57 protein-coding genes and 1 pseudogene (1 of these 58 only partly in view) are annotated in these 54,834 nt (G+C 62.3%); 33 read left to right on the top strand and 25 right to left on the bottom strand.

Annotated elements, in window-relative coordinates:
• The 5 genes from ACF8MI_RS27390 to ACF8MI_RS27370 form a co-directional block, all read right to left on the bottom strand.
• Window positions 1-335: the beginning of an ABC transporter substrate-binding protein gene (locus ACF8MI_RS27390; RefSeq protein WP_182408657.1), read on the bottom strand. It extends 1,276 nt beyond the left edge of the window; only the first 335 of its 1,611 coding nucleotides appear in the window; the start codon lies at window positions 333-335; the stop codon falls past the left edge of the window.
• Window positions 336-412: 77 nt separating this feature from the next.
• Window positions 413-1,792, bottom strand: a complete 1,380-nt coding sequence (locus ACF8MI_RS27385) for an OprD family porin (RefSeq protein ID WP_060501796.1) — start codon at window positions 1,790-1,792, stop codon at window positions 413-415.
• A gap of 231 nt (window positions 1,793-2,023) precedes the next feature.
• Window positions 2,024-3,616 carry an ABC transporter substrate-binding protein gene (locus ACF8MI_RS27380; RefSeq protein ID WP_200928787.1) on the bottom strand — a complete coding sequence of 531 codons (1,593 nt, stop codon included), beginning with the start codon at window positions 3,614-3,616 and terminating at the stop codon, window positions 2,024-2,026.
• Between the two features lie 143 nt (window positions 3,617-3,759).
• Window positions 3,760-5,385 (bottom strand): ABC transporter substrate-binding protein, encoded by a 1,626-nt coding sequence (locus tag ACF8MI_RS27375; RefSeq protein ID WP_060501791.1) that lies wholly within the window; start codon window positions 5,383-5,385, stop codon window positions 3,760-3,762.
• 353 nt (window positions 5,386-5,738) lie between these two features.
• Window positions 5,739-6,455 (bottom strand): SIMPL domain-containing protein, encoded by a 717-nt coding sequence (locus ACF8MI_RS27370; protein WP_200928786.1) that lies wholly within the window; start codon window positions 6,453-6,455, stop codon window positions 5,739-5,741.
• A 202-nt stretch (window positions 6,456-6,657) separates the two neighbouring features.
• On the opposite strand from ACF8MI_RS27370, the gene ACF8MI_RS27365 reads away from it, so the two are divergent.
• From ACF8MI_RS27365 to ACF8MI_RS27350, 4 genes are all read left to right on the top strand, one after another.
• On the top strand, window positions 6,658-7,914 hold the full coding sequence (locus ACF8MI_RS27365; protein WP_200928785.1) for an ATP-binding protein: 1,257 nt from the start codon (window positions 6,658-6,660) through the stop codon (window positions 7,912-7,914).
• On the top strand, window positions 7,914-8,474 hold the full coding sequence (locus ACF8MI_RS27360) for a response regulator transcription factor (RefSeq protein WP_003255244.1): 561 nt from the start codon (window positions 7,914-7,916) through the stop codon (window positions 8,472-8,474). Before ACF8MI_RS27365 ends, ACF8MI_RS27360 begins: the two co-directional genes overlap by 1 nt.
• 156 nt (window positions 8,475-8,630) lie before the next feature.
• A complete protein-coding gene (locus ACF8MI_RS27355; protein ID WP_060501787.1) occupies window positions 8,631-9,572 on the top strand; it encodes an AEC family transporter in 942 nt (313 codons plus the stop codon).
• Window positions 9,573-9,628: 56 nt separating this feature from the next.
• Window positions 9,629-10,987, top strand: coding sequence for an amino acid permease (locus ACF8MI_RS27350; RefSeq protein WP_060501785.1), 1,359 nt, complete (start codon window positions 9,629-9,631; stop codon window positions 10,985-10,987).
• 52 nt (window positions 10,988-11,039) lie between these two features.
• On the opposite strand, the gene ACF8MI_RS27345 is transcribed toward ACF8MI_RS27350, so the two are convergent.
• The 6 genes from ACF8MI_RS27345 to gatC all read right to left on the bottom strand — a co-directional run bounded on the left by ACF8MI_RS27345 (window position 11,040) and on the right by gatC (window position 16,255).
• Complete coding sequence (locus ACF8MI_RS27345; RefSeq protein WP_016713161.1) at window positions 11,040-11,411, bottom strand: carboxymuconolactone decarboxylase family protein; 372 nt, start codon at window positions 11,409-11,411, stop codon at window positions 11,040-11,042.
• A 10-nt stretch (window positions 11,412-11,421) separates the two neighbouring features.
• A complete protein-coding gene (locus tag ACF8MI_RS27340; RefSeq protein ID WP_060501783.1) occupies window positions 11,422-12,465 on the bottom strand; it encodes a calcium/sodium antiporter in 1,044 nt (347 codons plus the stop codon).
• A gap of 60 nt (window positions 12,466-12,525) precedes the next feature.
• Entirely contained in the window at window positions 12,526-12,900 is a 375-nt protein-coding gene (locus tag ACF8MI_RS27335; RefSeq protein WP_177337148.1) for a septal ring lytic transglycosylase RlpA family protein, read from the bottom strand.
• A gap of 143 nt (window positions 12,901-13,043) precedes the next feature.
• On the bottom strand, window positions 13,044-14,489 hold the full coding sequence (gatB, locus tag ACF8MI_RS27330) for an Asp-tRNA(Asn)/Glu-tRNA(Gln) amidotransferase subunit GatB (RefSeq protein WP_016713158.1): 1,446 nt from the start codon (window positions 14,487-14,489) through the stop codon (window positions 13,044-13,046).
• 11 nt (window positions 14,490-14,500) lie between these two features.
• Window positions 14,501-15,952 carry an Asp-tRNA(Asn)/Glu-tRNA(Gln) amidotransferase subunit GatA gene (gene gatA / locus ACF8MI_RS27325; protein ID WP_060501777.1) on the bottom strand — a complete coding sequence of 484 codons (1,452 nt, stop codon included), beginning with the start codon at window positions 15,950-15,952 and terminating at the stop codon, window positions 14,501-14,503.
• Between the two features lie 15 nt (window positions 15,953-15,967).
• Window positions 15,968-16,255, bottom strand: a complete 288-nt coding sequence (gene gatC, locus ACF8MI_RS27320; RefSeq protein WP_003255165.1) for an Asp-tRNA(Asn)/Glu-tRNA(Gln) amidotransferase subunit GatC — start codon at window positions 16,253-16,255, stop codon at window positions 15,968-15,970.
• 205 nt (window positions 16,256-16,460) lie between these two features.
• On the opposite strand from gatC, the gene mreB reads away from it, so the two are divergent.
• The 8 genes from mreB (at window position 16,461) to tldD (ending at window position 27,519) form a co-directional block, all read left to right on the top strand.
• Window positions 16,461-17,498, top strand: coding sequence for a rod shape-determining protein MreB (gene mreB / locus ACF8MI_RS27315; protein ID WP_003255163.1), 1,038 nt, complete (start codon window positions 16,461-16,463; stop codon window positions 17,496-17,498).
• Between the two features lie 226 nt (window positions 17,499-17,724).
• Complete coding sequence (gene mreC, locus ACF8MI_RS27310) at window positions 17,725-18,681, top strand: rod shape-determining protein MreC (protein WP_060501775.1); 957 nt, start codon at window positions 17,725-17,727, stop codon at window positions 18,679-18,681.
• Window positions 18,681-19,169, top strand: a complete 489-nt coding sequence (gene mreD, locus ACF8MI_RS27305) for a rod shape-determining protein MreD (protein ID WP_060501773.1) — start codon at window positions 18,681-18,683, stop codon at window positions 19,167-19,169. Before mreC ends, mreD begins: the two co-directional genes overlap by 1 nt.
• A gap of 32 nt (window positions 19,170-19,201) precedes the next feature.
• On the top strand, window positions 19,202-19,801 hold the full coding sequence (locus ACF8MI_RS27300; RefSeq protein WP_104834033.1) for a nucleoside triphosphate pyrophosphatase: 600 nt from the start codon (window positions 19,202-19,204) through the stop codon (window positions 19,799-19,801).
• A gap of 54 nt (window positions 19,802-19,855) precedes the next feature.
• The gene (gene rng, locus ACF8MI_RS27295; protein WP_060501769.1) at window positions 19,856-21,313 is read left to right on the top strand and encodes a ribonuclease G; all 1,458 of its coding nucleotides are present in this window, start codon (window positions 19,856-19,858) and stop codon (window positions 21,311-21,313) included.
• 82 nt (window positions 21,314-21,395) lie between these two features.
• A complete protein-coding gene (locus ACF8MI_RS27290) occupies window positions 21,396-25,217 on the top strand; it encodes a YhdP family protein (RefSeq protein ID WP_200928784.1) in 3,822 nt (1,273 codons plus the stop codon).
• A gap of 8 nt (window positions 25,218-25,225) precedes the next feature.
• Entirely contained in the window at window positions 25,226-26,077 is an 852-nt protein-coding gene (locus tag ACF8MI_RS27285) for a carbon-nitrogen hydrolase family protein (protein ID WP_060501765.1), read from the top strand.
• Between the two features lie 2 nt (window positions 26,078-26,079).
• Window positions 26,080-27,519, top strand: coding sequence for a metalloprotease TldD (gene tldD, locus ACF8MI_RS27280; RefSeq protein WP_012270646.1), 1,440 nt, complete (start codon window positions 26,080-26,082; stop codon window positions 27,517-27,519).
• Window positions 27,520-27,554: 35 nt separating this feature from the next.
• Here tldD and yjgA read toward each other — a convergent pair whose 3' ends face one another.
• On the bottom strand, window positions 27,555-28,076 hold the full coding sequence (yjgA, locus tag ACF8MI_RS27275) for a ribosome biogenesis factor YjgA (protein WP_016713148.1): 522 nt from the start codon (window positions 28,074-28,076) through the stop codon (window positions 27,555-27,557).
• A gap of 108 nt (window positions 28,077-28,184) precedes the next feature.
• Between yjgA and pmbA the strand changes: the two genes are divergently transcribed.
• The 6 genes from pmbA to ACF8MI_RS27245 all read left to right on the top strand — a co-directional run bounded on the left by pmbA (window position 28,185) and on the right by ACF8MI_RS27245 (window position 33,437).
• Complete coding sequence (gene pmbA / locus ACF8MI_RS27270) at window positions 28,185-29,531, top strand: metalloprotease PmbA (protein ID WP_060501762.1); 1,347 nt, start codon at window positions 28,185-28,187, stop codon at window positions 29,529-29,531.
• A 127-nt stretch (window positions 29,532-29,658) separates the two neighbouring features.
• Complete coding sequence (locus tag ACF8MI_RS27265; RefSeq protein ID WP_200928783.1) at window positions 29,659-30,060, top strand: FagA protein; 402 nt, start codon at window positions 29,659-29,661, stop codon at window positions 30,058-30,060.
• A complete protein-coding gene (locus ACF8MI_RS27260; RefSeq protein ID WP_060501758.1) occupies window positions 30,053-31,429 on the top strand; it encodes a lyase family protein in 1,377 nt (458 codons plus the stop codon). The genes ACF8MI_RS27265 and ACF8MI_RS27260 overlap by 8 nt, the downstream gene beginning before the upstream one ends.
• 28 nt (window positions 31,430-31,457) lie before the next feature.
• Window positions 31,458-31,919 (top strand): hypothetical protein, encoded by a 462-nt coding sequence (locus ACF8MI_RS27255; RefSeq protein ID WP_060501756.1) that lies wholly within the window; start codon window positions 31,458-31,460, stop codon window positions 31,917-31,919.
• 1 nt (window position 31,920) lies between these two features.
• The gene (locus ACF8MI_RS27250; RefSeq protein ID WP_200928782.1) at window positions 31,921-32,532 is read left to right on the top strand and encodes a superoxide dismutase; all 612 of its coding nucleotides are present in this window, start codon (window positions 31,921-31,923) and stop codon (window positions 32,530-32,532) included.
• 11 nt (window positions 32,533-32,543) lie between these two features.
• Window positions 32,544-33,437, top strand: coding sequence for a ZIP family metal transporter (locus ACF8MI_RS27245; protein ID WP_200929488.1), 894 nt, complete (start codon window positions 32,544-32,546; stop codon window positions 33,435-33,437).
• A 44-nt stretch (window positions 33,438-33,481) separates the two neighbouring features.
• On the opposite strand, the gene ACF8MI_RS27240 is transcribed toward ACF8MI_RS27245, so the two are convergent.
• The 10 genes from ACF8MI_RS27240 to ACF8MI_RS27195 all read right to left on the bottom strand — a co-directional run bounded on the left by ACF8MI_RS27240 (window position 33,482) and on the right by ACF8MI_RS27195 (window position 40,495).
• Entirely contained in the window at window positions 33,482-33,754 is a 273-nt protein-coding gene (locus ACF8MI_RS27240) for an HPr family phosphocarrier protein (protein WP_016713141.1), read from the bottom strand.
• Between the two features lie 20 nt (window positions 33,755-33,774).
• Window positions 33,775-34,629, bottom strand: coding sequence for an RNase adapter RapZ (rapZ, locus tag ACF8MI_RS27235; RefSeq protein ID WP_016713140.1), 855 nt, complete (start codon window positions 34,627-34,629; stop codon window positions 33,775-33,777).
• A gap of 2 nt (window positions 34,630-34,631) precedes the next feature.
• The gene (gene ptsN / locus ACF8MI_RS27230) at window positions 34,632-35,096 is read right to left on the bottom strand and encodes a PTS IIA-like nitrogen regulatory protein PtsN (protein ID WP_015269060.1); all 465 of its coding nucleotides are present in this window, start codon (window positions 35,094-35,096) and stop codon (window positions 34,632-34,634) included.
• A 12-nt stretch (window positions 35,097-35,108) separates the two neighbouring features.
• Window positions 35,109-35,417: a ribosome hibernation-promoting factor, HPF/YfiA family gene (gene hpf, locus ACF8MI_RS27225; protein ID WP_003255135.1), complete on the bottom strand. Its 309-nt coding sequence runs from the start codon at window positions 35,415-35,417 to the stop codon at window positions 35,109-35,111.
• 79 nt (window positions 35,418-35,496) lie between these two features.
• Window positions 35,497-36,990 (bottom strand): RNA polymerase factor sigma-54, encoded by a 1,494-nt coding sequence (locus ACF8MI_RS27220; RefSeq protein ID WP_028698947.1) that lies wholly within the window; start codon window positions 36,988-36,990, stop codon window positions 35,497-35,499.
• A 176-nt stretch (window positions 36,991-37,166) separates the two neighbouring features.
• Window positions 37,167-37,892, bottom strand: coding sequence for an LPS export ABC transporter ATP-binding protein (gene lptB, locus ACF8MI_RS27215; RefSeq protein ID WP_012270657.1), 726 nt, complete (start codon window positions 37,890-37,892; stop codon window positions 37,167-37,169).
• Entirely contained in the window at window positions 37,893-38,417 is a 525-nt protein-coding gene (lptA, locus tag ACF8MI_RS27210; protein ID WP_012270658.1) for a lipopolysaccharide transport periplasmic protein LptA, read from the bottom strand. It lies immediately after the preceding gene.
• A complete protein-coding gene (gene lptC, locus ACF8MI_RS27205) occupies window positions 38,404-38,976 on the bottom strand; it encodes an LPS export ABC transporter periplasmic protein LptC (RefSeq protein WP_019099457.1) in 573 nt (190 codons plus the stop codon). The genes lptA and lptC overlap by 14 nt, the downstream gene beginning before the upstream one ends.
• 8 nt (window positions 38,977-38,984) lie before the next feature.
• Window positions 38,985-39,509 (bottom strand): HAD family hydrolase, encoded by a 525-nt coding sequence (locus ACF8MI_RS27200; protein ID WP_060501748.1) that lies wholly within the window; start codon window positions 39,507-39,509, stop codon window positions 38,985-38,987.
• 11 nt (window positions 39,510-39,520) lie between these two features.
• Complete coding sequence (locus tag ACF8MI_RS27195) at window positions 39,521-40,495, bottom strand: SIS domain-containing protein (RefSeq protein ID WP_016713135.1); 975 nt, start codon at window positions 40,493-40,495, stop codon at window positions 39,521-39,523.
• Window positions 40,496-40,743: 248 nt separating this feature from the next.
• Here ACF8MI_RS27195 and ACF8MI_RS27190 point away from each other — a divergent pair, with 248 nt between their 5' ends.
• The 10 genes from ACF8MI_RS27190 (at window position 40,744) to hisC (ending at window position 48,665) form a co-directional block, all read left to right on the top strand.
• A complete protein-coding gene (locus ACF8MI_RS27190) occupies window positions 40,744-41,553 on the top strand; it encodes an ATP-binding cassette domain-containing protein (RefSeq protein WP_012270662.1) in 810 nt (269 codons plus the stop codon).
• Window positions 41,553-42,350, top strand: coding sequence for a lipid asymmetry maintenance ABC transporter permease subunit MlaE (gene mlaE, locus ACF8MI_RS27185; protein WP_016713133.1), 798 nt, complete (start codon window positions 41,553-41,555; stop codon window positions 42,348-42,350). The genes ACF8MI_RS27190 and mlaE overlap by 1 nt, the downstream gene beginning before the upstream one ends.
• On the top strand, window positions 42,350-42,835 hold the full coding sequence (gene mlaD, locus ACF8MI_RS27180) for an outer membrane lipid asymmetry maintenance protein MlaD (RefSeq protein ID WP_016485045.1): 486 nt from the start codon (window positions 42,350-42,352) through the stop codon (window positions 42,833-42,835). The genes mlaE and mlaD overlap by 1 nt, the downstream gene beginning before the upstream one ends.
• 9 nt (window positions 42,836-42,844) lie before the next feature.
• A complete protein-coding gene (locus ACF8MI_RS27175) occupies window positions 42,845-43,492 on the top strand; it encodes a phospholipid-binding protein MlaC (RefSeq protein ID WP_060501746.1) in 648 nt (215 codons plus the stop codon).
• Window positions 43,489-43,791, top strand: a complete 303-nt coding sequence (locus ACF8MI_RS27170; protein WP_060501744.1) for a lipid asymmetry maintenance protein MlaB — start codon at window positions 43,489-43,491, stop codon at window positions 43,789-43,791. Before ACF8MI_RS27175 ends, ACF8MI_RS27170 begins: the two co-directional genes overlap by 4 nt.
• Window positions 43,792-43,908: 117 nt before the next feature.
• A complete protein-coding gene (locus tag ACF8MI_RS27165; RefSeq protein ID WP_003255121.1) occupies window positions 43,909-44,148 on the top strand; it encodes a BolA family protein in 240 nt (79 codons plus the stop codon).
• A gap of 23 nt (window positions 44,149-44,171) precedes the next feature.
• Window positions 44,172-45,437, top strand: a complete 1,266-nt coding sequence (murA, locus tag ACF8MI_RS27160; RefSeq protein WP_016713130.1) for a UDP-N-acetylglucosamine 1-carboxyvinyltransferase — start codon at window positions 44,172-44,174, stop codon at window positions 45,435-45,437.
• Between the two features lie 91 nt (window positions 45,438-45,528).
• Entirely contained in the window at window positions 45,529-46,164 is a 636-nt protein-coding gene (gene hisG / locus ACF8MI_RS27155; RefSeq protein WP_016713129.1) for an ATP phosphoribosyltransferase, read from the top strand.
• A 126-nt stretch (window positions 46,165-46,290) separates the two neighbouring features.
• Complete coding sequence (gene hisD, locus ACF8MI_RS27150; RefSeq protein ID WP_060501742.1) at window positions 46,291-47,616, top strand: histidinol dehydrogenase; 1,326 nt, start codon at window positions 46,291-46,293, stop codon at window positions 47,614-47,616.
• Window positions 47,617-47,618: 2 nt separating this feature from the next.
• Window positions 47,619-48,665: a histidinol-phosphate transaminase gene (gene hisC / locus ACF8MI_RS27145; RefSeq protein ID WP_060501740.1), complete on the top strand. Its 1,047-nt coding sequence runs from the start codon at window positions 47,619-47,621 to the stop codon at window positions 48,663-48,665.
• Window positions 48,666-48,705: 40 nt separating this feature from the next.
• Here hisC and ACF8MI_RS27140 read toward each other — a convergent pair.
• Window positions 48,706-49,197: pseudogene (locus ACF8MI_RS27140) on the bottom strand (hypothetical protein); the annotation flags it as partial.
• An 80-nt stretch (window positions 49,198-49,277) separates the two neighbouring features.
• On the opposite strand from ACF8MI_RS27140, the gene ACF8MI_RS27135 reads away from it, so the two are divergent.
• From ACF8MI_RS27135 to ACF8MI_RS27120, 4 genes are all read left to right on the top strand, one after another.
• A complete protein-coding gene (locus ACF8MI_RS27135) occupies window positions 49,278-49,928 on the top strand; it encodes a FadR/GntR family transcriptional regulator (protein ID WP_200928781.1) in 651 nt (216 codons plus the stop codon).
• Window positions 49,929-49,941: 13 nt separating this feature from the next.
• Window positions 49,942-51,222, top strand: a complete 1,281-nt coding sequence (locus ACF8MI_RS27130) for an MFS transporter (protein WP_060501731.1) — start codon at window positions 49,942-49,944, stop codon at window positions 51,220-51,222.
• 177 nt (window positions 51,223-51,399) lie between these two features.
• Entirely contained in the window at window positions 51,400-51,876 is a 477-nt protein-coding gene (locus ACF8MI_RS27125; RefSeq protein ID WP_200928780.1) for a nuclear transport factor 2 family protein, read from the top strand.
• Window positions 51,869-52,210 carry a GIY-YIG nuclease family protein gene (locus ACF8MI_RS27120; protein WP_080578098.1) on the top strand — a complete coding sequence of 114 codons (342 nt, stop codon included), beginning with the start codon at window positions 51,869-51,871 and terminating at the stop codon, window positions 52,208-52,210. Before ACF8MI_RS27125 ends, ACF8MI_RS27120 begins: the two co-directional genes overlap by 8 nt.
• Here the strand turns inward: ACF8MI_RS27120 and yejK are convergent.
• Entirely contained in the window at window positions 52,158-53,165 is a 1,008-nt protein-coding gene (gene yejK, locus ACF8MI_RS27115; RefSeq protein ID WP_060501727.1) for a nucleoid-associated protein YejK, read from the bottom strand. The two genes, ACF8MI_RS27120 and yejK, sit on opposite strands and share 53 nt — an antisense overlap.
• A gap of 370 nt (window positions 53,166-53,535) precedes the next feature.
• Here yejK and ACF8MI_RS27110 point away from each other — a divergent pair, with 370 nt between their 5' ends.
• On the top strand, window positions 53,536-53,817 hold the full coding sequence (locus ACF8MI_RS27110) for an HU family DNA-binding protein (protein WP_003255106.1): 282 nt from the start codon (window positions 53,536-53,538) through the stop codon (window positions 53,815-53,817).
• A 50-nt stretch (window positions 53,818-53,867) separates the two neighbouring features.
• Here the strand turns inward: ACF8MI_RS27110 and rlmF are convergent, their stop codons facing one another.
• Complete coding sequence (gene rlmF / locus ACF8MI_RS27105; protein ID WP_200928773.1) at window positions 53,868-54,818, bottom strand: 23S rRNA (adenine(1618)-N(6))-methyltransferase RlmF; 951 nt, start codon at window positions 54,816-54,818, stop codon at window positions 53,868-53,870.
• Window positions 54,819-54,834: the final 16 nt, after the last annotated feature.

Below are 54,834 nucleotides of genomic sequence, written 5' to 3'. Positions count from 1 at the left end.
TCACGGGTTGGCTTGAAGTAGTCGGTGGTGTGGAACTTTACCCCTTCGCGCAGGTGGAAGGTGTAAGTCAGGCCGTCGGGTGAAATGTCCCAGCGTTCGGCCAGTGCCGGCTCGATGTCGGTGGTGCCGGGCTTGAAGTCGACCAAGCGGTTGAACAACGTTTCGGCGGTGGCATCGAACGTGACCCCGGTGGTGTACTGGACAACGTCGAATCCTTCCGGGCTGGCCTCGGTACAGACCACCAACGGTTTGGCCGCCAGATGCGTGGCGCTGCCCAGCACCAGCGCGGCGAGGGCAAGGCGCAACGGTAACGATTTCATGAAAGCACTCTGCATGGGTTCAGGTCTCCCGGCTTGCATTGATTCCAGCGTAGCTGCCACGGCCCGCACAGACCGGGCCGTGGCGTCAGCGGTCAGAGAATGTTGAATGGAATGGTGGTGACCACCCGGAACTCATCCAGGCTGCCGTCACCCTGGGCCTTGCTGGCGCGGTGGGTGGTGTAGGTGGCGCGGATGCTGGTGTCTTTCAGCGGCCCGCTTTGCACCGCGTAGCTGGTGCCGATGCCCCACTCGTAGTGGGTTTCGCCGTCCAGGCCGTTCACGTCGTAGGCGGTACCGCGGTAATGGGTACCGTCGATGCCCCAGCCGCGGGCGTTGTACAGATTGAACTTCAGGCCCGGTACGCCGTAGGGCGCCATGTTCAGCACGTAGGAGATCTTCAGCGATTTTTCGTTGGGGCCGTTGAAGTCCGACAGCAGCGAGTTGGCCAGGTAGATGCCGTTGGTTTCGTGCAGGTAGTCGAAGTACTCGTTACCGTTCACCTGCTGCCACGAGGCGCCGATGGTGTGGGCCTGGTGGGTCAGGTCGAGCGACAGGCTGTAGGTGTCGTTGTCGATCTTGCCCATCTTCTGGCTGCCGGCGTCCACGGTCTTGTAGTAGTTCAGGCCGGTGCTCAGGCTGAGTACCGCGCTGTCGCCCAGCACGTGGTTGGCGCCGAAGTAGTACTGGTTCCAGAAGTCGTCGACCTTGGTGGCGTACAGGCTGGTGCTCAGGCTCTTGAGCGGCTGGTAGTTGATGCCGGCCGTGCTGGCGCGATCGGTTTCCACGCCGGTGGCGCTGTATTCGCTGCGGAATTTGCTGAGGCTTTGCTCGGTGCGTGGCGAGACGCGGTCGAAGGTGCCCAGGTCGAAGCTGAGGTTGTCGAACTCGGCGCTGTGCAGGAACGCACCCTGGAAGCTGGATGGCAAGGCGCGGTTGCCGATGTAGGCGATCATTGGAGTGTCCACCGACTGACGGCCCAGGGTAAGGGTGGTGTTGGACACGCGTGCCTTGATGTTGCCCAGGCCCAGTTTGCTCCACTGGCCGATGGGGTCGCCATCGCTGTGAGTGAGGGTGCGGTTGTTGGGGCCGGCGACGGCCTGGCGGTCCTGTTGCAGGGCGATGGCGTTGTAGCCGGCGGCCTCGACAGCAAAGCCCACGGTGCCCTGGGTAAAGCCGGAGCTGTAGTTGAGGATGCTGCCCTGCAGCCAGTTTTCGCGGCTGTGGGTAGGTTTGCGGGTGCCGTCGCTCTTGTAGTAGCGCCACAGCGGTGCGCGGGCGGCGCGTTCGCGGGCGTACCAGTTGCGGGTGGTGCCGGACAGGCTCTGGCCGTCGATGAAGCCGCTGGCTTGCGCTTGCTCGCTGCTGTCTTTGAGGGTGAGGGGGAGGTAGTCCTGGCTTTGCGGGTCGGCCTGGGCCACGGTGGATAAGGCACTGATGGATAAAGCCAGTGCGGTCAAGGTGAATACTCTCAAGGTTGAAGCTCCCATTCTTTTCTAGTTATTGCCGGCCTTGTGGGCCGGATGGTTGTTGCGGTGCTGCCAGGGTTGCCGCGGGATCGCCGGGCTAAAATCGGGGTGTTGTGTTGCCTGTACTGGCCCAATCGCCGGTAAGCCGGCTCCCACAGGGATCTGTGCAGACTCCTGGCTAGGGGATAACGCTGTGGGAGCGGGTTTACCCGCGAAGAGGCCCTTGAGGGCTACAAATCAGTCCACACTCACACCGGAAAAATCATTGCGCCCAAACGGGCTGACCTTGAACTCGGAAACCTTGACGCTGAGCGGTTGGTTGACCGTGGAATGCGCCACCGGGGTAATCGGCACCTGTTGCTTCAGCCGCTGCTGGGCCTGCTGGTACAGGGCGGTGCGCTGGGTGCGGTCGGTAACCTGCTTGGCTTGCTTGACCAGGCTGTCGTATTGCGGGTCGCACCACAGCGAGTAGTTATTGCTGCCGATGGCGTCGCAGCTGTAGAGGGTGCCCAGCCAGTTGTCCGGGTCACCGTTGTCACCGGTCCAGCCGATCAGGGCGATGTCGTGCTCGCCGCTTTTCATGCGCTTGAGGTATTCACCCCACTCGTAGCTGACGATGCGCACCTTGAAACCGAGCTTGTTCCAGTCGGCCTGGAGCATTTCAGCCATCAGTTTGGCGTTGGGGTTGTACGGGCGCTGTACGGGCATGGCCCACAAAGTGACTTCGGTGCCAGGCTTGACCCCGGCCTGCTGGAGCAGCTGTTTGGCCTTTTCCGGGTCGTAGGGTGCGTCCTTGAGGCTTTCGTCATAGGACCACTGGGTGGGCGGCATGGCGTTGACCGCCCGTTGGCCGGAGTCCTGATACACCGTCTGGATGATGGCTGCCTTGTCCACCGCCATGTCCATCGCCTGGCGTACTTCCAGGCGGTCGAATGGCGGGTGCTGGGTGTTGTAGGCGATGTAGCCGAGGTTGAAGCCCGGCTGCTGCAACACCTGCAGCTTGCTGTCGGCCTTGAGTGCCGACAGGTCGGCCGGGCGTGGGTGCAGGGTGACCTGGCATTCGTTGCGGCGCAGCTTCTGGATACGCACAGAAGGGTCGATGTTGATCGAGAACACCAGGTTGTCGATCTTCACTTCATTCGGTGCCCAGTAATCCTTGTTGCCCTTGTAGCGGATCTGCGAATCCTTCTGGTAACGCTGGAACACGAACGGCCCGGTGCCGATGGGCTGCTGGTTGATGTCGCTGGGGCGACCGCTGGCCATCAATTGGTCGGCGTATTCGGCAGAGAGGATGGAGGCGAAACTCATCGCCAGGTTTTGGGTGAACGCGGCATCGACCGATTTCAGGGTGAATGCCACGGTCATCGGGTCGATTTTCTCGACACGGGCGATGTTCTTGTCCAGGCCCATGCTGATGAAATAGGGGAACTCGGTGGGGTAGGCCTGGCGGAACGGGTGGCCCTTGTCGAGCATGCGTTTGAAGGTGAACAGCACGTCGTCGGCGTTGAAGTCACGGCTCGGGGTAAAGGCCTTGTTGCTGTGGAACTTCACCCCTTCGCGCAGGTGGAAGGTGTAGTGCAGGCCATCGTCCGATACCTCCCAGCGCGTCGCCAGGGCAGGGTGTACGGCGGTGCCGCCGCGCTCGAACTCCACCAGGCGGTTGTAGATCGGTTCGGCGGCGTCGTTGTCGGTGGCGCTGGTGTACTGGGCCGTGTCGAAACCGGCTGGGCTGCCTTCGGAGCAGAACACCAGGCTGTTGGCCAGCGAGGGAAGGGATTGGCTGATCAGGCCTAGTGCCAACAGGGCTGATAGGCAGGTAGCGTGGCGCATGGCGAATCCTTTTTCGTCTGTTTGCACCGCCTCGGGTATGAATGGCGGCAACAGTTCACCCAACCCGCAGCGGGTAGCCGCAGGACGACATTGAAGAGGTGATGGGGAAGGCACCCGCTATTGCCCGGGTGCCGCAGTTAACCCTATTTGTCCACGCTGACGCCGTAGAAGGCGTTCAGCGCAAACGGGCTGATCTTGAAGTCCTTCACCTTGGCGCTCATGGGCTGGTACACGGTGGAGTGGGCGATCGGGGTGATCGGCACCTGCTCCTTGAGGATGTGCTGTGCCTTCTGGTACAGCTCGGTGCGCTTGGCCTGATCGGAGGTGGCCTTGGCCTGCTTGATCAGGTCGTCGTAGGGCTTGTAGCACCATTTGGAGAAGTTGTTGCCGTCGACCGCATCGCAGCCGTAGAGGGTGCCCAGCCAGTTGTCCGGGTCGCCGTTATCGCCGCTCCAGCCAATCAGCATGGCGCCCTGTTCGCCGCCTTTGGAGCGTTTGATGTATTCGCCCCATTCGTAGCTGACGATTTTCGCCTTGATACCGATCTTGGCCCAGTCGGACTGGAGCATTTCGGCCATCAGCTTGGCATTGGGGTTGTACGGGCGTTGCACGGGCATGGCCCACAGGGTGATTTCGGTGCCTTCCTTGATGCCGGCTTCCTTGAGCAGTTGCTTGGCCTTTTCGGGGTCGTATGGCGCATCCTTGATGCTGTCGTCATACGACCACTGGGTCGGTGGCATGGCGTTGACGGCCAACTGGCCGGCGCCCTGATAGACCGACTCGATGATCTTCTTCTTGTCCACCGCCATGTCCAGCGCCTGGCGCACTTTCAGCTGGGCCATCGGGTTGGCCTCATTACTGCCCTTGATCTTGTCCATCACGTTGTAGGCGATGTAGCCAAGGTTGAAGCCGGCCTGCTGTGGCATTTGCAGGTTCTTGTCGGCCTTTAGCGGCTCGATGTCGGCCGGGCGGGGGAACAGGGTGACCTGGCACTCGTTCTTCTTCAGCTTCTGCATGCGCACCGAGGCATCGGTGGTGATGGCGAAAATCAGGTTGTCGATCTTCACGTCATCGGGTTGCCAGTAGTCCTTGTTGCCCTTGAAGCGGATCTGCGCGTCTTTCTGATACTTGCTGAACACGAACGGGCCGGTACCGATCGGTTTCTGGTTGATGTCGGCGGCCTTGCCGTTTTTCAGTAACTGGTCGGCGTATTCGGCGGACTGGATGGAGGCGAAGCTCATGGCCAGGTTCTGGATGAACGCGGCGTCGACTTCGTTGAGGGTGAATTTCACCGTGTGCTCGTCGAGTTTCTCCACCTTGGCGATGTTGTTGTCCATGCCCATGTCGGTGAAGTACGGGAACTCGGTGGGGTAGGCTTTGCGGAAGGGGTGGTCCTTGTCGAGCATGCGGTTGAAGGTGAACAGCACGTCGTCGGCGTTGAAGGGGCGGGAGGGCTTGAAATAGTCGGTGGTGTGGAACTTGACGCCTTCACGCAGGTGGAAGGTGTAGGTCTTGCCATCGTCGGAGACTTCCCACTTGGTCGCCAGGCCCGGGATGACTGCCGTACCGCCGCGCTCGAACTGGGTCAGGCGGTTGAACACGGTCTCGGCCGAGGCATCGAAATCGGTCCCGGTGGTGTACTGCCCCGGGTCGAAACCGGCCGGGCTGCCTTCGGAGCAGAACACCAGGTTGGACGCGGCAAGCGCCGACGGTGCGCCGGTGAGCAAGCCTGCACCCAGCAGGAACGGAATGACTGCGTGTTTGAGCATGGTGGCCTCATTGTTGTCATTTTTCGGATGAGGCGGCCTCGTGAGCCGACCTGCGGATACTTATGCAGGGGATGTTCCCAATGCAACAGGTAGAAGGATAGTTGGCGCCAGAAAAGTGGTACGGCCGTACATGGATGTCGCATCGTTGTAACTTTCGACGAAGTTAAACGTTTGCGGAGGCAAAATGATGGCATTTTGCAGAATGTTTCGGGGCGGGGGTAAATGTAGGAGGCACCTTTGTGGTGCGTAGGAAAGGTCTGAATAACAGCTATAAGTGGCAAGCTTCAAGCTGCAAGGCAAAGCAGACGGTGTTCACGGTCCACTTGTCGCTTGCTGCTTGAAGCTTGTGGCTGTCAGGGCATCTGCACTTCGATCAAGCCATCGGCATTCATGCTCACTTCACTGGTACCCGCCTCGATATCCGGCGCTGGCGCCGCCTCGTCAGCCCCCATGGCCTTCATTGCCATCGGTGCGCTACGCAGGTACGGGCGCGGGTAGCCGCTGCTGTTGAGGTTCAGGCTGACCACTTTGTAGCCCTTGCCGCCCAGCGCCTCGGTGGCCAGTTCCGCACGCGCCTTGAAGGCATCGACCGCGTCCTTGAGCAGTGCATCCTCGCTGGCCTTGCGTGTGGCCGGGGCAATGGAGAAGTCCATGCCGCCCATTTTCAGTTCTTGCAGCAGGTCAGCGGTAAGCTGGGACAGGGCCGGGAAGTTGGCGCTTTCCAGGCGCAGCTCGGCGCGCTCGCGCCAGCCGGTGATCTTCTGGCCCTTGCTGTCATAGACCGGGTAGCTGTTGCGGCTGCCCTGGCTGATCTTCACATCCTTGACCTGACGCGACTGCTGCACGGCCTTGTTCATGGCTTCGGTGATCTGCTTGGCGAGCTTGCCCGGGTCGGTGTTCTGCGCTTCGCTGTACAGGGTGACGACCATCAGGTCACGCGCCACTTCCTTGCTGACTTCGGCACGCAGCGATACCTGGTTGTAACGCGGTTCATCGGCAGCCAGCACCGGCAGGCTGGCGAGCAGGCCGCAAGACAGGACAAGGGCGGCGCCGCGACGAGGGATTTGCATGTGGTACTCCTTGGCAATAAAAGGCGTGGGGTCTGGTCATCCATTCCACGCATGGCCCATCTGACCGGCAACAGTGTAGTGGGTTCAAAAGTGCCATCATGAACCTGTGACAAAGTGTGGCGCTTTGCCGCATCGCTGCAGCGAGGCGCCCGGCTTCGGTATACTCCAGCCGATTTTTCTGGAGCACTCATCAGGAGAGCTCATGCTCGCCGCCGTACAACCGCTGTCTGCTACCCGCCAGAACCTCTGGCGCCTGACCGTCATTCGGGTCCTGGTCCTGGCTGCCCAGGCAGGCTCCGTGGGCGTTGCCTACTGGACCGAACTGCTGCCTTTACCTTGGCTGTCGCTGGCTGGCACCTTGGCCTTGTCCTCGCTGCTGTGCGCCTTCACGGCGCTGCGCCTGCGCCTGTCGCTGCCGGTCACCGAAATGGAATATGCCCTGCAGCTGGCCTGCGACCTGCTGATCCACAGTGCCTTGCTGTATTACTCAGGTGGCTCGACCAACCCGTTCGTGTCGTATTACCTGGTACCGCTGGCGATTGCTGCGGTGACCTTGCCGTGGCTGTATTCGCTGATTCTTTCGGGCATTGCCCTGACGGCCTACAGCCTGCTGCTGGTGCAGTTCTACCCGCTCGAAGGCCTGCCGATGGCGCGGGACAAGATGCAGGTGTACGGCATGTGGCTCAGTATTGCCCTGGCCGCAGCGGTGATCACCTTCTTTGCCGCGCGCATGGCCGAAGAGCTGCGCCGCCAGGAGCAACTGCGTTCCGAGCGCAGGGAAGAAAGCCTGCGAGACGAGCAGCTACTGGCCGTGGCCACCCAGGCCGCTGGCGCCGCCCATGAACTGGGCACGCCGTTGGCGACTATGAGCGTGCTACTGAATGAAATGCGCCAGGACCACGCCGACCCGTTGCTGCAAGAAGACCTGCAAATCCTTCAAGACCAGGTAAAACTGTGCAAAGAGACGTTGCAGCAGCTGGTGCGTGCCGCCGAAGCCAACCGCCGCCTTGCTATCGTGGAGCAGGACGTGACCGCCTGGCTGGACGAGGCGCTGAACCGTTGGCACTTGATGCGCCCGGAAGCCAGTTACCGCCTCCAGCGCCTGCGCGACGGCAAAGTGCCGCGCCTGACTCCGCCACCGGACCTGACCCAGGCGTTGCTGAATCTGTTGAACAATGCCGCCGATGCCTGCCCCGATGACCTGGAGGTGCGCCTGGACTGGGACGCCCACGACATCGTCATCAGCATCCGCGACCACGGCCCGGGCGTGCCGCCGGCCATTGCCGAAGCCATCGGCAAACCCTTCATTACCACCAAAGGCAAAGGCTTCGGCCTTGGCCTGTTCTTGAGCAAGGCCAGCGTGACCCGTGCGGGCGGTTCGGTGAAACTCTATAGTCATGAACAGGGTGGCACCCTGACCGAACTGCGCCTGCCCTATGGCAAGCGAGGAGATGAATGATGAGCGAAGAAAACCAGGTCGAAAGCGAAGAGCTGCCGCACCTGCTGCTGGTGGATGACGATGCCACCTTCACCCGGGTCATGGCCCGGGCCATGAGCCGCCGCGGTTTCCGCGTGAGCACTGCCAGTTCTGCCGAGGAGGGCTTGATCCTGGCCCAGCAGGACCTGCCGGACTACGCCACGCTGGACCTGAAGATGGACGGTGACTCGGGCCTGGTGCTGCTGCCCAAGCTGCTGGAACTGGACCCGGAAATGCGCGTGGTGATCCTGACCGGGTACTCGAGCATTGCCACGGCGGTGGAGGCGGTGAAGCGGGGCGCCTGCAACTACCTGTGCAAGCCGGCCGATGCCGATGATGTGCTGGCGGCGCTGCTGTCGGAGCACACCGACCTGGATACCCTGGTGCCGGAAAACCCGATGTCGGTCGACCGCCTGCAGTGGGAGCACATCCAGCGCGTGTTGAATGAGCACGAGGGCAACATCTCGGCCACTGCGCGGGCGCTGGGCATGCACCGGCGGACTTTGCAGCGCAAATTGCAGAAGCGGCCGGTTCGGCGCTGATTCTTTATTGGCAGTGCTGGCCCCTTCGCGCCGAACCGTCGCGAAAGGGCCGGCACTGACAGAAATTTCTCTATAACACCCCGCGATCCCCGCAAATCCCAGCCGTTGGCGTATCATTAGCCCCCTAACGGCAACCCCCTCCAGGATCGCTTGCGCATGCTCGCCCTTCTTATCCAGACGCTGAACATCACGGCACCGGTCTTCGCCATGCTGTTCATGGGCGTACTGCTCAAACGCATCCATCTGATCGATGACAATTTCAATCGCGTCGCCTCGCAACTGGTGTTCAACGTCTGCATGCCGGCGCTGCTGTTTCTCGGCATTTACCACGCCGACCTGGCCTCTGCGGTAAAACCGGGTGTCATCCTCTACTTTATCGTCGCCACCCTGGTCGGTTTCGCCATCGCCTGGGGCCTGGCCATCTGGCGCAGCCCGCTGGCAGAGCGCGGCATCTATACCCAGGGCGCGTTTCGCGGCAATAACGGCGTGATCGGCCTGGCCTTGGCCGCCAGCCTGTACGGTGACTATGGTATTTCCTTGGGGGCGGTGCTCGCCGGCCTGGTCATCCTCATGTACAACTCGCTGTCGGCATTGGTGCTGGCGGTGTACAGCCCGGACCTCAAGTCCGACCCGTGGAGCATCTGCAAGAGCATTTTCAGCAACCCGTTGATCATTAGCGTATTGGTAGCCACGCCCATGGCTTACGGCCAGGTGCCGCTGCCCAACTGGCTGCTGACCTCGGGCGATTACCTGGCGCAGATGACCCTGCCGCTGGCGCTCATCTGCATTGGCGGCACACTGTCGCTGGCGGCGTTGCGCGACAGTGGCAGGCTGGCCATCGATGCCAGCCTGGTGAAGATGGTCTGGCTGCCACTGCTCGGTACCCTTGGCGCATGGTTGTGCGGTTTCCGGGGTGCGGAGCTGGGTATCCTGTTCCTGTACATCGGCAGCCCGACCGCCGCCGCCAGCTATGTGATGGCGCGAGCGGCCAATGGTAACCATGAGCTGGCAGCGTCGATCATCGTAATTACCACGCTAATGGCGGCGATCACCACCAATATCGGCATTTTCATCTTGCAGTGGGGCGGATGGATCTAGATCCTTGACTGCAAACAACACAAAAAACACAGCCTCACTGAGCTAAAGGACACTTCATGCAAGACCAGAGCACGCCCGAGCGGTTACAGCGCGGGCTGAAGAATCGCCATATCCAGCTGATCGCGCTGGGTGGGGCCATCGGTACCGGGTTGTTCCTGGGTATCGCCCAGACCATTCAGCTGGCCGGCCCTTCCGTTCTGCTGGGTTATGCCATCGCTGGCCTGATGGCTTTCCTGATCATGCGCCAGTTGGGCGAAATGGTGGTGGAAGAGCCGGTCGCCGGCAGCTTCAGCCACTTCGCCCACCAGTACTGGAGCGAGTTCGCCGGCTTCGTGTCGGGCTGGAACTACTGGGTGGTGTACGTGCTGGTCGGCATGGCCGAGCTGACTGCGGTGGGTATCTACGTGCAGTACTGGTGGCCAGAGTTCCCGACCTGGGCCACGGCAGCGATCTTCTTCGTGGTGATCAACCTCATCAACCTGACCCAGGTAAAGGTCTACGGCGAGATGGAGTTCTGGTTCGCCCTGGTCAAGGTGGTCGCCATCGTCAGCATGATCGGCTTTGGCGCCTGGCTGCTGAGCAGCGGCCATGGCGGCCCGGATGCCAGCGTGGCCAACCTGTGGCAATACGGCGGCTTCTTCCCTAACGGTGTCACTGGCCTGGTGATGGCGCTGGCGGTGATCATGTTCTCGTTCGGTGGCCTGGAGCTGGTGGGTATCACCGCTGCCGAGGCTGACAACCCTCGCCAGAGCATTCCCAAGGCCACCAACCAGGTGGTTTACCGCATCCTGATCTTCTACATCGGTGCCCTGGCGGTGCTGCTGTCGCTGTACCCGTGGCAGAAGGTGGTGCAGGGCGGCAGCCCGTTCGTGATGATCTTCCACGAGCTGGACAGCGACCTGGTAGCGACCATCCTCAACATCGTGGTGCTGACGGCCGCGCTGTCGGTGTACAACAGCTGTGTGTATGCCAACAGCCGCATGCTGTTCGGCCTGGCCAGCCAGGGTGACGCGCCGCGTCAATTGCTGAAAGTGAGCCGCAGCGGCGTGCCGCTGACTGCATTGGGTGTGTCGGCCTTTGCCACCGGCCTGTGCGTGGTGATCAACTACCTGATGCCGGGTGAGGCTTTTGGCTTGCTGATGGCCTTGGCGGTGTCGGCATTGGTCATCAACTGGGCGAGCATCAGTATTACCCACCTGAAATTCCGCAAGGCCAAGCTGGCCGCAGGCATTACCCCGTTCTACAAGAGCTGGGGGCACCCGTTGACCAACTACCTGTGCCTGGCGTTCATCGTGCTGATTCTGGTGGTGATGTACCTGACGCCGCCGATCCGCATTTCGGTGATGCTGATCCCGGGGTGGATCCTGGTGCTGTGGGTGGCCTTCAAGATGAAGAAGGCTCGCCAAGCCAAGTAAGGCAGTGCCGGCCTCTTGGCGGGTTTGCCCGCGAAGAGGCCGGTGCAGGCAACTACTGATAGCTGTCGATCACTTCCTGTGCCGCCCTGAAGGCATCAATTGCTGCCGGCACTCCCGCATACACTGCGCAATGCAGCAACGCCTCGCGAATCTCCTCCACCGTACAGCCATTGTTCAATGCCCCGCGCACATGCCCCTTGAGCTCTTGCGGGCACTTGAGTGCTGTCAGCGTGGCCAGGGTAATCAGGCTGCGGGTCTTCAGTGGTAGCCCCTCGCGGGCCCATACGCTGCCCCAGGCATGTTCATTGACAAAGTCCTGTAGCGGCTGGGTAAAGTCGGTGGCATTGCCCAGTGCGCGGTCGACGAATGCATCGCCCATTACCTGGCGGCGAATCTGTTCGCCGGTCTTGTTGCTATCAGCCATGTTGTTTTCCTTAGTGTTGGCGACGCCAGGCGCGCACAGTGGTGAACAGCAGCACCACGGCGAGCACCGGCAGTACATAGAACAGCATCAAATGTTCAAGTCGACCAGCCAGCGGCATCCCCATGGTAAAGGCTGCTACGTGCAGGCCGTAGGCTAGGTACAGGCAAAGGAATACCAGGCCTTCGGCACGGGTGACGCGATAGCCGGAATAAAACACCGGCAGGCTCAGTGCCGCAACGCCGAGCATCACTGGCAGGTCGAAAGACAGCGCATTGGGTGAAATCGACAGCGGCTCGGGCGTGACGAGTGCGGTCAGGCCCAATACAGCCAGCAGGTTGAACAGGTTGCTGCCGATCACCGTACCCACGGCGATTTCCCGTTCGCCGCGCAGGGCGGCAATCAGCGCGGCGGCCAGCTCAGGCAGGGAGGTGCAGATGGCGACAACGGTAAGGCCAATGATGCGTTCGGACAGGCCCAGGTCGGTGGCAACCTCCACAGCGGCCTCCAGCAGCAGGTGGCCCGCCAGGCTCAGCAAGCCAAGGCCGGCCAGCACCTGCAGCAGCGTGCCGGACCAGAAGCGCCCGGCACCGGTTTTTGCGCTGTCCGGGGCAGGGTAGGTACGGGCATAGTGACGCGACTGGTGCCAGAGCATCGCCAGGTAACCGCCCAGGCCCAGAAGCAACAGCCCCCCTTCAACCCGGCCCAGGTGGCCGTTGGCAGACAGCGCATAGACCAGGCCGCTGGCGATGATCATCAGCGGAATGTCCAGGCGCACCAGTTGGCGCGACACGCGCAGGGGAATGATCAGCGCGGCCAGGCCAAGAATGACCAGCACGTTGAAGATATTGCTGCCGATTACGCTGCCCACCGCCACGTCCGGCGCGCCCTGGTAGGCAGCCTGCAGGCTTACGGTAAGTTGTGGCGCGGTACTGCCGAAGGCCACCAGGCTCAGGCCGATGATCAGCGGGCGTACGTGAAGGCGCTGGGCAAGGCGCAGCGCGGCGCGCACCAGCAACTCGGCGCCGCCAACCAGCAACACCAGGGCGATGCCCAGTTGCAGGAGGCTGAAGGTGGGAAGGGTGGCCAGGTCGAAAATGGTCGGACTCCTGTCGCGTCAGTCGCTAAGCCCTTGTACTCGCACGCGCGCTGTTCCGCTACGGAGCATGCCGATTTTTTCTGCGGCGGCGCGTGACAGGTCGATCAGCCGGCCGCGGGTATGTGGGCCACGGTCGTTGATGCGTACCACCACACTGCGCTGGTTGGCCATGTTGGTCACCAGTACGCGGGTGCCGAAAGGCAGGCTGCGGTGGGCGGCGGTGAGGCCATGCTGGTTGAAGGGTTCGCCGCTGGCGGTGCGCTTGCCGTGGTGGCGTGAACCGTAATAGGAGGCGGTTCCGGTTTTGTCATAACCGCGTGGGTCGATGTCGTGGCTGGCGCAGCCGGCCAGCAAGGAGAAGAGGGCAAGGGTGCTCAGTGATCGTTTCAGCAATTTAAATGCTCCGGTGTGGCCATTCGCGGGCAAGCCCGCTCCCACAGGTATATCACCGCCCGTGACAGCGGCGCTGTAACTGTGGGAGCGAGCTTGCTCGCGAACGAGGGCGAAGCCCTCGCAGGACTACAGGGGTAAAACAATCACCCTTCGAGCTTGGCCTTGAGCAATTGGTTCACCTGCCCCGGGTTGGCTTTGCCTTTGGAGGCTTTCATTGCCTGACCGACAAAGAAGCCGAACATCTTGCCACGCTTGGCTTCATCGGCCGCGCGGTACTGTTCGACCTGCTCGGCATTGGCTGCCAGCATCTCGTCGAGCATCTTGTCGATCGCACCGGTGTCGGTGACCTGCTTCAGGCCTTTGCTCTCGATGATGCTGTCGGCATCGCCTTCACCGGCGGCCATGGCCTCGAACACAGTCTTGGCAATTTTGCCGCTGATGGTGTTGTCGCGGATGCGCAACAGCATGCCACCCAGCTGTGCGGCGCTGACCGGTGCCTGGTCGATTTCGACACCCAGCTTGTTCAGCAGGCTGCCCAGCTCGACCATGACCCAGTTGGCGGCCAGCTTGGCATCGCCACCGATCTTGACCACTTCTTCGAAGTAGTCAGCCTGTTCGCGGCTCGACGCCAGCACGTTGGCGTCGTAGGCCGACAGGCCGTACTGGCTCTGGAAGCGCTCGACCTTCTGCGGTGGCAGTTCCGGCAGGCCGGCGCGGACGGTTTCGAGGAAGCTGTCCTCAATGACCACCGGCAGCAGGTCCGGGTCGGGGAAGTAACGGTAGTCGTTGGCTTCCTCCTTGCTGCGCATGGAGCGGGTTTCGTCCTTGTTCGGGTCGTACAGGCGGGTTTCCTGCACCACCTTGCCGCCGTCTTCGATCAGGTCGATCTGGCGCTGGATTTCGCTGTTGATCGCGCGCTCGATGAAGCGGAACGAGTTGACGTTCTTGATCTCGCAGCGGGTGCCGAATTCGGCCTGGCCTTTCGGGCGGATCGACACGTTGCAGTCGCAACGCAGCGAGCCTTCGGCCATGTTGCCGTCGCAGATGCCCAGGTAGCGCACCAGTGCGTGGATAGCCTTGACGTAGGCCACGGCCTCCTTGGCGCTGCGCATGTCAGGCTCGGAGACGATTTCCAGCAGTGGTGTGCCGGCGCGGTTCAGGTCAATGCCGGTGGAGCCGCTGAAGTCTTCGTGCAGGCTCTTGCCGGCGTCTTCCTCAAGGTGCGCGCGGGTGACCCCTATGCGCTTGATGGTGCCGTCTTCCAGGGCGATGTCCAGGTGGCCCTTGCCGACGATCGGCAGGTCCATCTGGCTGATCTGGTAACCCTTGGGCAGGTCCGGGTAGAAGTAGTTCTTGCGCGCGAACACGTTGCGCTTGCCGATTTCGGCATCGATGGCCAGGCCGAACATGCACGCCATGCGCACGGCCTCCTGGTTCAACACCGGCAGTACGCCGGGCATCCCCAAGTCAACCAGGCTGGCCTGGGTGTTCGGCTCGGAGCCAAAGGTGGTGGCGCTGCCGGAGAAGATCTTCGACTGGGTGGCGAGCTGAGTGTGGATTTCCAGCCCGATCACAACTTCCCATTGCATGTGTGAATTCCTCAGAAGCCGTTGGGGGCGCGGGTGTGCCAGTCGGTCACTTGCTGGTAGCGGTGCGCGACGTTGAGCAGGCGGCCTTCCTGGAAGTACGGCGCCAGCAGTTGCACGCCGACCGGCAGGCCATCGACGAAGCCGGCGGGCATCGACAGGCCCGGCAGGCCCGCCAGGTTGGCGGTGATGGTGTAGACGTCTTCCAGGTAGGCGGCGACCGGGTCGCTGCTCTTGGCGCCAAGCTTCCAGGCCGGGTTTGGCGTGGTCGGGCCGAGGATCAGGTCGACGTCGTTGAAGGCGGCCATGAAGTCGTTCTTGATCAGGCGGCGGATTTGCTGCGCCTTCACGTAGTAGGCGTCGTAGTAGCCGGCCGACAGGGCGTAGGTCCCGACCATGATACGGCGCTGTACTTCAACACCGAAGCCTTCGCCACGGGAGCGCTTGTACAGGTCTGTGAGGTCCTTCGGTGCTTCGCAGCGGTAGCCGAAGCGCACGCCGTCGAAGCGCGACAGGTTGGAGGAGGCTTCAGCCGGAGCGATCACGTAGTAGGCCGGGATGGCGTGCTGCATGTTCGGCAGGCTGATTTCCTTGACCACGGCGCCGAGCTTTTCCAGCTCCTTGACGCTGGCCTGGACCAGGTCGGCGATGCGCGGGTCGAGGCCGGCGCCGAAGTATTCCTTCGGCAGGCCGATGCGCAGGCCCTGGAGCGAGGCGTTGAGGTTGGCGCTGTAGTCCGGCACCGGCTCTTCGATGCTGGTGGAGTCCTTGACGTCGAAACCGGCCATGCCTTGCAGCAGCAGGGCGCAGTCCTCGGCCGTGCGGGCCAGCGGGCCACCCTGGTCGAGGCTGGAGGCGTAGGCGATCATGCCCCAGCGCGAAACGCGACCGTACGTCGGCTTGAGGCCGGTGAGGTTGGTCAGTGCTGCCGGCTGGCGGATCGAGCCGCCGGTGTCGGTGCCGGTAGTGGCCGGCAGCAGGCGTGCAGCCACGGCAGCGGCCGAACCACCCGACGAACCGCCCGGAACGTGTTCAAGGTTCCACGGGTTCTTCACCGCGCCGTAGTGGCTGGATTCATTGGCCGAACCCATGGCGAACTCGTCCATGTTGGTCTTGCCCAGGGTGACCATGCCGGCTTCGGCCAGCTTGGCGACCACGGTGGCGTCATACGGCGCTTTGAAGTTGTCGAGCATCTTCGAACCGCAGCTGGTGCGTACACCGTTGGTGCAGAACAGGTCCTTGTGGGCGACGGGTGCACCCAGCAGCGCGCCGGTTTCGCCAGCGGCGCGACGGGCGTCGGCGGCACGCGCCTGGCCCAGGGCCAGGTCTTCGGTGACGCTGATGAAGCTGTTGATCTGCGGGTCGAGCTGCTTGATGCGCGCCAGCAGGGCGCCGGTCAGCTCTTCGGAAGAAAACGACTTGTCGGCGAGTCCGCGGGCGATCTCGGCCAGGGTCAATTGATGCATGGCAGGCTCTATCCCTTACTCGATGACTTTGGGAACCAGGTACAGACCGCTTTCGGTCGACGGCGCGATTGCCTGGTAGGCATCGCGCTGGTTGCTTTCGGTGACCTGGTCGGGGCGCAGGCGCTGGCTGGCCTCCAGGGGGTGGGCCAGGGGTTCGATGCCAGTGGTATCGACCGCTTGCATCTGGTCGACCAGCCCGAGAATGCTGTTCAGGGCGTCAGTAATGCGTGGCAGTTCGCCATCATTCAAGCCCAGGCGGGCCAGATGGGCGATCTTTTCCACGTCGCAGCGTTCAAGCGCCATGGGGATCTCCAGGGGAAACAAAGAACGGAATTTGGGTCCGCAGTGAGGAACATGTCAGCTTTCTGACGGTCTAACGGCCGCGAATTTCTGCTGGCGTGCTCGGAAAAACAGCCAATTTAACATATTGGCTCCTTGCCCAAAATCCCTGCCATTGTTAGAGTTTGCCGCACTTTTTTACCCACGCTTTCCCCAGGGTCACTTTCCCATGTTCAAGAAACTGCGTGGCATGTTTTCCAGCGATCTTTCCATCGACCTGGGTACTGCCAACACCCTTATTTACGTGCGTGAGCGCGGTATCGTCCTGAATGAGCCCTCGGTTGTTGCCATCCGTACCCATGGCAACCAGAAAAGCGTTGTCGCCGTCGGTACCGAAGCCAAACGCATGCTGGGCCGTACGCCTGGCAACATTGCTGCCATTCGTCCGATGAAGGACGGCGTCATCGCCGACTTCAGCGTGTGCGAAAAAATGTTGCAATATTTTATCAACAAGGTTCACGAGAACAGCTTCCTGCAGCCAAGCCCGCGTGTGCTGATCTGCGTGCCGTGCAAGTCGACCCAGGTAGAGCGCCGCGCCATTCGCGAGTCGGCCCTGGGTGCCGGTGCCCGTGAAGTGTTCCTGATCGAAGAGCCCATGGCTGCTGCCATCGGTGCCGGCCTGCCGGTTGAAGAAGCCCGCGGTTCGATGGTCGTCGATATCGGTGGTGGTACCACTGAAATCGCCCTCATCTCGCTGAACGGCGTGGTTTATGCCGAATCCGTCCGCGTTGGCGGCGACCGCTTCGACGAAGCCATCGTCACCTACGTGCGCCGCAATTACGGCAGCCTGATCGGTGAGTCCACCGCCGAGCGCATCAAACAGGAAATCGGTACCGCCTACCCGGGCGGCGAAGTGCGCGAAGTCGACGTGCGTGGCCGTAACCTGGCCGAGGGCGTACCGCGTGCCTTCACCCTGAACTCCAACGAAGTGCTCGAAGCGCTGCAGGAATCGCTGGCGACCATCGTCCAGGCGGTCAAGAGCGCTCTGGAGCAGTCGCCGCCTGAGCTGGCTTCGGACATCGCCGAGCGTGGCCTGGTGCTGACCGGCGGTGGCGCGCTGCTGCGTGACCTCGACAAGCTGCTGGCCCAGGAAACCGGCCTGCCGGTGATCGTCGCCGAAGACCCGCTGACCTGTGTCGCCCGTGGCGGCGGTCGCGCTCTGGAGATGATGGACAAGCACGCGATGGACCTGCTCTCCAGCGAGTGATCCCACTTGCTGTTCGCGAGCGCCCGGTTTACAGGCAGTACGCACAGTGCTACCTGTATGTGCTGGGCTGGCGCCCGTTCAGGGCGCCGTATCCGTCAACCCGCAACCAGGCTGGTGCGTTGTCCCATGTCCAATGACCTCCTGAGTCGTCCACGAGGAACGGCCCATTAAACCGCTTTTCTCCAAGGGCCCTTCGCTGGGCGTGCGCCTGCTTGTTCTGGTAGTGATGTCGGTCGCGTTGATGGTTGTCGACGCGCGTTTCGACCTGCTTAAACCTGTGCGCAGCCAAATGGGCCTGGTGCTCATGGAATCCTACTGGATCACCGACCTGCCGCAGCGTGTCTGGCAAGGGGTGGCGGGGCAGTTCGGCAGCCGCAACGAGCTGATTGCCGAAAACGAGAAACTCAAGACCGAAGCCCTGCTGTTGCAGGGGCGCCTGCAGAAGCTGGCAGCCCTCACCGAGCAGAACGTGCGCCTGCGCGAGTTGCTCAACTCATCGGCACTGGTTAACGAAAAGGTCGAGGTGGCCGAACTGATCGGTGTCGACCCCAACCCATTCACCCACCGTATCCTGATCAACAAGGGTGAGCGTGACGGCGTGTTCCTGGGCCAGCCGGTACTCGATGCGCGTGGCCTGATGGGCCAGGTGGTGGAGTTGATGCCCTACACCTCACGGGTGCTGCTGCTCACTGATACCACCCACAGCATTCCGGTACAGGTCAACCGTAACGGCCTGCGCGCCATTGCCAGCGGTACCGGCAACCCCGAACGGCTGGAGCTGCGTCACGTGGCCGATACGGCAGACATCAAGGAAGGGGATTTGCTGGTCAGCTCCGGCATGGGCCAGCGTTTCCCGGCTGGCTACCCCGTTGCCACGGTCAACGAAGTGATCCACGACTCCGGCCAGCCGTTTGCTATCGTGCGTGCCATCCCTACTGCCGCGCTGAACCGCAGCCGCTACATGTTGCTGGTGTTCAGTGATCGCCGCACCCCTGAAGAGCGCGCCACCGATGCCGCCATCGCTCAGGAAGAGGCCGATCGCAAGGGGGCGCCGGCAGCCGGGCAGGGCACAGCCGCACCCGAGCAGGCCGCGCCGGCAGTGACCAAGCCCGCCACACCCGCAGCGCAACCTGCCACACCGGCTGCGGCGCCAGCGGCAACCGCTCAACCCAGGAGGCCGTGATGGCAGCGTCGCGCCGCAACAACGGCTGGTTCATCTGGCTGACCTTCGCCATCGGCCTGCTGCTCAGCGTGTCGCCCATGCCTCAGTTCATGGAAGTGTTCCGCCCCATGTGGCTGGCCTTGCTGGTATCGTTCTGGACCCTCGCCGTGCCGCACAAAGTCGGCATGACCACGGCATTCGTGCTTGGCCTGGCCGAGGATGTGCTCTACGGTACCCTGCTTGGGCAAAACGCGCTTATTCTCACCCTGATCACCTTCCTCGTGCTGTCACTGCAACAGCGTTTGCGCATGTTCCCCATGTGGCAGCAGAGCCTGGTGATCCTGGTGGTGTTCGGTATCGCCCAGCTGGTTCAGCTGTGGCTCAGCGCGCTCACCGGTAACCGCCTGCCGACCCTGGCACTGGTCTGGTCGGCCGTGATCAGTGCACTGCTCTGGCCATGGATAAGCTTTGCCTTGCGCGACGCACGCCGACGCCTGCACATCAATTGACGGCCACGGTGCCACTGACAGGGAGATGTCCGATGACCCCGCTTTACCTGGCTTCTGGCTCACCCCGTCGGCGCGAACTGTTAGCTCAGATCGGCGTCGACTTTTCCGTTGTCAGTGCCTCTGTCGACGAAACCCCGCTGCCGGATGAAGGCGTCTCCGAGTACGCCCTGCGCCTTGCCCGTGCGAAGGCTGCTGCCGGCTTGGCCGGGCTCAACGGCCCCGGTGTGGTGCTGGGTGCCGATACCGTGGTGTCGATTGGCGGCCAGATCCTTGGCAAGCCCCGTGACCGCGAACACGCGCTGGCCATGCTCGCGCAGCTGTCAGATGACCATCATCAGGTGATCACCGCCGTGGCCGTGACCGACGGCGCTCGCTGCCTGGACGTGTGCGTAGGTACTCATGTCTATTTCCGTGCCATCAGCCCAGAAGAAGCGCAGCGCTACTGGGCCACCGGTGAGCCCCATGACAAAGCCGGCGGCTACGCCATCCAGGGCCTGGGCGCAGTCTTCGTCAGGGAACTGATGGGCAGTTACTCGACCGTGGTCGGCCTGCCCCTATTCGAAACTGCGCGCCTGCTGGATGCGTTTTCCATCGCGTGCTGGCAGCAACACGGAGTATCAGCGCCGCGCTAGCCAGCCACCCCACTGCGATCCATCATTACCGAACATCCTTGACGAGAACGTGCCATGAGTGAAGAGATCCTGATCAACATCACCCCGATGGAGTCACGCGTGGCGGTGGTGGAAAACGGGGTACTGCAGGAGGTGCACGTCGAGCGCACCCAGCGCCGTGGCATCGTTGGCAATATCTACAAGGGCAAGGTGGTGCGCGTGCTGCCGGGCATGCAGGCGGCCTTCGTCGACATCGGCCTGGAGCGCGCGGCGTTCATCCATGCCTCGGAAATTTCCCAGCGCGAAGGCTCGGCGGTCGAGAACATCACCGCCCTGGTCCACGAAGGCCAGGCCTTGGTGGTGCAGGTGACCAAAGACCCGATCGGCACCAAGGGCGCGCGCCTGACCACCCAGTTGTCGATCCCTTCGCGCTATCTGGTGTACATGCCCCGCAGCAGCCATGTTGGCATATCGCTGAAGATCGAAGACGAAGCCGAGCGTGATCGCCTCAAGCAGGTGGTCAGCGACTGCATGGAAAGCGAAAACATCAAGGATGCCGGTGGCTTTATCCTGCGTACCGCCGCAGAAGGCGCGCGCGCTGAAGAAATTCTGCAAGACATCCGCTACCTGCGTCGCCTGTGGGAGCAGATTGGCACCCAGATCAAGACGTGCGGTGCGCCCACGGTCATCTACGAAGACCTGGGCCTGGCCCTGCGCACGCTGCGTGACCTGGTCAACCCGAAAATCGAGAAGATCCGTATCGACTCGCGGGAAACCTTCCAGAAAACCATGCAGTTCGTTGGCGAACTGATGCCGGAAATCGCCGACCGCCTCGAGCACTACCCGGGCGAGCGACCGATCTTCGACCTGTACGGCGTTGAAGACGAGATCCAGCGTGCGCTTGAGCGCAAGGTGCCGCTCAAGTCGGGTGGCTACCTGGTGGTCGATCCGGCCGAAGCAATGACCACCATCGATGTGAACACCGGCGCGTTCGTCGGTCATCGCAACCTGGAAGAGACCATCTTCAAGACCAACCTGGAAGCCGCCACTGCCATTGCCCGGCAACTGCGCCTGCGCAACATCGGCGGCATCATCATCATCGACTTCATCGACATGGAAGATGAAGAGCACCAGCGCCAGGTGCTGCGCACCCTGGAAAAGCAGCTGGAGCGTGATCACGCCAAAACCAACATCATCGGCATTACCGAGCTGGGCCTGGTGCAGATGACCCGCAAGCGCACCCGTGAAAGCCTGGAGCAGGTGCTGTGTGAGCCGTGCCTGGCCTGCCAGGGGCGCGGCAAGCTGAAAACCCCCGAGACCATTTGTTACGAGATCTTCCGTGAGATCCTGCGTGAGGCCCGGGCCTATCAGGCTGAGGGCTACCGTGTACTGGCCAACCAGAAGGTGGTCGACCGGCTGCTGGATGAAGAATCTGGCAACGTCGCTGAGCTGGAGGCTTTCATCGGTCGAACCATTCGCTTCCAGGTTGAGTCGATGTATTCGCAGGAACAATACGACGTGGTGCTGCTCTGAGTTCTTCCAGAACACGCCGCAGGATGGTCGGGCTGGCAAAACCGCCGCTACCGGCCATCATGGATAAACGACTTGGAGGGCCATGGCCATGGGACGTCTGACCCGCGTTCTTGTCGCCTTGACCCGCTGGGGGCTGGGCTTATGCGCCCTGTTGGCGGTATTGGTGGCGCTGTATGTCAGCCTCGGTCGCGAACTGGTGCCGCTGGTGGCCGAGTACCGCGCCGATGTGGAAAGCAAGGCCGAGCAGGCGCTGGGCCTGCCGGTGCATGTCGGTGCCCTTGAGGGCCGCTGGAGCGGGCTGGCTCCGGTGCTGCGGGTGCGCGACCTGCAACTGGGCGAAGGCGCTACGGCGTTGCGCCTGGATGACGTGAAGGTGGTGCCTGATGTCTGGGCCAGCCTTACCGCCCGTGAAGTGCGCCTGGCGCGTATTCAGCTGGGCGGCCTGCAACTGATCTTGCGCGAGAACGAGCAGGGCGCCTGGAACCTCGAAGGCCTGCCGAAAAAAGACGACGCACCACTCGACCCCGCCGACCTGCTGCAGCGCCTGCGTCAATTGGGCCGCGTCGATGTGTTCGACAGCCAGGTCACCTTGCACCCCTGGCAGCGTGACCCGCTCACCCTCACCTATGTCAGCGCCGGCCTGAAGGCGGGTGCTTCACGGCAAGTGCTGGAGTTGCGCGCCACCTTGCCCGATGGCCAGCCTCTGTCGCTGAACCTGCAAAGCCGTGTGTCAGCAAAGGCCTGGCGTGATGGCCAGGTGGAGGCCTACCTGAGCCTGCCGCAAAGTGACTGGGCGCGCTGGTTGCCACCACGCCTGCTCGGTGAGTGGCAAGCTGACGCGTTGCGAGCGGGCGGCGAGTTCTGGGTCGATTGGCGCAAAGGGCAGTTGCAGCAGGCTGTGGTGCGGCTTAATGCGCCTGAACTGCGGGGTGCCTATACCGGCCGCAAGGCTGCCACGCTGAGCAACCTGGCCCTGGGCGCCTGGTTCCAGCGCCGGGATCAAGGCTTCGATGTGGTGGTCGACTCCCTGGCCATGGACATCGGCGAGTCCCGCTGGGAGTCGCACTTGCAGTTGCAGCAGCGCCCGGGCGAGAACGCAGCCGATGAAAACTGGCGGGTGCAGGCCGACCGGCTCGACCTCACGCCCTTGACCCCGCTGATCGATGCTTTGGCGCCGTTGCCTGACAACGTCATGGCTGTGGTCGATGGCCTGAAGGTAACCGGCGCGCTGCGCAATGTGCGCCTGGAGGCCCGGCCGAAAGCCGAGGGCGACAAACGCCTGCAGTTCGAGGCCAACCTGGAAAAGGTCGGTTTCGATGCCTATCACAATGCCCCGGCTGCCGGTAACGTCAGCGGCAGCATCAGTGGCGACCTGGGCCATGGTGAGCTGCGGTTGGATACCGAGGCATTCATGCTGCATCTGTACCCGATCTTCGCCAAGCCCTGGCACTACCAGAAGGCCAATGCACGCCTGACCTGGGCCTTGGACAAAGACGGTTTCACCCTGATAGCGCCGTACCTCAAGGTGCTGGGCGAAGAGGGCAAGATCGCCGGTGATTTCCTGATTCGCCTGTTGTTCGAGGAAGGCCGCGAGGACTACATGGACCTGCGCGTCGGCCTGACCGAAGGCGATGGCCGCTATACCGCCAAGTACTTGCCCGAGGTGCTCAGCCCCGCCCTCGACGAGTGGTTGCGCAGCGCCATCGTCAAAGGCACGGTGGATGAAGGCTACTTCCAGTACCAGGGCTCGCTGAATCATGGCGCGGCTCCTGAAGCGCGCAGTATCAGCCTGTTCTTCAAGGTGCGTGATGCCGCCCTGGACTTCCAGCCTGGCTGGCCGCAGGTGCAGCACGTGGATGGCGATGTGTTCATCGAGGACAGTGGTGTTCGCATCAAGGCCCAACGCGGCGTGCTGCTCGATACCAAGGTCAGCGATGTGACGGTCGATATCCCGCATGTCGACGGTGACCAGCACAGCCACCTGTACCTGGATGGAGACTTCGACGGCACCCTGGGTGACGGGCTGAAGATTCTCAAGGAAGCGCCAATCGGCACCGGTGAGATGTTCGCCGGCTGGGAGGGTGAAGGGCCGCTGACGGGCAAGGTCAAGCTCGATATCCCCTTGGCCCATGGGCTGCGACCGAAAGTACAGGTGGACTTCGCCACCAACGAGGCGCGCCTGAAAGTCGCCCCGCCGAGCCTGGAGTTGAACCGCCTGAAGGGTGATTTCAGCTTTGATTTCGACAAAGGCCTGAACGGCAAGGGCATCAGCCTGCAAGCCTTCGGCAAGCCGGTAACGGCGCAAATCACTGCTGAAGGCCAGGCCGGCCAGATGCAGACCCGCATTAATGCCAATGGCCAGGTGTCGCTCAAGGCGTTGACCGAATGGCTGCAGTTCAAGCAGGCCCTGCCGGCCTCCGGCGACTTGCCTTACCACCTACAGGTCAACCTGGGTAGCCGGGAAAACAGCCTGAACGTCACTTCCAACCTCAAGGGCCTGGCGATCGACCTGCCGGCACCGTTCGGCAAAGCGGGGGCAGATACCCGCGACAGCCGTTTCAGCATGAACCTGCAGGGGACGGAGCGTCGCTTCGATGCTGCCTACACCGACCTTGCCCGCTTTGCCTATGCCGCGCCGGCCGACGCACTGGCCCAGGGGCGCGGTGAGTTGCTGTTGGGCGCCGGTAACGCTCAACTGCCGGGCGGTCAAGGGTTGCGGGTACGTGGCCGTTTGGAGGCGCTGGACCTGGCACCTTGGCAAGAGCAGGCAGCACGCCTGGCGGGCGACGACCCCGGTGGCAGCGCGCGGCAAAACCTGCAAAGCGTAGACCTGAGCATTGGCCAGTTGAAAGCCTTTGGCATGGACCTGAATCAGGCAGTGGTGAGGCTGGCACGAGGCGGCCAGGCTTGGGACCTGCGCCTTGACAGCAAGGAAGTGATAGGCAACGCACGCGTGCCGGATGCCAAAGGTTCGCCCATGGTGGTGCGCATGCAAACCTTGCGTTTGCCGGCGGCCGACCCTGCCCAGGCGCAAGCCGAGGATGGCCCCGATCCGCTGGCCGAGTTCGACCCGCGCAAGGTCCCGGCGCTGGACCTGAGCATCGACAAGCTGTACCGCGGCGATGACTTGTTCGGCAGTGCCTCGATCAAGTTGCGACCCACCGCGCGTGGTGTTAGCGCCAGTGATATCGACCTCGACTTCAAAGGCCTGCGTATCGACGGCGGTGGTGGCTGGGAAGGCGAAACTGGCAAGACCAGCAGCTGGTACAAAGGGCGCCTGGACGGCAAGAACCTGGCCGATGTACTCAAGGCCTGGGGCTTTGCGCCGACCGTGACCAGCCGCGATTTCCGCCTGGATGTGGATGGCCGCTGGCCGGGTTCGCCGGCTGCGGTGGGGCTGAAGCGCTTCTCGGGCAGCATGGACGCGGCACTGCGTACCGGCCAGTTCGTCGAGGTTGAAGGCAGCGCCCAGGCGTTGCGGGTATTTGGCCTGCTCAACTTCAACTCCATTGGTCGACGCCTGCGTCTGGACTTCTCCGACCTGTTCGACAAAGGCCTGGCCTATGACCGGGTCAAGGGGCTGCTGGTGGCCAGTGACGGGGTGTATGTGACCCGCGAGCCCATCAGCGTGACCGGCCCGTCGAGCAATTTCGAGCTGGATGGGACCCTGGACATGCTAGGCGACCGGATCGACGCCAACCTGCAGGTGAGCCTGCCGGTGACGAACAACCTGCCGCTGGCGGCACTGATTGTCGGCGCGCCGGCCGTAGGTGGCGCCTTGTTCCTGGTCGATCGGTTGATCGGTGACCGTGTTTCGCGCTTTGCCAGTGTGCACTACCGTGTCGAAGGACCGGTTAAAGAGCCTAGAATCACCTTTGTGAAACCTTTCGAGAAATCCCGCTAGGAGTGCCCATGAAGGCAGCGGTAATCCAGATGGTCAGCCAGGACGATGTGCTGGCCAACCTGCAGCGTGCCGGTGCCCTGTTGGAGCAGGCCGCGATGGGCGGCGCACGGCTGGCGGTGCTGCCAGAAAATTTCGCTGCCATGGGCCGTAAGGATGCCGCTGCCATCGGCCGAGCCGAAGCGTTGGGCGAAGGGCCGATCCTGCCATGGTTGAAACGCACCGCCCGTGACCTCAAGTTATGGATTGTTGCCGGTACCTTGCCCTTGCCACCGGTCGGCCAGCCCGAGGCCAAGGCCCATGCCTGCTCGCTGTTGATCGATGAACACGGCGAGGTGGCGGCACGTTATGACAAGCTGCACCTGTTTGACGTGGATGTTGCCGACAACCGTGGCCGTTACCGTGAGTCGGACGACTACGCCCATGGTGCTCAGGTGGTGGTGGCTGATACGCCGGTCGGGCGGCTGGGGTTGAGCGTGTGCTACGACTTGCGCTTCCCCGAGCTGTACAGCGCACTGCGTGCTGCCGGCGCGGAGCTGATCACTGCGCCGGCTGCCTTTACGGCAGTGACAGGCGCGGCCCATTGGGAGGTACTGGTACGCGCCCGAGCCATCGAGACCCAGTGCTACCTGCTGGCTGCGGCGCAGGGAGGCACCCACCCAGGCCCACGGGAAACCCATGGGCATGCGGCGATTGTAGACCCTTGGGGGCGCATCGTTGCAGAACAGGCGCAAGGCGAAGCGGTACTGCTTGCCGAGCGCGACATTGAAGAACAAGCGTCCATTCGGGCGCGCATGCCGGTGGTATCGCACCGGCGCTTTTTCTCGCAGGGCGCGTTGCGGCCTGCGCACACCGCGGAGTGACTATGAGCCAGATGTTATCCACCGTCAGTGAGCAGCTCCTGGCCCCAGGCGGCTTGACCCTGGACAGCCTGCAGAGCGTGCTGGGTGAGTTGGCTGGCCCCGGCATCGACGCTGCCGACCTGTATTTCCAGGGCCAGATCTCGGAAACCTGGGCGCTGGAAGACGGCATCGTCAAAGAGGGCAGTTTCAACCTCGACCAGGGCGTGGGCGTGCGTGCCCAGTCCGGTGAAAAGACCGGGTTCGCCTACAGCAATGCAATCAACCTCGAGGCGCTGACCTCGGCGGCGCGCGCCGCCCGTTCCATCTCCCGTGCCGGTCAAAACGGCACGGTGCAGGCCTTCCGCAGCCAGGAAGTCACTGCCCTGTATGCGGCAGACAACCCGCTGGATGTACTGAGCCGTGCCGAAAAGGTCGAGCTGCTCAAGCGTGTCGATGCCGCCACCCGTGCCCTGGACCCGCGAATTCAGCAGGTCAGTGTGAGCATGGCCGGGGTCTGGGAGCGTATCCTGATTGCGGCGGCCGATGGCAGCCTGGCTGCCGACGTGCGCCCGCTGGTGCGCTTCAACGTCAGCGTCATCGTCGAGCAGAACGGCCGCCGCGAACGCGGCGGGCAGGGCGGTGGCGGGCGTACCGACTACCGCTTCTTCACTGAAGAGCGGGTAATGGGCTATGCCCGTGAAGCGCTGCGTCAGGCTCTGGTGAACCTGGAAGCGATTCCGGCTCCGGCCGGTACCTTGCCGGTGGTGCTGGGTTCGGGCTGGTCGGGTGTGCTGTTGCACGAGGCTGTCGGCCATGGCCTGGAAGGTGACTTCAACCGCAAGGGCAGTTCGGCTTTCAGCGGCCGTATCGGCGAGAAAGTGGCATCGAGCCTGTGCACCATCGTTGACGATGGCACGCTCGAGGGCCGTCGGGGTTCGCTGAGCGTCGACGACGAAGGTACCCCGACCGAGTGCACCACGTTGATCGAGAACGGGGTGCTCAAGGGCTACATGCAGGACAAGCTGAACGCACGCCTGATGGGCATGGCGGTGACCGGCAACGGCCGTCGCGAATCCTACGCACACCTGCCGATGCCACGCATGACCAATACCTACATGCGGGCTGGCGAAAGCGACCCGCAGGAAATCATCGCATCCGTGAAAAAAGGGATCTACTGCGCCAATCTGGGCGGCGGACAGGTGGACATCACCAGCGGCAAGTTCGTGTTCTCGACCAGTGAGGCTTACCTGATCGAAGACGGCAAGATTACTGCACCTGTAAAAGGCGCAACCCTGATCGGCAATGGCCCTGAGGCGATGAGCCGGGTGTCGATGGTCGGTAACGACCTGGCGCTGGACAGCGGAGTGGGTACATGCGGCAAGGACGGGCAGTCGGTGCCGGTGGGGGTAGGGCAGCCTACCTTGAAGCTGGATGCGATTACCGTGGGCGGTACCGGGGCGTGATGGCTTTTGGGGGCCGCAAAGCGGCCCCCAAGGGTTCAGCGCAACCCGCGCTGCAACTCGTCGAGGTCGCGGATGTACTTGAACACCTTGCGCGCAGCGGCAGGTGGCTTGTTCCGGGCCTTTTCGTGTTGAGCATGGCGCACCAGCGAACGCATTTGCTGGCGATCGGTTTCGGGGTACTCGTTGACGAAACGCTCGAGGTCTTCGTCGTTACCGTCGATCAACCGGTCACGCCAGCGCTCCAGGTTGTGGAAACGCTCGTTGTACTGGCGAGTCGAGCTGTCCATCTGTTCGAGCAAGGCGTGAATGGCGTCCAGGTCCTGCACGCGCATCAGCTTGCCGACGAACGACATGTGGCGCTTACGGGCGCCATGAGCGGTGTGCTTGCTGGCTTCAGCCAGTGCTTTGCGCAGCTCGTCGGTCAACGGCAGGCGTGCCAGGGTATCGGCCTTGAGCGTAGTAAGGCGCTCGCCGAGTTCGACCAGCGCATGCAGTTCACGCTTGATCTGGGTTTTGCTTTTTTCGCCGTCGAAGGCGTCGTCGTTTGAATCAACCATGGTGGCAGTCCGCTAGAAATCGCCGCCATGATAACCAGTCGGGGGCCGCTTGTCCGGCCCGGTCGTAGAATGACCCACGCCGAACGCAGAATTTGAGTGGAGAGAACCATGAGTGCAGTCCAGAGCGTAGGTCCGAAAGACCTGCCAGCATTGCAGGAGCAGGTCGAGGCAATCATCGCCGAGGCGCGCCGCCAGGGGGCCAGTGCCTGCGAAGTGGCCGTGTCGCTGGAGCAGGGCCTGTCCACCACGGTACGCCAGCGTGAGGTCGAGACCGTCGAGTTCAATCGCGACCAGGGTTTTGGCATTACCCTCTACGTTGGCCAGCGCAAAGGTTCGGCCAGCACTTCGGCCAGTGGCCCGGATGCGATCCGCGAAACCGTCGCTGCGGCGTTGGCCATTGCCAAGCATACTTCCGAGGACGAATGCTCGGGCCTGGCGGACGCCGCGTTGATGGCCCGGGACATCCCGGACCTGGACCTGTATCACGACTGGGACATCGAGCCCGAGAAGGCCATCGAGATGGCCCTGACCTGCGAGGCTGCGGCGTTCGATGCCGACCCGCGCATCCTCAATGCCGACGGCACCACCCTCAATACCCACCAGGGCTGCCGCGTGTATGGCAACAGCCATGGCTTCATCGGGGGCTACGCGTCGACCCGGCACAGCCTGAGTTGCGTCATGATCGCCGAAGGCGACGGGCAGATGCAGCGCGACTACTGGTATGACGTAAACCGCCAGGGCAACCTGCTCGCCGATCCGCGCAGTATCGGTGTACGCGCTGCCCAACGCGCCGCCAGCCGCCTGGGCGCGCGCCCGGTGCCCACTTGCGAAGTACCGGTGCTGTTTTCCGCCGAGCTGGCCGGCGGCCTGTTCGGCAGCTTCCTCTCGGCCATTTCCGGCGGCAATCTTTACCGCAAATCGTCGTTCCTTGAAGGGACCATTGGCCAGCGCCTGTTCCCCTCCTGGCTAACCCTCGACGAGCGCCCGCACATTCCTCGAGCGCTGGGCAGCGCCGCATTCGATGGTGACGGCCTGGCCACCTATGCCAAGCCGTTCGTCGACAAAGGCGAGCTGGTGTCGTACCTGCTGGGCACGTATTCCGGGCGCAAGCTGGGCTTGCCAAGTACCGCCAACGCCGGTGGCGTGCACAACCTGTACGTCAGCCATGGTGTCGAAGACCAGGCAGCACTGATCCGCCGCATGGGCCGTGGCCTGCTGGTCACCGAGCTGATGGGGCACGGCCTGAACATGGTGACCGGGGATTATTCCCGAGGTGCGGCAGGGTTCTGGGTTGAGAACGGCGAGATCCAGCACGCGGTGCAAGAAGTGACTATTGCCGGCAATATGAAGGATATGTTCCAGCAAATTGTCGCGATCGGTAGTGATCTCGAAACCCGTAGCAACATTCACACGGGTTCTGTGCTGATCGAGCGAATGACTGTAGCGGGTAGCTAATTCGTTCCAGAGACCTTGGCAAATCAGAAGACCCGGCCCTGCGCCGGGTTTTTTGTTTCATCACCTTTTTCTTGAAGTGATTCTATTTATCAATTAATAATGAATATCATTATCCAGTAACCCGGCGATGATGTTCATGAAACCCGTCCTCCGCGAACTGCCCTACCTGGAAAACTGGCGCTGGCTCAGCCGGCGCATCCGCTGTGCGCTCGAGCCCGACGAGCCGCGCCTGATCGAGCATTACCTGGCCGAGGGCCGCTACCTGGTGTGCTGCACTGAGACCTCGCCATGGACGGTGGCACTGACCTCCTACCGCCTGCTACTGGACACCGCCTGCGACCGCATGCTGCCCTGGCATTGGCGCTGCCTGTGCCTGGACCAGGCCTGGCGCCCTTTGCTGGACCTGCGCAATCTCGATCGCCAGGAACAGAACCAGCGTTGGCAGCCCTATGCCCTGCAGTTGGCCAATTGCCGCCTGCTGTCGTCGATTTCTCCCGATGAACTGATGCAAGGATTTGATGATGAGTGATACCCGTATCGAGCGTGACAGCATGGGCGAACTGCAGGTGCCGGCCCAGGCCCTGTACGGTGCCCAGACCCAGCGCGCGGTCGACAACTTCCCGGTCAGCGGCCAGCGCATGCCGGCCCAGTTCATTCGCGCGCTGTTGCTGGCCAAGGCGGCTGCCGCCAAGGCCAACGTCGAGTTGGAGCAATTGTCTGCCGCGCAGGGCAATGCCATCGTCAAGGCGGTCGAGCAACTGCTGGCCGAGGATTTCATCCAGCACTTCCCGGTGGATGTGTTCCAGACCGGCTCCGGCACCAGCTCGAACATGAACGCCAACGAGGTGATTGCCACCCTGGCCAGCCGTGTACTGGGTGATGCGGTGAACGCCAACGACCACGTCAACTGTGGCCAGAGCAGCAACGACATCATCCCGACGACCATTCACGTCAGTGCTGCACTGGCCCTGCACGAACAACTGCTTCCGGCCCTGAGCCATCTGGTGCAGGTGATTGAGACCAAGTCGGTGCAGGTGCATCAGTACGTGAAAACCGGCCGAACCCACTTGATGGACGCCATGCCGGTGCGCATGAGCCAGGTGCTGGATGGCTGGGCCGCGCAGATCAACGCCGCCAAGGCGCACATCGAGGCGACCCTGCCGAGCTTGCAGGCGCTGGCCCAAGGTGGCACGGCCGTGGGGACCGGCATCAACGCCCACCCACAGTTCGCGGCCGGTTTCGCCCGCCAGCTCAGCGGCCTGACCCAGGTCGAGTTCACCCCGGGCCAGAACCTGTTCGCCCTGATCGGCTCGCAAGACACTGCCGTGGCGCTGTCTGGCCAGCTCAAGACCACTGCCGTGGCGCTGATGAAGATCGCCAACGACCTGCGCTGGATGAACTCCGGCCCGCTCGCCGGCCTGGGCGAAATCGAGCTGCAAGGTCTGCAACCGGGCTCTTCGATCATGCCTGGCAAGGTCAACCCGGTGATTCCGGAGGCCACCGCCATGGTGGCTGCCCAAGTGATCGGCAACGACGCCACCATCGCTGTGGCTGGCCAGTCCGGCAACTTCGAGCTGAACGTGATGCTGCCGGTGATCGCCCGCAACCTGCTGGAAAGCATCGAGCTGATGGCCAACGTCAGCCATCTGCTGGCCGACAAGGCCATCGCCACGTTCAAGGTCAACGAGGGCAAGCTCAAGGAAGCCCTGGCGCGTAACCCGATTCTGGTCACTGCGCTGAACCCGATTATCGGCTACCTCAAGGCTGCCGAAATCGCCAAGACCGCCTACAAGCAGGGCCGCCCGATCATCGACGTGGCGCTGGAACACACCGACCTGTCACGCGACCAGCTGGAAGCACTGCTGGACCCAGAAAAACTCACCGCTGGCGGGATCTGACACTGCGTTCACCGCTCAGGAGACAACCATGCAGCACTGGAAACGCACTACGGAAACTGCCAACCGCCTGTTCGAACAAGGCGAGTTGGTCGACGCCCGGGAACACTACCTGCAAGCCCTGGCGCTGGCGCAGGTGCTGTTCGAGCGCTGGCATGACGTCGACGAAGCGGTGGCTGCATTCGTCATCGCCCATCACAACCTGGCCGACCTGCACCTGCGCCTCAACCAGCCGCACGAGAGCGCCGACTACCTGTGTGCCGCTCACCAGCGGCTGCTGCAGGCCAGCCAGGAGGCGCGTTTACCCCAGGCGCTGCGTGACGCAGCGCTGCGTCACAGTGGACGCACCTACACCGAGCTGCTGAGTTTTATCGCCGAATACGGCCAGTACCCACGTACCGAGCGTCTGCTCAACCGCCACGGCACCGGGGCCAGCGAGCTCGCTGCCCAGCCAGACGTGGCGCCCAGAACCCATGCCTACGGAATTCACTGACATGCCGCATACCTTGCCTGTTTTGCCCTACGCCTACAATGCGCTGGAGCCGCACATCGACGCGCAGACCATGGAAATTCACCACACCAAGCACCACCAGACCTACGTCAACGGCCTCAATGCCGCCATAGAAGGCACCGAATGGGCCGATTGGCCTGTGGAAAAGCTGGTGGGTGCAGTCAAGCAGCTACCGGAAAACCTGCGTGGCGCTGTGACCAACCATGGTGGGGGGCACGCCAACCATAGCCAGTTCTGGACGGTGATGTCGCCGCAAGGTGGTGGTGACCCACACGGGCAGCTGGCGCAGGCCATCACCTCGCAACTGGGTGGTTTCGATGCCTTCAAGGAGGCGTTCACCAAGGCTGCACTGACCCGCTTTGGCAGCGGCTGGGCCTGGCTCAGCGTAACACCGCAGAAAACCCTGGTGGTCGAGAGCAGTGGCAACCAGGACAGCCCGCTGATGCACGGCAACACGCCAATCCTCGGCCTGGACGTGTGGGAGCATGCCTACTACCTGAAGTATCAGAACCGTCGTCCGGAATACATCGGTGCCTTCTACAACGTGATTGACTGGGCCGAAGTGGAACGCCGTTACCTCGAAGCCCTTAAGTGAGTCGGACCGGTATGCGCTCTGAGGTGATGTCTGTCAGCAGTGTGCGCCTGTTTCGGCTGGCGTTTGGGACTTTGCTTTTGCTGGCTGGCACCGCGCTGCTGGTGGCGCGTGGCCTTGCCTGGCTGGACCTGGAACCGCGCATGTTGCGTGCGCTGGAAGGCGGCGCATTATGCGCCCTGGGCACGGCGCTGGGCGCGGTACCGGTACTGGTCATTCGCAACATGCCGGTGGCCTTGGCCGATACGCTGCTGGGCTTCGGCGCTGGCGTAATGCTGGCGGCCACCGCGTTTTCCCTGATCATTCCGGGGCTGGACGCCGCTCAATCCATCGGTTTCAGCCCTTGGGGTGCGGGTGGCTTGATCAGCTTTGGCCTGATGTTCGGTGCGCTGTGCCTGTTTCTGGTTGACCTCAAGGTGTCAGGTGCCTCGCCGGAAGCACTGGTCGGCACCGGCAATCAGCCAGTGATTGCTGCGCGCATCTGGCTGTTTGTCATCGCGATCATCGCGCACAACATTCCCGAAGGCATGGCGATTGGCGTATCGGCCGGCGGTGGCATGGCCGACGCCGACAGCCTGGCCATGGGCATTGCCTTGCAGGATGTGCCTGAAGGGCTGGTGATTGCGCTGGTGCTGGCAGGGGCGGGCATGCCGCGCCTCAAAGCCTTCCTGATCGGTGCTGCTTCTGGGCTGGTCGAGCCGGTAGCCGCAGTGATCTGTGCCTGGTTGGTGAACATCGCCAAACTGCTGCTGCCGCTGGGCCTGGCCTGTGCGGCGGGGGCCATGCTGCTGGTGGTTACCCAGGAAATCATCCCGGAATCACGCAGCAACGGCCATCATCGCCTGGCCAGCCTGGGGTTGTGCATCGGGTTCTGCCTGATGATGGTGATGGACACGGCGATGTCCTGATTCACGATCAGGCTTGCGCGGTCCCTGTAGGACCGCGCAGGTTTTTATTCGCCTTCGTCGAAGAAGTTGTTGATCAGCTCGACCAGCGCATCCATGGCGTCGTTGTCCTGCTCACCCTCGGTAAGCAGGTGAACCTGTGTGCCTTTGCCGGCCGCCAGCATCATCACCGCCATGATGCTCTTGCCATCCACCAGCTTGTCCGGTGCGCGGCCAACCCGTACCTGGCAGGGGAAGCGGCCAGCAACGCCGACGAACTTGGCTGCCGCCCGGGCATGCAGGCCCAGCTTGTTGATGATGGTGATTTCGCGGGCGGGCATCGTGGGGCGGATCCTTGGGCTTAGAGGTCGCGGTGGCGGACCTGGACGTTTTTCAGGGATTGCTGCAGCAACTGGCCAAGGCGTTCGGTGATGTAGACCGAGCGGTGGTGGCCGCCGGTGCAGCCGATAGCAATGGTGACGTAGGCGCGGTTGCTGGCGGCGAAGCGGGGTAGCCACTTTAGCAAGTAGCTGGAAATGTCATTGAACATGTCCTCGACGTCTGGCTGTGCGGCCAGGTAGTCGGCGACCGGTTGATCAAGGCCGGAATGCTCACGCAGCTCGGGTTTCCAGTAGGGGTTGGGCAGGCAGCGTACATCGAACACCAGGTCGGCATCGACTGGCATGCCGCGCTTGAAACCAAACGACTCGACCAAAAAGGCTGTGCCGGGCTCGGGCTGGTTGAGCAGGCGCAGCTTGATCGAATCCCGTAGTTGGTACAGGTTGAGGCTGGTGGTGTCGATCTTCAGGTCTGCCAGGTCGGCAATTGGCCCCAGCAGCTCGCTCTCCACGCGAATGGCTTCTGCCAGCGAACGGTTGGCATTGGTCAGTGGATGGCGACGGCGGGTTTCCGAGAAGCGCTTGAGCAGCATGTCTTCGTCGGCATCCAGGAACACCACGTCACACTGAATGTTCCGCGCACGGGCTTCTTCGAGTAGCTCGGGGAAGCGCGTAAGGTGGCTGGGCAGGTTGCGTGCATCGATCGACACGGCAACCTTGGGTTGCAGTAATTCCGTGTTGATCAGTGCATCCTCCGCCAGCTGCGGCAGCAGCCCGGCGGGCAGGTTGTCAATGCAGTAAAAACCGTTGTCTTCCAGGACATCGAGGGCGGTGCTCTTGCCGGAGCCGGACCGGCCGCTGACGATGATCAGGCGCATGTTCAGTGCTCGTTCTGTACGTCCAGGACAACCTGGAACAGGGCCTCACTGCTGGTGGCCGCACGCAAGCGATCACGGACCTCCTTGCGATCGAGCATGCTGGCGATCTGACGCAGCAGTTCCAGATGCGCATCGGTGGCGGCTTCGGGTACCAGCAGTACAAACAGCAGGTCCACGGGCGCGCCATCGATAGCGTCGTAATCAATAGGTGCTTCCAGGTGCAGCAGGGCGCTAACCGGCGCTGAACAGCCTTCAAGGCGGCAGTGCGGAATGGCGATGCCATTGCCGAAACCGGTCGATCCGAGTTTTTCGCGGGCGACCAGCTTTTCGAAGACGTCTTGCATCTCCAGTTCTGGCACTTGTTCGGCGATGACGGTGGCGACCTTTTCCAGGGCGCGCTTCTTGCTGCCGCCCGGCACGTTCACGAGTGAACGGCCGGGGGTCAGGATGGTTTCAAGTCGGATCATGGATGAGGGGGATCAGCGGGCAGCTGCACCTTGCAGCAGGCTTTGCTGTTTTTCCTTGTGTTTTTTCAGTTGGCGGTCGAGCTTGTCGGCCAAGGCGTCGATCGCTGCATACATGTCTTCGTGTTCGGCGTTGGCTACCACTTCGCCGCCGGGAATCTGCAGGGTCGCCTCGACCTTCTGCTGCAGCTTCTCGACTTTCATGATGACCTGCACGTTGGTGATTTTGTCGAAGTGACTCTCCACGCGGGCGAGCTTTTCAAGCACGTAATCGCGCAGTGGCTGGGTGACTTCTACATGCTGTCCACTGATATTGACTTGCATACAGCTTCTCCTTTGTTGCCCGTGCATAAAGAGGCAGGTCTTGCACCTGCCCCACAAACGCTGTGGCACATCTCAGGCGCTACATCAGTCGCTTGCGTTCACTCGACGGTGCGATGCCGAGGGACTCGCGGTACTTGGCGACGGTGCGACGGGCTACCTGGATGCCTTGTGCCTCCAGTAAACCAGCGATCTTGCTGTCACTCAATGGCTTTTTCTGATTTTCCGCCGCAACCAGTTTTTTGATGATCGCGCGGATCGCCGTGGACGAGCATTCTCCGCCTTCGGAGGTGCTGACGTGGCTGGAGAAAAAGTATTTCAGTTCGTAGATGCCACGCGGTGTGTGCATGTACTTCTGCGTAGTAACCCGCGAAATGGTCGACTCGTGCATGCCCACCGCTTCTGCGATGTCATGCAGCACCAGCGGCTTCATGGCTTCGTCACCATGGTCAAGGAAACCGCGCTGGTGCTCGACGATCTGTGTGGCGACCTTCATCAGGGTTTCGTTGCGGCTTTGCAGGCTTTTGATGAACCAGCGCGCTTCCTGCAACTGGTTGCGCATGAAGGTGTTGTCGGCGCTGGTATCAGCACGGCGCACGAAGCCGGCGTACTGCGGGTTGACGCGCAGGCGCGGAATAGCCTCCTGGTTCAGCTCCACCAGCCAGCGGTCGCTGTCTTTGCGCACGATGACGTCAGGCACCACGTACTCGGGCTCGCTGGACTCGATTTGCGAGCCGGGGCGCGGGTTGAGGCTCTGTACCAGTTCGATCACCTGGCGCAGCTCGTCTTCCTTGATTTTCATGCGCCGCATCAGCTGGCTGTAATCGCGGCTGCCGAGCAGGTCGATGAAATCGGTGACCAGGCGCTTGGCTTCGGTCATCCAGGGGGTGCTGGCAGGCAACTGGCGCAGTTGCAGCAGCAGGCATTCGCCCAGGTTGCGCGCGCCGACGCCGGCTGGCTCGAACTGCTGGATGCGGTGCAGCACCGCTTCGACCTCGTCCAGCTCGATATCCAGCTCCGGGTCGAAACCGGCGCAGATTTCCTCAAGGGTGTCTTCCAGGTAGCCCTGGCCATTGATGCTGTCGATCAGCGTGACGGCGATCAGGCGGTCGGTGTCGGACATCGGCGCCAGGTTCAGTTGCCACAGCAGGTGGCTCTGCAAGCTCTCGCCGGCTGAGGTGCGGGTGGTGAAGTCCCACTCGTCGTCATCGTTGCTTGGCAGGCTGCTGGCGCTGGTCTGGTAGATGTCTTCCCAGGCGGTATCGACCGGAAGCTCGTTGGGGATGCGCTCGCTCCACTCACCGTCTTCCAGGTTGTCGGCACTGACGGTGCTTTCCTGGAAACTGTTGTCCTGGACTTCGGCGGCCGGCTTGTTCTCGGCGTTGTCCGCCATCGGGTCGCTGTTATCGAAGTCGTCGCCGTCTTCCTGACGTTCGAGCATCGGGTTCGACTCCAGCGCTTCCTGGATTTCCTGTTGGAGGTCCAGGGTGGAAAGCTGGAGCAGGCGGATGGCCTGTTGCAACTGCGGTGTCATCGTCAGTTGCTGGCCCATTTTTAGGACGAGCGATGGTTTCATGGCTGGGGCTTAATACCTTGTTCGCCGGCGCGCATGCGCCATCCACTACACGAGGGCGCCGGGGCGCCAGATCAAGCAAGTTTTATGCCTTAAATTGTAGCGTTTGCCTAGAGCACTGTAACAACTTTCACCCCGGTTTCCGGGCGATATGCCAGTACTCCAGGCATGTGCCGGGGTCAGAGCCGGAACTCGTGACCCAGGTAAACCTCTTTGACCAGATCGTTGGCCAGGATGGTCTCGGCATCGCCTTCGGCGATCAGGCGGCCATCGTTGACGATATAGGCGGTTTCGCAGATATCCAGGGTTTCGCGCACGTTGTGGTCGGTGATCAGTACACCGATACCCTTGGCCTTGAGGTGGTGGATGATCTGCTTGATGTCGCCGACCGAAATCGGGTCGACGCCAGCGAACGGTTCGTCCAGCAGGATGAACTTGGGGGCAGTGGCCAGGGCGCGGGCAATCTCGACCCGGCGGCGTTCACCACCGGACAGGCTCATGCCGAGGTTGTCGCGGATATGGCTGATGTGGAACTCCTGCAGCAGGCTTTCCAGCTCTTTGCGGCGCCCTTCGCGGTCGAGGTCCTTGCGGGTCTCGAGGATGGCCATGATATTGTCGGCCACCGACAGCTTGCGGAAGATCGAGGCCTCCTGCGGCAGGTAGCCGATGCCGGCGCGGGCGCGGCCGTGCATGGGCTGGTGGCTGACATCGAGGTTATCGATAAGCACGCGCCCCTGCTCGGCCTGGACCAGCCCGACAATCATGTAGAAGCAAGTGGTCTTGCCGGCGCCGTTAGGGCCAAGCAGGCCGACGATCTGGCCGCTGTCGATCGACAGGCTGACGTCACGTACCACCTGCCGCCCCTTGTAGCTCTTGGCCAGGTGCTGGGCTTTGAGGGTTGCCATTTACTCGGCCTTCTTCTTGGGCTGGATCACCATGTCGATACGCTGACGCGGTGTGGTCACGTTGCCACCGCGACCCGCAGTCGCCACCTGGGTCTGGGTGTTGTAGACGATTTTCTCGCCTTCGGTGGTGTTGCCCTCGTTCTCGACCTTGGCACGATCGGTGAGGATCACCAGATCCTTCTGCGACTGGTACTGGATGGTGACGCCCCAGCCTTTCATCTTGTCCGGCTTGGCCGCGCTCTGCTGCTGCTCGAAGTAGGCCAGGTTGCCCACCGAGGTCACCACGTCGATGTCGCCAGAGGCGGAACGGGTGATGGTCACGGTGTTGCCTTTGATCATCATCGAACCCTGGGTGATGATCACGTCGCCGGTGTAGGTGGCCACGCCTTGCTTGTCGTCCAGGTGGGCATTGTCGGCCTGGATACGGATCGGCTGGTCACGGTCGTTCGGCAGGGCGAGGGCGCTCGCGCTTCCCAGTGCTGCGCTCAGGCTGAGCAAAAGGGGGAGGGTTTTAACGAGCCTCATACTGTCCTCTTACGTTAGAGAGCAAGTCCATCTTGCCTTCTTTCAAATACGCTTTCATTCCTTTGCCCGTAGTAGTGCCACCGGCGCCGTCGATTCTAACGGCTTGCTCGGTCTGCGCATATTGCTTCTGCGGGAACACGGTCATGCGTGAGCTGGTAATGATGGTTTCGCGCTGCTTTTCGTCAGTGCGGGCAACCCGTACCTTGTCGATCAGTTCGACCTCGGTACCGTCCGGGTTGACCTCGGCGCGGGTGCTCTGCACATGCCACGGGTATTCGGTACCGCGGTACATGTGCAAGTCCGGCGTGGTCAGCAGGGTGATTTCACTGGCCTTGAGGTGTTCGACCTTGTCGGCGGTCATCTCGTACTGCAGTTTGCCGTCGGGCAGAAACTGCACGCTGTGGGCGTTGATCGCATAGTAGTCGATAGCGCTTTCGTCGACCTGGGCCACCGGCTTGTCGAGGAAGCTTTCCGGGCTGACATTCCAGTAGCCGATCGCCACCAGCAGGGCAGCGATCACTGCGAGCAGCGCAGCATTGCGGGCTTTCTTGCTGAACATGGGCAGCCTTACAGGTAATTGGCGTTGGCAGCGTCCAGGGTACCCTGGGCCTGCATGATCAGTTCGCAGAATTCACGGGCCGCTCCCTCGCCGCCGCGTGCCTGGGTCACACCGTGGGCGTGCTGGCGAACGAACGGCGCGGCGTTGGCCACGGCCATGCCCAATGCTACCCGACGAATGACCGGCAGGTCCGGCAGGTCGTCGCCCAGGTAGGCTACTTGATCATAGCTTAGGCCCAGTTCGGCGAGCAGGCCGTCAAGCACGACCAATTTGTCTTCGCGGCCCTGGTACAGGTGCGGGATACCGAGGTTTCTGGCGCGGCGCTCGACCACCGGGGTCTTGCGGCCGCTGATGATCGCGGTGGTCACGCCCGAATTCATGAGCATCTTGATGCCCTGGCCGTCGAGGGTGTTGAAGGTCTTGAATTCACTGCCGTCTTCGAGGAAGTACAGGCGCCCGTCGGTGAGCACGCCGTCCACGTCGAACACTGCCAGCTTGATGTGCTTGCCGCGTTGCATGAGGTCCTGGTTCATTCCATCGCTCCTTACATTACGCCGGCGCGCAGCAGGTCGTGCATGTTCAAGGCACCGGTGGGGCGGTCTTCGCGATCCACCACTACCAGGGCCCCGATCTTGTGGTCTTCCATGATCTTCAGGGCTTCGGCGGCAAGCATTTCGGCACGTGCCGTCTTGCCATGCACGGTCATGACCTGATCGATCAGGGTGGTGTGCACGTCGATGTTGCGGTCCAGGCTGCGGCGCAGGTCACCGTCGGTGAAGATCCCGGCCAGCTTGCCGTCAGCTTCGACAATCACGGTCATGCCCAAACCTTTGCGGGACATTTCAAGGAGCGCGTCCTTGAGCAGCGTGCCGCGCGGTACCTGAGGCAGTTCGTCGCCGGCATGCATCACGTTTTCGACCTTGAGCAGCAGGCGTCGGCCCAGTGCGCCGCCCGGGTGCGAGAAGGCAAAGTCCTCGGCGGTGAAGCCTCGGGCTTCGAGCAGGGCGATGGCCAGGCAGTCACCCAATACCAGCGATGCGGTGGTAGAGGAGGTGGGCGCCAGGTTCAGCGGGCAGGCCTCTTGCTCGACGCGGGCATCAAGGTTGACCTCGGCAGCCTGGGCCAGCGGCGAATCCGGGTTGCCGGTGAGGCTGATCAGCTTGATGCCCAGGCGCTTGATCAGGGGCAGCAAGGTGACGATCTCTGCGGTGCTGCCGGAATTCGACAGGGCAAGGATGACATCCTCGCGGGTGATCATGCCCATGTCGCCATGGCTGGCTTCGGCCGGGTGCACGAAAAATGCCGGGGTGCCGGTGCTGGCCAGGGTCGCGGCGATCTTGTTGCCGATGTGCCCGGACTTGCCCATGCCGACCACGACAACCCGGCCCTTGCAGGCCTGGATCAGTTCGCAGGCCTTAACGAAATTGTCGTCGATGCGCGCCAGCAGGGCCTCTACGGCCTCGAGTTCCAGGCGCAGGGTGCGTTGGGCGGATTGGATCAGCTCGCTGGATTGGCTCATGTCGAAAAAGCAATGCCTGATGAAAAGGCCGCGATTATACGCGCAATGACAAAAACCCTCACCCTTTCGATTGCTGTAGCGAATGTCATCAAAGCCTGTCTCAGGGCTGAACGACTCGTTGCCCGGCCTTGGGGCGGCGCTGTCAGCGGTGCTATAGTTCGCCGCTATTCGGCCTGCCAGGGGTGCGTGTGCCTTCCTGATGGAGGCCGGCGTCCATTAGGACGAGGCTGCACTAGCAAGGAGTCTAGATGAGTGTGGATAGCGCCTACGCGGTCGAGTTGAAGGGGGTTACCTTCAAACGCGGTTCGCGCAGCATTTTCAGCAATGTCGACATTCGCATCCCGCGCGGCAAGGTCACCGGCATCATGGGGCCATCGGGTTGCGGCAAGACCACGTTGCTCCGCCTGATGGGCGCGCAGCTGCGCCCCTCCAGCGGTGAGGTATGGGTTGCCGGGCAAAACCTGCCGACGCTGTCGCGCAGCGACCTGTTCGACGCCCGCAAGCAGATGGGTGTGCTGTTCCAGAGCGGCGCGCTGTTCACCGACCTCGATGTGTTCGAGAACGTCGCGTTCCCGCTGCGCGTGCACACCCAGCTGTCGGACGAGATGATCCGTGACATCGTGTTGATGAAGCTGCAGGCCGTGGGGCTGCGCGGTGCCATCGACCTGATGCCCGACGAGCTGTCTGGCGGCATGAAGCGCCGTGTGGCGCTGGCCCGGGCCATTGCCCTGGACCCGCAGATCCTCATGTACGACGAACCGTTCGTCGGCCAGGACCCGATCGCCATGGGCGTACTGGTGCGCCTGATCCGTCTGCTCAACGATGCGTTAGGCATCACCAGCATCGTCGTGTCCCACGACCTGGCAGAAACCGCCAGCATTGCCGACTACATCTATGTGGTGGGGGACGGCCAGGTGTTGGGCCAGGGCACGCCCGATGAGCTGATGGGGTCGGACAACCCACGGATTCGCCAGTTCATGAAGGGCGACCCGGACGGCCCGGTTCCCTTCCACTTTCCTGCGCCTGATTACCGCGCCGACCTGCTGGGGGCGCGTTGATGCGCAGAAGATCCTTACTCGAACGTGTCCGCCTGCTGGGTCGCTCGGCGATCGACGTGCTGGCGGTTCTGGGGCGTTCCTGCCTGTTCCTGTTCCATGCACTGATCGGCCGCGGCGGCATCGGCGGCGGTTTCCAGTTGCTGACCAAGCAGCTGTACTCGGTAGGCGTGCTGTCGCTGGCGATCATCGTCGTGTCCGGGGTGTTCATCGGCATGGTGCTGGCGCTGCAGGGCTACAGCATCCTGACCAAATACGGTTCGGAGCAGGCGGTGGGTCAGATGGTCGCCCTGACCCTGCTGCGTGAACTTGGCCCGGTGGTGACGGCGCTGCTGTTCGCCGGCCGTGCAGGCTCCGCACTGACCGCTGAAATTGGCAACATGAAGTCCACCGAGCAGCTGTCGAGCCTGGAAATGATCGGCGTCGACCCGCTCAAGTACATCGTCGCGCCACGCCTTTGGGCCGGTTTCATCTCGCTGCCGCTGCTGGCGCTGATATTCAGCGTGGTCGGCATCTGGGGCGGCTCGTGGGTGGCCGTGGACTGGCTGGGTGTTTACGAGGGCTCGTTCTGGGCCAACATGCAGAACAGTGTTTCCTTTACCGACGACGTGCTCAACGGGTTGATCAAGAGCCTGGTGTTCGCCTTCGTCACGACCTGGATCGCCGTATTCCAGGGGTACGACTGTGAGCCCACCTCAGAAGGGATCAGCCGTGCCACCACCAAGACCGTGGTCTACGCCTCGTTGGCAGTGCTGGGTCTGGACTTTATTCTGACCGCCTTGATGTTTGGAGATTTCTGATGCAAAACCGCACCCTGGAAATCGGTGTCGGCCTGTTCCTCCTGGCCGGGATCCTGGCGCTGCTGCTGCTGGCCCTGCGTGTCAGCGGGCTGTCGGCCAGCCCGAGCAGCGATACCTATAAAGTTTATGCCTACTTCGACAATATCGCCGGTTTGACGGTCAGAGCTAAAGTGACCATGGCCGGTGTGACGATCGGCAAGGTTACCGCCATCGATCTGGACCGTGATTCCTACACCGGTCGGGTGACGCTGCAGCTGGACAAGTCGGTGGACAACCTGCCGACCGACTCCACTGCCTCGATCCTGACCGCCGGCTTGCTTGGCGAGAAGTACATCGGCATCAGCGTGGGCGGCGAAGACCAGGTGCTCAAGGACGGTGCGACCATCCACGACACCCAGTCGGCACTGGTGCTGGAAGATCTGATTGGCAAGTTCCTGCTCAACTCCGTTGGTAAGGAACCGAAAGAAGCGCAACCGGCTAATTAAGGAGTTTCCATGATTTCGATCCTGCGACGTGGCCTGCTGGTTTTGCTGGCGGCCTTCCCCCTGATGGCCCTGGCCGCGCAGTCGCCGCACGACGTGGTGCAGAGCACCACCACCGAGCTGTTGGGTGAGCTCAAGGCCAACAAGGAGCAGTACAAGTCCAACCCGCAAGCTTTCTACGACACCCTTGACCGGATCCTCGCGCCGGTGGTCGATGCCGACGGTATTTCCAGAAGCATCATGACCGTCAAGTACTCGCGCAAGGCCACGCCCGAGCAGATGCAGCGCTTCCAGGAAAACTTCAAGCGCAGCCTGTTCCAGTTCTACGGTAACGCGCTACTGGAGTACAACAACCAGGGCATCGTCGTAGACCCGGCCAAAGCCGATGACGGCAAGCGCGCGTCCGTAGGCATGAAGGTCACCGGCAACAATGGCGCCGTATACCCGGTGCAGTACACCCTGGAAAACCTGGGTGGAGAATGGAAAGTGCGTAACGTCATCGTCAACGGCATCAACATCGGCAAGCTGTTCCGCGACCAGTTCGCCGATGCCATGCAGCGCAACGGCAACGACCTGGACAAGACCATCGATGGCTGGGCCGGTGAAGTGGCCAAGGCCAAGCAGGCTGCCGACAGCTCGCCAGAGAAGACTGTCAAATGAGTGAGGCCGCTGTAAGCATGGCCGAGCCGGGCGTGCTGCGCCTGGCCGGTGTGCTGGATTACCGTAGCGGCCCGGTCCTGCGCAAGCAGGGCAAGGCACTGATCGCGGCTTGCCGCGAGGCGCAGCTGGTGCTGGATTGCTCGGCGGTGCAGCACTCCACCAGCGTAGGTCTGTCGCTGTTGCTGGCATTCATGCGCGACGCCCAGGGCGCCGGCAAAGGCTGCCAGGTGCGCAGCATGCCTGAGGACATGCGGGAAATTGCCGGGGTCTATGACCTCGATGAAGTGCTGGCAACCTGATGGCCCGGCGCGGATGATGGCCCCTCGGTCAGCGAAACCCTCGTTGGGCTTCGCAGGCGAGGGGCTTTTTTGTATGATGGCCGACCCGTGCGCATCGGGCGCCGATTGAGGTTGAGCATGCAGGCCGTAGAAGTTAAAAGCTTCCTTGAAGAGAAATTGCCGGGTTCCCGGGTCGAAGTTGAAGGCGAAGGCTGCAACTTCCAGTTGAACGTGATCAGCGACGAGTTGGCTGGCCTGAGCCCGGTCAAACGCCAGCAGGCGATCTATGCTCACCTGAATCCGTGGATTGCCAATGGCAGCATCCATGCGGTAACCATGAAATTTTTCAGCAGCGCAGCCTGGGCTGAGCGCACCTGAGCCAACGTGGCGGCGAGATTCCAATGGACAAACTGATTATTACTGGCGGCGCTCGCCTTGACGGCGAGATCCGCATTTCGGGCGCGAAGAACGCAGCCCTGCCAATTCTGGCGGCTACCCTGCTGGCTGACGGCCCGGTCACCGTGGGCAACCTGCCGCACCTGCACGACATCACCACCATGATCGAGCTGTTCGGCCGCATGGGCATCGAGCCTGTGATCGACGAAAAGCTGGCGGTGGAGATCGACCCACGTACCATCAAGACCCTGGTCGCGCCTTACGAGCTGGTCAAGACCATGCGCGCCTCGATCCTGGTGCTGGGCCCGATGGTTGCCCGTTTCGGCGAAGCCGAAGTGGCCCTGCCTGGCGGTTGCGCCATCGGCTCACGCCCGGTCGACCTGCACATCCGTGGCCTCGAAGCCATGGGCGCGAAAATCGAAGTGGAAGGCGGCTACATCAAGGCCAAGGCGCCTGAGGGCGGCCTGCGCGGTGCGCACTTCTTCTTCGACACCGTCAGCGTGACCGGTACCGAAAACATCATGATGGCCGCTGCCCTGGCCAAAGGCCGCAGCGTGCTGCAGAACGCCGCGCGTGAGCCGGAAGTGGTCGACCTGGCCAACTTCATCAATGCCATGGGTGGCAACGTCCAGGGCGCTGGCACCGACACCATCACCATCGATGGCGTCGAGCGCCTGCACTCGGCCAACTACCGCGTGATGCCGGACCGCATCGAGACCGGTACCTACCTGGTCGCTGCTGCCGTGACCGGCGGCCGTGTCAAGGTCAAGGACACCGACCCGACCATCCTTGAAGCCGTACTGGAAAAACTCAAGGAAGCCGGCGCCGACATCAACACCGGCGAAGACTGGATCGAGCTGGACATGCACGGCAAGCGGCCGAAAGCCGTCAACCTGCGTACCGCTCCGTACCCGGCGTTCCCGACCGACATGCAGGCGCAGTTCATCTCGCTGAACGCCATTGCCGAAGGCACGGGCGCGGTGATCGAGACCATCTTCGAAAACCGTTTCATGCATGTTTACGAAATGCACCGCATGGGCGCGCAGATCCAGGTCGAAGGCAACACTGCCATCGTCACTGGCGTGAAAGCGCTGAAGGGTGCCCCGGTCATGGCCACCGACTTGCGGGCTTCCGCCAGCCTGGTGCTGTCGGCGCTGGTTGCCGAAGGCGATACCCTGATTGATCGCATCTACCACATCGACCGTGGTTACGAGTGCATCGAAGAGAAACTGCAGATGCTCGGCGCGAAAATCCGCCGCGTACCGGGCTAGTAGCCCGAAGGTGCATGGACGCACCCTTTGAATTGAATGCGGCCAGGTCGATGACCTGGCCGGCAGCAGCCGCTTAAGGACCGACGTTCCAATGTTGACCATCGCGCTTTCCAAAGGCCGTATTCTCGACGATACCCTGCCGTTGCTGGCCGAGGCCGGTATCGTGCCGACCGAGAACCCGGACAAGAGCCGCAAACTGATCATCCCCACCACGCAGGACGACGTGCGCCTGCTGATCGTGCGTGCTACCGACGTGCCGACCTATGTCGAGCATGGTGCCGCCGACCTGGGTGTGGCCGGCAAGGACGTGCTGATGGAGTACGGCGGCCAGGGCCTGTATGAGCCCCTGGACCTGCAGATTGCCCAGTGCAAGCTGATGACGGCTGGCGCGGTTGGCGCGCCTGAGCCCAAGGGCCGCCTGCGCGTGGCCACCAAGTTCGTCAACGTAGCCAAGCGTTACTACGCCGAACAGGGGCGTCAGGTCGACATCATCAAGCTGTACGGCTCTATGGAACTGGCACCGCTGATCAACCTCGCCGACAAGATCATCGACGTGGTCGACACCGGCAACACCCTACGTGCAAACGGCCTGGAGCCCCAGGAACTGATCGCCACGATCAGCTCGCGCCTGGTGGTCAACAAGGCCTCCATGAAAATGCAGCACGCCCGTATCCAGAGCCTGATCGACACGCTTCGTCAAGCGGTCGAATCGCGACACCGCGGCTGACTCCTGCGCGCGGCCTTCGCTGTCGCGCCCGTCTATCCGCGTCATAGCCATTTTTCTCGGGTGCCCGCGCGGATGGACTGGTAGCCTAGGGCGCCTGAGCATTCGCTAATAATCGAGGCCCTCGCCATGACCGTGTCCACTGCAATTGCCCGTCTCAACGCCGCTGATCCGGATTTCGCCCGACATCTGGATCATCTGCTGAGCTGGGAAAGTGTGTCCGATGACGCGGTCAACCAGCGCGTGCTCGACATCATCAAGGCCGTGCGTGAGCGCGGTGATGCGGCGCTGGTCGAGTTCACCCAGCGTTTTGATGGCGTAGATGCCAAGTCGATTGACGACCTGATCCTCAATCGTGAACGCCTGGAACTGGCGCTGACCCGCATCACCCCGGCACAGCGCGAAGCCCTGGAAACAGCCGCCAATCGCGTGCGCATGTACCACGAGCGGCAGAAGCAGGATTCCTGGCAGTACACCGAGGCCGATGGCACCGTGCTCGGTCAGAAAGTCACCCCACTGGACCGTGCGGGCCTGTATGTGCCAGGCGGCAAGGCGTCGTACCCGTCGTCGGTACTGATGAACGCCATCCCGGCCAAGGTTGCCGGCGTCGCCGAAGTGGTGATGGTGGTGCCAACCCCGCGTGGTGAGGTCAACGAACTGGTGCTGGCGGCCGCGTGCATTGCGGGTGTCGACCGTGTGTTCACCGTCGGTGGTGCCCAGGCTGTTGCCGCGCTGGCCTACGGTACCGAAAGCGTGCCGCAGGTGGACAAGATCGTCGGCCCTGGCAACATCTACGTTGCCACTGCCAAGCGCCATGTGTTCGGCCAGGTGGGTATCGACATGATCGCCGGCCCTTCGGAAATTCTTGTGGTGTGCGATGGCCAGACCGACCCGGACTGGATCGCCATGGACCTGTTCTCCCAGGCCGAGCACGACGAAGACGCCCAGGCCATTCTGGTCAGCCCGGATGCCGCCTTCCTCGACCGCGTTGCCGCCAGCATCGACAAGCTGATGCCGACCATGGAGCGTGCCGAAATCATCGAGAAGTCGATCAACGGCCGTGGTGCACTGATTCAGGTGCGTGACATGCATCAGGCAATGGAGGTGGCCAACCGCATTGCGCCGGAACACCTGGAACTGTCGGTGGCCGACCCGCAAGCCTGGTTGCCGCACATTCGCCACGCTGGCGCGATCTTCATGGGCCGCCACACCAGCGAAGCGCTGGGCGATTACTGTGCCGGTCCCAACCACGTGTTGCCGACCTCTGGCACCGCACGTTTCTCGTCGCCGCTGGGGGTGTACGACTTCCAGAAGCGTTCGTCGATCATTTTCTGCTCCGAGCAGGGTGCGTCCGAGCTGGGCCACACCGCGTCGGTCCTGGCCCGTGGCGAGTCGCTGACCGCCCACGCCCGCAGTGCTGAATACCGTATCCTGACCCAAGAGAAGGGGAACTGAGCATGAGTCGATTCTGGAGCCCCTTCGTCAAGGACCTGGTGCCTTACGTGCCGGGCGAGCAGCCCAAGCTGGCCCGTCTGGTCAAGCTCAACACCAACGAAAACCCCTATGGCCCATCGCCCAAGGCGCTGGAGGCCATGCGCGGTGAGTTGAACGATAACCTGCGCCTTTACCCGGACCCGAACGGTGACCGCCTCAAGCAAGCGGTGGCCGACTACTACGGCGTAACCCCGGCGCAAGTGTTTGTCGGCAATGGCTCGGATGAGGTGTTGGCGCACATCTTCCACGGCCTGTTCCAGCACGATGCACCGCTGTTGTTCCCGGACATCAGCTACAGCTTCTACCCGGTCTACTGTGGCCTCTACGGTATTGCCTTCGAGCAGGTGGCGCTGGACGAGCAGTTCCAGATCCGCATCGAGGACTACAACAAGCCCAACGCCGGCATCATCTTCCCCAACCCCAACGCGCCGACAGGTTGCCTGATGCCGCTGCAGGCGGTGGAGCAGTTGCTGCAGGCCAACCGTGACTCGGTGGTGGTGGTGGATGAGGCTTACATCGATTTCGGCGGTGAGACGGCCATCAGCCTGGTGGACCGCTACGACAACCTGCTGGTCACCCAGACGCTGTCGAAGTCGCGCTCGCTGGCTGGCCTGCGGGTTGGCCTGGCGGTGGGGCATCCGGACCTGATCGAGGCACTGGAGCGGATCAAGAACAGCTTCAACTCCTACCCGCTGGACCGAGCGGCGATCGTAGGTGCTGCGGTGGCGTTCGAAGACCGTGAGTACTTCGAAGAAACCTGCCGTAAAGTGATCGACAGCCGCGAAGCGTTGGTCGGGCAGTTGCAAGCCAAGGGCTTTGACGTGTTGCCTTCGGCTGCCAACTTCATCTTCGCCCGCCACCCTCAGCAGGATGCTGCCGAGCTGGCGGCACGCCTGCGCGAGCAGGGCGTGATCGTGCGTCACTTCAAGCAGCAACGTATTGCCCAGTTCCTGCGCATTACCATCGGCACGCCAGAGATGAACCAGGCGTTGCTTGATGCGTTGAACTAAAGCATTGTCGGGCGCGCCTCTATAAAGAGCGCGCCCGGCATTAATAAATGCTTCCTTCTATGGCAAACGCTTTGCCAGCCGGCCGGTTACGCACCGCCGCTGGTGTGCCATCGAGCACCAGCACATACGCCGGTATCACCCAGCAAGGGATGTGCCATCCAGTAGCCATTCCGGCAGCAGTTTCAGGCCCATGTGACCCCATGTGACGTAACACGGTGGGGGCGACCGAGGTTTGCGCGGGCAGGCTGTACAGGTGGTTCGGCCCAGGGTTTTCCGCTGGAATGCCGGGTTGCGAAAGCTCTTGGTTCAACGGCTTGTTGCTGGCAATGAAGATGGTTTTTACCTGCTCCGAAATACCGCCATGCGCTTTGCCCGAGTAATCCCGCCCATGGTCCGTGCTGACGATCACCAGCCAGTCTTCCTGCGGGTTCAGGCGCTGGCGCTCATCGACCTTGTCCAGTAAATGGCCAATCTGGCTGTCGAGGGTGCGCAACGACTGTAGATAGCGTTCGCCAAAGCCGCTGTCGTGGCCAGCAGAAATGTCAGGTGGTTTGCGGCGTCGACCGCCCTCCAGTAAGCTGTGAAAATTCATCGGATGATTGGTTGAGTGCAATGAATACAGAGCTGACCAAACGTTCCCTGGTTGAGCTTGCCGTGGATCGCATGCGTGAGCGCATCGTGCTGGGCGATTGGCAGGTCGGTCAGCGACTGCCCACCGAGCCGGAGTTGGCCCTGCAACTGGGCATCAGCCGCAATACCGTGCGCGAAGCCATGCGTGTGCTGGCATTCAGCGGCCTGGTGGAAATTCGCCAAGGTGACGGTAGCTACCTGCGCACGGCCCAGGACCCGCTGCAGGCGGTGCAGGCGATGTCTCGCTGCACCGCTGAGCAGGCCCGGGAAACCCGTCACATCCTCGAAGCCGAAGCCATCGGCTTGGCGGCGCTGCGCCGTACCGATGCCGATCTGCAGGCGCTACGCGATGCGCTGGCCAGCAGTGCCGGGCACTTTCACGGGGATGTCGATGCTTATGTGGCCTGCGACCTGGTGTTCCACCAGCGGTTGGTCGATGCCGCCCACAACCCGGCGTTAAGCGAGCTGTATCGCTACTTTTCCGGGGTGATGGCTGCCGCGCTGCAACGCAACATGGCGACTGTTCCGCGCTGCCAGGCCACGTTCGACCTGCACGGCCAGATCCTCGAAGCCATCGAACAACGCGACGCGGAGCGGGCCAAGCGCCTGAGCCGCACCCTCATCGAATCCTGACACCGAGAAGGCCATGGCTGAACCCATCACCCGCAATACCCCGCCGAATGAGCGGGACCTCGATGAGCTGCTGATCGATGCCGAGGCTGACGACGAGCAGGTGCAGCGGCAGCCTGTGGTGTTGCGGCGGCCCTGGCTGTTGCTGCTGGGCCTGGTGCTGGTGGCCTTGAACCTGCGCCCGGCGTTGTCGAGCATGGCGCCGGTGCTGGGGCTGGTGTCTGAAGGGCTGGGGCTGAGTGCCTCGCAGGCGGGCTTGCTGACCACCTTGCCGGTGCTGTGCCTGGGGTTGTTCGCCCCGCTGGCACCCGTGCTGGCGCGGCGTTTTGGCAGTGAGCGGGTGATCCTCGGCATTCTTGTCACGTTGGCGCTGGGTATCGGGGTGCGAAGCGCCTTCGGCCCCGTTGGCGTGTTCCTCGGCAGCCTGATGGCGGGGGCCAGCATTGGCATTATCGGTGTGCTGCTGCCGGGTATCGTCAAGCGCGACTTCCCTCAGCATGCTGGTACGCTGACCGGTGTGTACACCATGGCGTTGTGCCTGGGCGCCGCCATGGCGGCGGGCGCTACCGTACCGTTGGCCCAGCATTTTGGCGGTAGCTGGGCACTTGGGCTGGGCTTCTGGGTGCTGCCGGCCTTGCTGGCCATGCTGGTGTGGCTGCCGCAGGCCCGCCAGGGGCATGGCCTGCACAAGGTGGCCTACCGGGTGCGGGGCCTGTGGCGCGATCCGCTGGCCTGGCAGGTGACCTTGTACATGGGCTTGCAGTCATCGCTGGCTTACATCGTGTTCGGTTGGTTGCCATCGATCCTGATAGGCCGTGGCCTGAGCCCGACCGAGGCTGGACTGGTGTTGTCGGGGTCGGTGATCGTGCAGTTGATTAGCTCGCTGAGTGCGCCTTGGCTGGCCACCCGTGGCAAGGACCAACGCCTGGCGATCGTGCTGGTCATGTTGATTACCCTGGCGGGCCTGTTCGGTTGCCTGTATGCGCCGGTTTCGGGGCTGTGGGGTTGGGCCGTTGTGCTGGGCCTGGGGCAGGGCGGTACTTTTGCCCTGGCGCTGACCCTGATTGTGCTGCGTTCGAAAGACGCGCATGTAGCGGCGAACCTGTCGAGCATGGCGCAGGGCGTGGGTTACACCTTGGCATCGATGGGGCCGTTTGCGGTGGGGCTGGTGCATGACCTGACCGGGGGCTGGGCGGCGCTGGGGTGGATTTTTGCGGTATTGGGGATGGGTGCCATCGTGTTCGGGCTGGGTGCCGGGCGGGCGTTGCATGTGCAGGTGACGAGCGAAAAAGTCTGAGACTGATGGTGGCAGTACCGGCCTCTTCGCGGGCAAGCCCGCTCCCACAGGATCACCACAGATTCGAGGTTTGTGCGGTCTCTGTGGGAGCGGGCTTGCCCGCGAAGAGGCCGGTACTGGCATAAGCCATCGGGGGAGATTATCGTGCTGGTTTCGACCCCAGCACGGATCTGCCCCATGAGCGACGCCAACCGCGACCTGATCTCCCGCTTCTACCAGGCCTTCCAGCGCCTGGACGCCGAGGCCATGGTGGCCTGCTACAGCGACGATATTGTTTTCAGCGACCCGGTTTTCGGTACCCTGCGCGGCAAGGATGCAGGCGATATGTGGCGTATGCTCACCCGCCGCGCCAAGAACTTCACCCTGACGTTCGACAACATCCGCGCCGATGAGCGCAGTGGCGGCGCGCACTGGGTGGCCACCTACCTGTTCACCCAGACCGACCGTGTTGTGGTCAACGACATCCAGGCGCGTTTTGTCATTCGTGATGGGCTGATCTGCCAGCATGACGACACCTTCGACCTGTGGCGCTGGTCGCGGCAGGCCTTGGGTATGCCTGGTGTATTGCTGGGCTGGTCGCCGCTGGTGCGGAACAAGGTTCGCCTGAAGGCATTCAAGGGATTGCGCGCATTCCAGCAGGCCCAAGGTGAGTGAAACCGTCGAATCCGTTGTTGGCAAACCCTGGTATGTCTATCTGGTAAGGGCCGCCAACGGCTCGCTGTACTGCGGCATCAGCGATGACCCTCAGCGGCGTTTTGCGGCGCACCAGAAGGGGCAGGGCGCCCGCTACTTCAAGACCAGTCCGGCCCAGGCACTGGTGTATGTGGAGCAATGGCCGGATAAAGGCGAGGCTTTGCGCCAGGAGCGGCTGGTAAAGCGGCTGCGCAAATCGGCAAAGGAGGCACTCGTGGCCTCCTTTACCGGCTTTGAGGGGATTAGTCCTTGCGCCGCTTCAACTGATCCACCAGCGTTGTCGGCAGCCCCTTGATGATCAGGGTGCCTGCCGCCTCGTCATACTCCACTTTGTCGCCCAGCAAGTGTGCCTCGAAGCTGATCGACAGCCCCTCGGCACGCCCGGTGAAGCGGCGGAACTGGTTGAGGGTGCGCTTGTCCGCCGGGATTTCTGGCGACAGGCCATAGTCCTTGTTGCGGATGTGGTCGTAGAACGCTTTGGGCCGATCTTCGTCGATCAGGCTGGACAGCTCTTCCAGTGTTACCGGTTCGCCCAGCTTGGTCTGGGTGGTGGCGTACTCGACCAGGGTCTGGGTCTTTTCGCGGGCGGACGCTTCCGGCAGGTCTTCGCTCTCGACGAAGTCACTGAAGGCTTTGAGCAGGGTACGGGTTTCGCCCGGGCCGTCTACACCCTCCTGGCAGCCGATGAAGTCGCGGAAGTAATCCGACACTTTCTTGCCGTTCTTGCCCTTGATGAACGAGATGTACTGCTTGGAGTTCTGGTTGTTCTTCCACTCCGACAGGTTGATGCGTGCCGCCAGGTGCAACTGGCCAAGGTCGAGGTGGCGCGAAGGCATCACGTCGAGTTCGGCGTTCACCGCTACCCCTTCGCTGTGGTGCAGCAGGGCAATGGCCAGATATTCGGTCATGCCTTGCTGGTAATGGGCGAACAGGATATGGCCGCCCGTGGACAGGTTGGACTCTTCCATCAGCTTCTGCAGGTGTTCCACGGCAATGCGGCTGAAGGCGGTAAAGTCCTTTTCTTCGTCCAGGTACTGCTTCAGCCAGCCGCTCAACGGGTAGGCGCCCGACTCACCGTGGAAAAAGCCCCAGGCCTTGCCTTGCTTGGCGTTGTAGCTGTCATTGAGGTCGGCCAGCAGGTTCTCGATGGCATCGGAGGCGGCCAGTTCGGAGTCGCGAGCATGCAGCACCGCGGGGCTGCCATCAGGCTTTTTGTCGATCAGGTGAACGATGCAATGACGGATTGGCATGGGATTCTCGGCGAGCTGCAAAAGTTGCCAAGTTTACCCTAGACGCAAGGTGATGCAGTGGCCGTATGTTGGCAGATATGTCGGTTGTTCGTTTTTTGTTCAGTTTTGTGCGTTTTAAGCTAAAACCCCCGAAAAACCTGCATTTAATCGAAGTGCGCAGCGGATATTTATCTGCTCCTGTGGTAGTTTTGCGCGGTCTTGTGCCCCTCGTGTGGCGCATTGCTGGCAGCGTGCTGTCGTCGTGTCGAACCAAACGCCGATTTACGTATCTACATACGCGATTGGCGCGGCCCTCCACTTTCAGGGGCTGGCCCGATAACGTCGTAGTTCGCAGCATAACCATCGAATTTGATAGGGAAGGAACACCACCATGGCATTGACCAAAGACCAACTGATTGCCGACATCGCCGAATCGATCGCCGCGCCAAAAGCCACCGCCAAGAACGCTCTGGAGCAACTGGGCCAGATCGTTGCCGACCAACTGGAAAACGGCGCTGAAATCACCCTGCCAGGCATCGGCAAGCTGAAAGTCTCCGAGCGTCCTGCCCGCACCGGCCGCAACCCTTCGACTGGCGCTGCCATCGAAATCGCTGCCAAGAAAGTCGTCAAGTTCGTTCCAGCCAAAGTGCTGACCGACGCCATCAACAAGTAATTGTTGAAGTGTTGACGAAACCGCGCCCGGCTTGCCCGGGCGCGGTTTTTTCATGCCTGCGATTTACGCTGGGCGTGCCAGGCCTGGCGCGTGGCATCGTCAAGGAAGCTCCAGGCGACCATGCGGCTCTGTTTCTGCCCCTGGCCCATTTCGATGATGCGTACGGCTTTGGCGCCTGCCTTCTTCAGTGCGGTCTCGATGCCCGGCAAGTTACTGGCCTTGGACACAAGGCTGGTGAACCACAGCACCCGCTCGGCGTATTGCACGCTCTCGCTGACCAGTTGGGTAACAAAGCGGATTTCGCCGCCCTCACACCACAGTTCATTGTTCTGGCCACCGAAGTTGAGCACAGGCAACTTGCGCTTGGGGTCTTGCTTGCCCAGGTTCTTCCACTTGCGCTGGCTACCACGGGTGGCTTCTTCGCGTGAGGCATGGAAGGGCGGGTTGCACAGGGTCAGGTCGAAGCGTTCGTCATTCTGCAGCAGGCCGCTGAGGATGTGCGTGCGGTTAGCCTGTTGGCGCAGGGTAATGGCCTTGCCCAGCCCATTGGCCTGCACGATGGCCTTGGCCGATGCCAGGGCAACGGGGTCGATGTCCGAGCCGAGGAAGCGCCAGCGGTAGTCGCTGTGGCCTAGCAACGGGTAGATGCAGTTGGCACCCACGCCGATGTCCAGCGCACGCACCTGGGCGCCCTTGGGGATCTCACCGGTATTGTCGTCGGCCAGCAGGTCGGCGGCCACATGGATGTAGTCGGCGCGGCCGGGAATCGGTGGGCACAGGTAGTCGGCGGGGATATCCCAGTGCTGGATGCCGTACTGGGCCTTGAGCAGGGCACGGTTGAACACTCGCACGGCTTCAGGGTTGGCGAAGTCGATGCTCGGTTTGCCGTGGGGATTGATGATGGTGAAGCGGGCAAGGTCCGGGTGGGCCTTGATCAGGCTGGGGAAGTCGTAGCGGCCCTGGTGGCGGTTGCGCGGGTGCAGGGTGGGTTTCTGAATCATGGTGGGGTCCTGAAAA

It is taken from the genome of Pseudomonas sp. yb_9 (genome assembly GCF_043103635.1).
GTDB lineage: Bacteria > Pseudomonadota > Gammaproteobacteria > Pseudomonadales > Pseudomonadaceae > Aquipseudomonas > Aquipseudomonas monteilii.
This window is presented reverse-complemented; position numbering and strand designations above follow the sequence as displayed.

What these genes read in the sequence shown, in the direction of transcription:
- ACF8MI_RS27380 (WP_200928787.1), bottom strand. Translation starts at nt 3,616, where the DNA reads ATGCGCCACGCTACCTGCCTATCAGCCCTGTTGGCACTAGGCCTGATC.
- ACF8MI_RS27375 (WP_060501791.1), bottom strand. Translation starts at nt 5,385, where the DNA reads ATGCTCAAACACGCAGTCATTCCGTTCCTGCTGGGTGCAGGCTTGCTC.
- ACF8MI_RS27370 (WP_200928786.1), bottom strand. Translation starts at nt 6,455, where the DNA reads ATGCAAATCCCTCGTCGCGGCGCCGCCCTTGTCCTGTCTTGCGGCCTG.
- ACF8MI_RS27365 (WP_200928785.1), top strand. Translation starts at nt 6,658, where the DNA reads ATGCTCGCCGCCGTACAACCGCTGTCTGCTACCCGCCAGAACCTCTGG.
- ACF8MI_RS27360 (WP_003255244.1), top strand. Translation starts at nt 7,914, where the DNA reads ATGAGCGAAGAAAACCAGGTCGAAAGCGAAGAGCTGCCGCACCTGCTG.
- ACF8MI_RS27355 (WP_060501787.1), top strand. Translation starts at nt 8,631, where the DNA reads ATGCTCGCCCTTCTTATCCAGACGCTGAACATCACGGCACCGGTCTTC.
- ACF8MI_RS27350 (WP_060501785.1), top strand. Translation starts at nt 9,629, where the DNA reads ATGCAAGACCAGAGCACGCCCGAGCGGTTACAGCGCGGGCTGAAGAAT.
- ACF8MI_RS27345 (WP_016713161.1), bottom strand. Translation starts at nt 11,411, where the DNA reads ATGGCTGATAGCAACAAGACCGGCGAACAGATTCGCCGCCAGGTAATG.
- gatB (WP_016713158.1), bottom strand. Translation starts at nt 14,489, where the DNA reads ATGCAATGGGAAGTTGTGATCGGGCTGGAAATCCACACTCAGCTCGCC.
- gatA (WP_060501777.1), bottom strand. Translation starts at nt 15,952, where the DNA reads ATGCATCAATTGACCCTGGCCGAGATCGCCCGCGGACTCGCCGACAAG.
- gatC (WP_003255165.1), bottom strand. Translation starts at nt 16,255, where the DNA reads ATGGCGCTTGAACGCTGCGACGTGGAAAAGATCGCCCATCTGGCCCGC.
- mreB (WP_003255163.1), top strand. Translation starts at nt 16,461, where the DNA reads ATGTTCAAGAAACTGCGTGGCATGTTTTCCAGCGATCTTTCCATCGAC.
- mreC (WP_060501775.1), top strand. Translation starts at nt 17,725, where the DNA reads ATGTCGGTCGCGTTGATGGTTGTCGACGCGCGTTTCGACCTGCTTAAA.
- mreD (WP_060501773.1), top strand. Translation starts at nt 18,681, where the DNA reads ATGGCAGCGTCGCGCCGCAACAACGGCTGGTTCATCTGGCTGACCTTC.
- ACF8MI_RS27300 (WP_104834033.1), top strand. Translation starts at nt 19,202, where the DNA reads ATGACCCCGCTTTACCTGGCTTCTGGCTCACCCCGTCGGCGCGAACTG.
- rng (WP_060501769.1), top strand. Translation starts at nt 19,856, where the DNA reads ATGAGTGAAGAGATCCTGATCAACATCACCCCGATGGAGTCACGCGTG.
- ACF8MI_RS27290 (WP_200928784.1), top strand. Translation starts at nt 21,396, where the DNA reads ATGGCCATGGGACGTCTGACCCGCGTTCTTGTCGCCTTGACCCGCTGG.
- ACF8MI_RS27285 (WP_060501765.1), top strand. Translation starts at nt 25,226, where the DNA reads ATGAAGGCAGCGGTAATCCAGATGGTCAGCCAGGACGATGTGCTGGCC.
- tldD (WP_012270646.1), top strand. Translation starts at nt 26,080, where the DNA reads ATGAGCCAGATGTTATCCACCGTCAGTGAGCAGCTCCTGGCCCCAGGC.
- yjgA (WP_016713148.1), bottom strand. Translation starts at nt 28,076, where the DNA reads ATGGTTGATTCAAACGACGACGCCTTCGACGGCGAAAAAAGCAAAACC.
- pmbA (WP_060501762.1), top strand. Translation starts at nt 28,185, where the DNA reads ATGAGTGCAGTCCAGAGCGTAGGTCCGAAAGACCTGCCAGCATTGCAG.
- ACF8MI_RS27265 (WP_200928783.1), top strand. Translation starts at nt 29,659, where the DNA reads ATGATGTTCATGAAACCCGTCCTCCGCGAACTGCCCTACCTGGAAAAC.
- ACF8MI_RS27260 (WP_060501758.1), top strand. Translation starts at nt 30,053, where the DNA reads ATGAGTGATACCCGTATCGAGCGTGACAGCATGGGCGAACTGCAGGTG.
- ACF8MI_RS27255 (WP_060501756.1), top strand. Translation starts at nt 31,458, where the DNA reads ATGCAGCACTGGAAACGCACTACGGAAACTGCCAACCGCCTGTTCGAA.
- ACF8MI_RS27250 (WP_200928782.1), top strand. Translation starts at nt 31,921, where the DNA reads ATGCCGCATACCTTGCCTGTTTTGCCCTACGCCTACAATGCGCTGGAG.
- ACF8MI_RS27245 (WP_200929488.1), top strand. Translation starts at nt 32,544, where the DNA reads ATGCGCTCTGAGGTGATGTCTGTCAGCAGTGTGCGCCTGTTTCGGCTG.
- ACF8MI_RS27240 (WP_016713141.1), bottom strand. Translation starts at nt 33,754, where the DNA reads ATGCCCGCCCGCGAAATCACCATCATCAACAAGCTGGGCCTGCATGCC.
- rapZ (WP_016713140.1), bottom strand. Translation starts at nt 34,629, where the DNA reads ATGCGCCTGATCATCGTCAGCGGCCGGTCCGGCTCCGGCAAGAGCACC.
- ptsN (WP_015269060.1), bottom strand. Translation starts at nt 35,096, where the DNA reads ATGATCCGACTTGAAACCATCCTGACCCCCGGCCGTTCACTCGTGAAC.
- hpf (WP_003255135.1), bottom strand. Translation starts at nt 35,417, where the DNA reads ATGCAAGTCAATATCAGTGGACAGCATGTAGAAGTCACCCAGCCACTG.
- ACF8MI_RS27220 (WP_028698947.1), bottom strand. Translation starts at nt 36,990, where the DNA reads ATGAAACCATCGCTCGTCCTAAAAATGGGCCAGCAACTGACGATGACA.
- lptB (WP_012270657.1), bottom strand. Translation starts at nt 37,892, where the DNA reads ATGGCAACCCTCAAAGCCCAGCACCTGGCCAAGAGCTACAAGGGGCGG.
- lptA (WP_012270658.1), bottom strand. Translation starts at nt 38,417, where the DNA reads ATGAGGCTCGTTAAAACCCTCCCCCTTTTGCTCAGCCTGAGCGCAGCA.
- lptC (WP_019099457.1), bottom strand. Translation starts at nt 38,976, where the DNA reads ATGTTCAGCAAGAAAGCCCGCAATGCTGCGCTGCTCGCAGTGATCGCT.
- ACF8MI_RS27200 (WP_060501748.1), bottom strand. Translation starts at nt 39,509, where the DNA reads ATGAACCAGGACCTCATGCAACGCGGCAAGCACATCAAGCTGGCAGTG.
- ACF8MI_RS27195 (WP_016713135.1), bottom strand. Translation starts at nt 40,495, where the DNA reads ATGAGCCAATCCAGCGAGCTGATCCAATCCGCCCAACGCACCCTGCGC.
- ACF8MI_RS27190 (WP_012270662.1), top strand. Translation starts at nt 40,744, where the DNA reads ATGAGTGTGGATAGCGCCTACGCGGTCGAGTTGAAGGGGGTTACCTTC.
- mlaE (WP_016713133.1), top strand. Translation starts at nt 41,553, where the DNA reads ATGCGCAGAAGATCCTTACTCGAACGTGTCCGCCTGCTGGGTCGCTCG.
- mlaD (WP_016485045.1), top strand. Translation starts at nt 42,350, where the DNA reads ATGCAAAACCGCACCCTGGAAATCGGTGTCGGCCTGTTCCTCCTGGCC.
- ACF8MI_RS27175 (WP_060501746.1), top strand. Translation starts at nt 42,845, where the DNA reads ATGATTTCGATCCTGCGACGTGGCCTGCTGGTTTTGCTGGCGGCCTTC.
- ACF8MI_RS27170 (WP_060501744.1), top strand. Translation starts at nt 43,489, where the DNA reads ATGAGTGAGGCCGCTGTAAGCATGGCCGAGCCGGGCGTGCTGCGCCTG.
- ACF8MI_RS27165 (WP_003255121.1), top strand. Translation starts at nt 43,909, where the DNA reads ATGCAGGCCGTAGAAGTTAAAAGCTTCCTTGAAGAGAAATTGCCGGGT.
- murA (WP_016713130.1), top strand. Translation starts at nt 44,172, where the DNA reads ATGGACAAACTGATTATTACTGGCGGCGCTCGCCTTGACGGCGAGATC.
- hisG (WP_016713129.1), top strand. Translation starts at nt 45,529, where the DNA reads ATGTTGACCATCGCGCTTTCCAAAGGCCGTATTCTCGACGATACCCTG.
- hisD (WP_060501742.1), top strand. Translation starts at nt 46,291, where the DNA reads ATGACCGTGTCCACTGCAATTGCCCGTCTCAACGCCGCTGATCCGGAT.
- hisC (WP_060501740.1), top strand. Translation starts at nt 47,619, where the DNA reads ATGAGTCGATTCTGGAGCCCCTTCGTCAAGGACCTGGTGCCTTACGTG.
- ACF8MI_RS27135 (WP_200928781.1), top strand. Translation starts at nt 49,278, where the DNA reads ATGAATACAGAGCTGACCAAACGTTCCCTGGTTGAGCTTGCCGTGGAT.
- ACF8MI_RS27130 (WP_060501731.1), top strand. Translation starts at nt 49,942, where the DNA reads ATGGCTGAACCCATCACCCGCAATACCCCGCCGAATGAGCGGGACCTC.
- ACF8MI_RS27125 (WP_200928780.1), top strand. Translation starts at nt 51,400, where the DNA reads ATGAGCGACGCCAACCGCGACCTGATCTCCCGCTTCTACCAGGCCTTC.
- yejK (WP_060501727.1), bottom strand. Translation starts at nt 53,165, where the DNA reads ATGCCAATCCGTCATTGCATCGTTCACCTGATCGACAAAAAGCCTGAT.
- ACF8MI_RS27110 (WP_003255106.1), top strand. Translation starts at nt 53,536, where the DNA reads ATGGCATTGACCAAAGACCAACTGATTGCCGACATCGCCGAATCGATC.
- rlmF (WP_200928773.1), bottom strand. Translation starts at nt 54,818, where the DNA reads ATGATTCAGAAACCCACCCTGCACCCGCGCAACCGCCACCAGGGCCGC.